General features: G+C 52.4%; 59 protein-coding genes and 1 riboswitch (2 of these 60 cut by a window edge). Of the genes, 56 read left to right on the top strand and 3 right to left on the bottom strand.

Features of this window, described 5'->3' with window-relative positions:
• Nucleotides 1-235, bottom strand: the start of a protein-coding gene (locus JOD24_RS06355; protein WP_380165035.1) for a CPBP family glutamic-type intramembrane protease. It extends 824 nt beyond the left edge of the window; only the first 235 of its 1059 coding nucleotides appear in the window; its start codon is at nucleotides 233-235; its stop codon lies beyond the left edge, outside the window.
• Between the two features lie 600 nt (nucleotides 236-835).
• Between JOD24_RS06355 and prfA the strand changes: the two genes are divergently transcribed.
• From prfA to spoIIR, 3 genes are all read left to right on the top strand, one after another.
• Nucleotides 836-1903, top strand: a complete 1068-nt coding sequence (gene prfA, locus JOD24_RS06350; protein WP_380165037.1) for a peptide chain release factor 1 — start codon at nucleotides 836-838, stop codon at nucleotides 1901-1903.
• Between the two features lie 48 nt (nucleotides 1904-1951).
• On the top strand, nucleotides 1952-2854 hold the full coding sequence (gene prmC, locus JOD24_RS06345; protein WP_380165039.1) for a peptide chain release factor N(5)-glutamine methyltransferase: 903 nt from the start codon (nucleotides 1952-1954) through the stop codon (nucleotides 2852-2854).
• Nucleotides 2855-2937: 83 nt separating this feature from the next.
• Nucleotides 2938-3624 carry a stage II sporulation protein R gene (gene spoIIR / locus JOD24_RS06340; protein ID WP_380165041.1) on the top strand — a complete coding sequence of 229 codons (687 nt, stop codon included), beginning with the start codon at nucleotides 2938-2940 and terminating at the stop codon, nucleotides 3622-3624.
• 337 nt (nucleotides 3625-3961) lie between these two features.
• Here spoIIR and JOD24_RS06335 read toward each other — a convergent pair whose 3' ends face one another.
• Nucleotides 3962-4417, bottom strand: coding sequence for a GNAT family N-acetyltransferase (locus tag JOD24_RS06335; protein WP_429246539.1), 456 nt, complete (start codon nucleotides 4415-4417; stop codon nucleotides 3962-3964).
• Between the two features lie 646 nt (nucleotides 4418-5063).
• Here JOD24_RS06335 and JOD24_RS06330 point away from each other — a divergent pair.
• The 28 genes from JOD24_RS06330 (at nucleotide 5064) to JOD24_RS06195 (ending at nucleotide 30032) form a co-directional block, all read left to right on the top strand.
• Entirely contained in the window at nucleotides 5064-6122 is a 1059-nt protein-coding gene (locus tag JOD24_RS06330) for an L-threonylcarbamoyladenylate synthase (RefSeq protein WP_380165045.1), read from the top strand.
• A gap of 85 nt (nucleotides 6123-6207) precedes the next feature.
• A complete protein-coding gene (locus JOD24_RS06325; RefSeq protein WP_429246538.1) occupies nucleotides 6208-6771 on the top strand; it encodes a manganese efflux pump MntP in 564 nt (187 codons plus the stop codon).
• A gap of 110 nt (nucleotides 6772-6881) precedes the next feature.
• On the top strand, nucleotides 6882-7526 hold the full coding sequence (locus JOD24_RS06320) for a low molecular weight protein arginine phosphatase (protein ID WP_429246537.1): 645 nt from the start codon (nucleotides 6882-6884) through the stop codon (nucleotides 7524-7526).
• 53 nt (nucleotides 7527-7579) lie between these two features.
• Nucleotides 7580-8020, top strand: a complete 441-nt coding sequence (gene rpiB, locus JOD24_RS06315) for a ribose 5-phosphate isomerase B (protein ID WP_380165051.1) — start codon at nucleotides 7580-7582, stop codon at nucleotides 8018-8020.
• A gap of 4 nt (nucleotides 8021-8024) precedes the next feature.
• Complete coding sequence (locus tag JOD24_RS06310; RefSeq protein WP_380165053.1) at nucleotides 8025-8582, top strand: TIGR01440 family protein; 558 nt, start codon at nucleotides 8025-8027, stop codon at nucleotides 8580-8582.
• Nucleotides 8583-9007: 425 nt separating this feature from the next.
• Entirely contained in the window at nucleotides 9008-10255 is a 1248-nt protein-coding gene (locus JOD24_RS06305; RefSeq protein WP_380165055.1) for a serine hydroxymethyltransferase, read from the top strand.
• A gap of 116 nt (nucleotides 10256-10371) precedes the next feature.
• Nucleotides 10372-11799: an RtcB family protein gene (locus tag JOD24_RS06300; RefSeq protein WP_380165057.1), complete on the top strand. Its 1428-nt coding sequence runs from the start codon at nucleotides 10372-10374 to the stop codon at nucleotides 11797-11799.
• 303 nt (nucleotides 11800-12102) lie between these two features.
• Entirely contained in the window at nucleotides 12103-12732 is a 630-nt protein-coding gene (gene upp / locus JOD24_RS06295) for a uracil phosphoribosyltransferase (RefSeq protein WP_429246536.1), read from the top strand.
• A gap of 215 nt (nucleotides 12733-12947) precedes the next feature.
• Nucleotides 12948-13166: an AtpZ/AtpI family protein gene (locus JOD24_RS06290; protein WP_429246535.1), complete on the top strand. Its 219-nt coding sequence runs from the start codon at nucleotides 12948-12950 to the stop codon at nucleotides 13164-13166.
• A gap of 58 nt (nucleotides 13167-13224) precedes the next feature.
• Nucleotides 13225-13638: an ATP synthase subunit I gene (locus tag JOD24_RS06285; RefSeq protein WP_429246534.1), complete on the top strand. Its 414-nt coding sequence runs from the start codon at nucleotides 13225-13227 to the stop codon at nucleotides 13636-13638.
• A gap of 9 nt (nucleotides 13639-13647) precedes the next feature.
• Nucleotides 13648-14379 carry a F0F1 ATP synthase subunit A gene (gene atpB, locus JOD24_RS06280; RefSeq protein ID WP_380165065.1) on the top strand — a complete coding sequence of 244 codons (732 nt, stop codon included), beginning with the start codon at nucleotides 13648-13650 and terminating at the stop codon, nucleotides 14377-14379.
• 56 nt (nucleotides 14380-14435) lie between these two features.
• Entirely contained in the window at nucleotides 14436-14654 is a 219-nt protein-coding gene (gene atpE, locus JOD24_RS06275) for a F0F1 ATP synthase subunit C (RefSeq protein WP_380165247.1), read from the top strand.
• Between the two features lie 81 nt (nucleotides 14655-14735).
• Nucleotides 14736-15221 carry a F0F1 ATP synthase subunit B gene (atpF, locus tag JOD24_RS06270; protein WP_380165067.1) on the top strand — a complete coding sequence of 162 codons (486 nt, stop codon included), beginning with the start codon at nucleotides 14736-14738 and terminating at the stop codon, nucleotides 15219-15221.
• Complete coding sequence (locus JOD24_RS06265; RefSeq protein WP_380165069.1) at nucleotides 15218-15763, top strand: F0F1 ATP synthase subunit delta; 546 nt, start codon at nucleotides 15218-15220, stop codon at nucleotides 15761-15763. Before atpF ends, JOD24_RS06265 begins: the two co-directional genes overlap by 4 nt.
• Before the next feature lie 26 nt (nucleotides 15764-15789).
• Nucleotides 15790-17307, top strand: a complete 1518-nt coding sequence (gene atpA, locus JOD24_RS06260) for a F0F1 ATP synthase subunit alpha (protein ID WP_380165071.1) — start codon at nucleotides 15790-15792, stop codon at nucleotides 17305-17307.
• Between the two features lie 89 nt (nucleotides 17308-17396).
• Nucleotides 17397-18269: an ATP synthase F1 subunit gamma gene (atpG, locus tag JOD24_RS06255; protein WP_380165073.1), complete on the top strand. Its 873-nt coding sequence runs from the start codon at nucleotides 17397-17399 to the stop codon at nucleotides 18267-18269.
• 75 nt (nucleotides 18270-18344) lie between these two features.
• Nucleotides 18345-19754: a F0F1 ATP synthase subunit beta gene (gene atpD, locus JOD24_RS06250; RefSeq protein WP_380165075.1), complete on the top strand. Its 1410-nt coding sequence runs from the start codon at nucleotides 18345-18347 to the stop codon at nucleotides 19752-19754.
• 24 nt (nucleotides 19755-19778) lie between these two features.
• Nucleotides 19779-20180, top strand: coding sequence for a F0F1 ATP synthase subunit epsilon (locus JOD24_RS06245; RefSeq protein ID WP_380165077.1), 402 nt, complete (start codon nucleotides 19779-19781; stop codon nucleotides 20178-20180).
• A gap of 346 nt (nucleotides 20181-20526) precedes the next feature.
• Nucleotides 20527-20901 (top strand): NADH-quinone oxidoreductase subunit A, encoded by a 375-nt coding sequence (locus JOD24_RS06240; RefSeq protein WP_380165079.1) that lies wholly within the window; start codon nucleotides 20527-20529, stop codon nucleotides 20899-20901.
• Entirely contained in the window at nucleotides 20892-21419 is a 528-nt protein-coding gene (locus JOD24_RS06235) for a NuoB/complex I 20 kDa subunit family protein (RefSeq protein WP_380165081.1), read from the top strand. The genes JOD24_RS06240 and JOD24_RS06235 overlap by 10 nt, the downstream gene beginning before the upstream one ends.
• Nucleotides 21406-22152: an NADH-quinone oxidoreductase subunit C gene (locus JOD24_RS06230; RefSeq protein ID WP_380165083.1), complete on the top strand. Its 747-nt coding sequence runs from the start codon at nucleotides 21406-21408 to the stop codon at nucleotides 22150-22152. Before JOD24_RS06235 ends, JOD24_RS06230 begins: the two co-directional genes overlap by 14 nt.
• 288 nt (nucleotides 22153-22440) lie before the next feature.
• Nucleotides 22441-23409 carry an NADH-quinone oxidoreductase subunit NuoH gene (gene nuoH, locus JOD24_RS06225; RefSeq protein ID WP_380165085.1) on the top strand — a complete coding sequence of 323 codons (969 nt, stop codon included), beginning with the start codon at nucleotides 22441-22443 and terminating at the stop codon, nucleotides 23407-23409.
• A gap of 437 nt (nucleotides 23410-23846) precedes the next feature.
• The gene (gene nuoI, locus JOD24_RS06220; protein WP_380165087.1) at nucleotides 23847-24281 is read left to right on the top strand and encodes an NADH-quinone oxidoreductase subunit NuoI; all 435 of its coding nucleotides are present in this window, start codon (nucleotides 23847-23849) and stop codon (nucleotides 24279-24281) included.
• 5 nt (nucleotides 24282-24286) lie between these two features.
• Complete coding sequence (locus tag JOD24_RS06215; protein WP_380165249.1) at nucleotides 24287-24784, top strand: NADH-quinone oxidoreductase subunit J; 498 nt, start codon at nucleotides 24287-24289, stop codon at nucleotides 24782-24784.
• Nucleotides 24784-25089 carry an NADH-quinone oxidoreductase subunit NuoK gene (gene nuoK / locus JOD24_RS06210; protein WP_380165089.1) on the top strand — a complete coding sequence of 102 codons (306 nt, stop codon included), beginning with the start codon at nucleotides 24784-24786 and terminating at the stop codon, nucleotides 25087-25089. Before JOD24_RS06215 ends, nuoK begins: the two co-directional genes overlap by 1 nt.
• Nucleotides 25090-25128: 39 nt before the next feature.
• Nucleotides 25129-26988, top strand: coding sequence for an NADH-quinone oxidoreductase subunit L (gene nuoL / locus JOD24_RS06205; RefSeq protein ID WP_380165091.1), 1860 nt, complete (start codon nucleotides 25129-25131; stop codon nucleotides 26986-26988).
• Nucleotides 26985-28523, top strand: a complete 1539-nt coding sequence (locus tag JOD24_RS06200; RefSeq protein WP_380165093.1) for a complex I subunit 4 family protein — start codon at nucleotides 26985-26987, stop codon at nucleotides 28521-28523. The genes nuoL and JOD24_RS06200 overlap by 4 nt, the downstream gene beginning before the upstream one ends.
• A 3-nt stretch (nucleotides 28524-28526) precedes the next feature.
• Nucleotides 28527-30032 (top strand): NADH-quinone oxidoreductase subunit N, encoded by a 1506-nt coding sequence (locus JOD24_RS06195; protein WP_380165095.1) that lies wholly within the window; start codon nucleotides 28527-28529, stop codon nucleotides 30030-30032.
• A 70-nt stretch (nucleotides 30033-30102) separates the two neighbouring features.
• On the opposite strand, the gene JOD24_RS06190 is transcribed toward JOD24_RS06195, so the two are convergent.
• On the bottom strand, nucleotides 30103-30381 hold the full coding sequence (locus tag JOD24_RS06190; RefSeq protein ID WP_429246533.1) for a hypothetical protein: 279 nt from the start codon (nucleotides 30379-30381) through the stop codon (nucleotides 30103-30105).
• Between the two features lie 566 nt (nucleotides 30382-30947).
• Between JOD24_RS06190 and JOD24_RS06185 the strand changes: the two genes are divergently transcribed.
• From JOD24_RS06185 to JOD24_RS06065, 25 genes are all read left to right on the top strand, one after another.
• Nucleotides 30948-31187, top strand: a complete 240-nt coding sequence (locus JOD24_RS06185; protein WP_380165099.1) for a DUF1146 domain-containing protein — start codon at nucleotides 30948-30950, stop codon at nucleotides 31185-31187.
• An 80-nt stretch (nucleotides 31188-31267) separates the two neighbouring features.
• Nucleotides 31268-32008 carry a YwmB family TATA-box binding protein gene (locus JOD24_RS06180; protein ID WP_429246532.1) on the top strand — a complete coding sequence of 247 codons (741 nt, stop codon included), beginning with the start codon at nucleotides 31268-31270 and terminating at the stop codon, nucleotides 32006-32008.
• Nucleotides 32009-32029: 21 nt separating this feature from the next.
• Nucleotides 32030-33334 carry a UDP-N-acetylglucosamine 1-carboxyvinyltransferase gene (gene murA / locus JOD24_RS06175; RefSeq protein ID WP_380165103.1) on the top strand — a complete coding sequence of 435 codons (1305 nt, stop codon included), beginning with the start codon at nucleotides 32030-32032 and terminating at the stop codon, nucleotides 33332-33334.
• Nucleotides 33335-33454: 120 nt separating this feature from the next.
• A complete protein-coding gene (gene spoIID, locus JOD24_RS06170) occupies nucleotides 33455-34492 on the top strand; it encodes a stage II sporulation protein D (protein ID WP_380165105.1) in 1038 nt (345 codons plus the stop codon).
• 492 nt (nucleotides 34493-34984) lie between these two features.
• Nucleotides 34985-35662 (top strand): peptidoglycan DD-metalloendopeptidase family protein, encoded by a 678-nt coding sequence (locus tag JOD24_RS06165; RefSeq protein ID WP_380165107.1) that lies wholly within the window; start codon nucleotides 34985-34987, stop codon nucleotides 35660-35662.
• Between the two features lie 178 nt (nucleotides 35663-35840).
• Nucleotides 35841-36128, top strand: coding sequence for a sporulation transcriptional regulator SpoIIID (gene spoIIID / locus JOD24_RS06160; protein WP_380165109.1), 288 nt, complete (start codon nucleotides 35841-35843; stop codon nucleotides 36126-36128).
• 343 nt (nucleotides 36129-36471) lie between these two features.
• Entirely contained in the window at nucleotides 36472-37218 is a 747-nt protein-coding gene (locus tag JOD24_RS06155) for a DNA-directed RNA polymerase subunit beta (protein ID WP_380165111.1), read from the top strand.
• A 111-nt stretch (nucleotides 37219-37329) separates the two neighbouring features.
• Nucleotides 37330-37851, top strand: coding sequence for a CDP-alcohol phosphatidyltransferase family protein (locus JOD24_RS06150; protein ID WP_380165113.1), 522 nt, complete (start codon nucleotides 37330-37332; stop codon nucleotides 37849-37851).
• A gap of 75 nt (nucleotides 37852-37926) precedes the next feature.
• A complete protein-coding gene (locus JOD24_RS06145; protein WP_380165115.1) occupies nucleotides 37927-39231 on the top strand; it encodes an NAD-dependent malic enzyme in 1305 nt (434 codons plus the stop codon).
• A gap of 543 nt (nucleotides 39232-39774) precedes the next feature.
• Nucleotides 39775-40209, top strand: coding sequence for a 3-hydroxyacyl-ACP dehydratase FabZ (gene fabZ, locus JOD24_RS06140; protein WP_380165117.1), 435 nt, complete (start codon nucleotides 39775-39777; stop codon nucleotides 40207-40209).
• A gap of 165 nt (nucleotides 40210-40374) precedes the next feature.
• Nucleotides 40375-41448, top strand: a complete 1074-nt coding sequence (wecB, locus tag JOD24_RS06135) for a non-hydrolyzing UDP-N-acetylglucosamine 2-epimerase (protein ID WP_429246531.1) — start codon at nucleotides 40375-40377, stop codon at nucleotides 41446-41448.
• Nucleotides 41449-41528: 80 nt separating this feature from the next.
• Nucleotides 41529-42740, top strand: coding sequence for a glycosyltransferase family 4 protein (locus JOD24_RS06130; protein ID WP_380165121.1), 1212 nt, complete (start codon nucleotides 41529-41531; stop codon nucleotides 42738-42740).
• Nucleotides 42741-42891: 151 nt separating this feature from the next.
• The gene (locus tag JOD24_RS06125) at nucleotides 42892-43965 is read left to right on the top strand and encodes a Gfo/Idh/MocA family protein (protein ID WP_380165123.1); all 1074 of its coding nucleotides are present in this window, start codon (nucleotides 42892-42894) and stop codon (nucleotides 43963-43965) included.
• Complete coding sequence (locus JOD24_RS06120) at nucleotides 43962-45074, top strand: DegT/DnrJ/EryC1/StrS family aminotransferase (protein ID WP_380165125.1); 1113 nt, start codon at nucleotides 43962-43964, stop codon at nucleotides 45072-45074. Before JOD24_RS06125 ends, JOD24_RS06120 begins: the two co-directional genes overlap by 4 nt.
• Nucleotides 45075-45092: 18 nt before the next feature.
• Entirely contained in the window at nucleotides 45093-46406 is a 1314-nt protein-coding gene (locus JOD24_RS06115; RefSeq protein WP_380165127.1) for a nucleotide sugar dehydrogenase, read from the top strand.
• Nucleotides 46393-47166 carry an acyltransferase gene (locus JOD24_RS06110; RefSeq protein ID WP_429246530.1) on the top strand — a complete coding sequence of 258 codons (774 nt, stop codon included), beginning with the start codon at nucleotides 46393-46395 and terminating at the stop codon, nucleotides 47164-47166. The genes JOD24_RS06115 and JOD24_RS06110 overlap by 14 nt, the downstream gene beginning before the upstream one ends.
• A gap of 17 nt (nucleotides 47167-47183) precedes the next feature.
• Nucleotides 47184-48647, top strand: a complete 1464-nt coding sequence (locus JOD24_RS06105) for a lipopolysaccharide biosynthesis protein (RefSeq protein WP_429246529.1) — start codon at nucleotides 47184-47186, stop codon at nucleotides 48645-48647.
• A 10-nt stretch (nucleotides 48648-48657) separates the two neighbouring features.
• Nucleotides 48658-50043: an O-antigen ligase family protein gene (locus JOD24_RS06100; protein WP_380165133.1), complete on the top strand. Its 1386-nt coding sequence runs from the start codon at nucleotides 48658-48660 to the stop codon at nucleotides 50041-50043.
• Nucleotides 50040-51140, top strand: a complete 1101-nt coding sequence (locus JOD24_RS06095) for a glycosyltransferase family 4 protein (RefSeq protein WP_380165135.1) — start codon at nucleotides 50040-50042, stop codon at nucleotides 51138-51140. Before JOD24_RS06100 ends, JOD24_RS06095 begins: the two co-directional genes overlap by 4 nt.
• A 15-nt stretch (nucleotides 51141-51155) precedes the next feature.
• Nucleotides 51156-52409, top strand: a complete 1254-nt coding sequence (locus JOD24_RS06090) for a glycosyltransferase family 4 protein (RefSeq protein ID WP_380165137.1) — start codon at nucleotides 51156-51158, stop codon at nucleotides 52407-52409.
• Between the two features lie 143 nt (nucleotides 52410-52552).
• Nucleotides 52553-53467 (top strand): SDR family oxidoreductase, encoded by a 915-nt coding sequence (locus JOD24_RS06085; protein ID WP_380165139.1) that lies wholly within the window; start codon nucleotides 52553-52555, stop codon nucleotides 53465-53467.
• 186 nt (nucleotides 53468-53653) lie between these two features.
• A complete protein-coding gene (locus JOD24_RS06080) occupies nucleotides 53654-54304 on the top strand; it encodes a sugar transferase (protein ID WP_380165141.1) in 651 nt (216 codons plus the stop codon).
• 730 nt (nucleotides 54305-55034) lie between these two features.
• A riboswitch (SAM riboswitch) is annotated at nucleotides 55035-55143 on the top strand.
• Between the two features lie 73 nt (nucleotides 55144-55216).
• Nucleotides 55217-56218 (top strand): methionine ABC transporter ATP-binding protein, encoded by a 1002-nt coding sequence (locus JOD24_RS06075; RefSeq protein ID WP_429246528.1) that lies wholly within the window; start codon nucleotides 55217-55219, stop codon nucleotides 56216-56218.
• Nucleotides 56208-56864: a methionine ABC transporter permease gene (locus JOD24_RS06070; RefSeq protein WP_380165145.1), complete on the top strand. Its 657-nt coding sequence runs from the start codon at nucleotides 56208-56210 to the stop codon at nucleotides 56862-56864. Before JOD24_RS06075 ends, JOD24_RS06070 begins: the two co-directional genes overlap by 11 nt.
• 18 nt (nucleotides 56865-56882) lie before the next feature.
• Nucleotides 56883-57671, top strand: the 5' portion of a protein-coding gene (locus tag JOD24_RS06065; RefSeq protein ID WP_429246527.1) for a MetQ/NlpA family ABC transporter substrate-binding protein. It continues 21 nt past the right edge of the window; only the first 789 of its 810 coding nucleotides appear in the window; it begins with the start codon at nucleotides 56883-56885; the stop codon falls past the right edge of the window.

The following is a 57671-nucleotide window of genomic DNA, read 5'->3' as shown; positions in this document are numbered from 1 at the left end:
CCACTGGAACATCATTCCGGGTGGCTGCCGAACCGATCAGGTGCATCAATGTTCCGAGAATAAAAAGGAGAAAATAGGAGACGCCAAGGAATACATAAGAGAGCACCATCAGTGTGACAGAGGCTCCAGACCGTTCGCCATCTCTTTTCAGACGGGGACTTTCCGCCCCGTTTGCCAACAACAAAAGCAGAAGCAGCGGAATAAATTGTATGACAACAGCGATAACTTCCGTCATGGATACACTCCTTTACGTTTGCGCAGACAAGTATTTCACCAGGCTGTCCAAAGACCTGGCCTATGGTTTTCAGCCAACCACAGGATTGTCGATGATGGATTTCAGTCAGGCGAAGGGGTAGCGGCTCCGATCCCTTGCAAAAGTGTATCACGAGATAGGGAAAATCAAGATCTTCGGCGGGGGTTATATCCAGTGGTGCTAAGGTTCTGGTCCTCTCTTTGATTTCCGATATCCAGTATATCACAGTTTTTCACCGCCATTGGGACTGAGATTTCCTTTTGACGGAAAAGGTCGCTTATCCTATAATAAATACGTTATACAAGGCATGTTGATTAGCCCTATTTTAGGTAGGAAATCAGGTCGGGATGGGGGGACGGTGAAGAGCCTTTGCGCTCTTGGCAAGAAATCGTAGCTGTCCCACCATCCCCGTCCCCTCAAGCCATGTTTTACGATGGGAGGACAATGGGAAGAGGGAAAGGATCGTTTCATTCCCAACATCCACTTGATGGTTATCAACAGCCCTGACGTTCCAACTATTTGGATCATCATAGACAGGCGGGAGATTCTCCCTCCACAATGAACCAGCGGGAGTGAAGCGGTGTGTTGGAGCGACTGGAATCGATCCGTCAACGATACGAAGAGTTGAATCAACTCCTCAGTAATCCCGAGGTAATCCATAACGCCGATTTGCTTCGCAAATATTCAAAAGAACAGTCTGATCTGGAACCGAAATATCTGGTCTACTGTGATTACAAAGAGGTTGCCGATCAATATGAAGAGGCCCGCATGATGCTGGAAGAAGAGTCGGATCCTGAGATGCTGGATTTGGTCAAAACGGAACTGGCAGAGCTTTCCGACCGGAAACAAGCATTGGAAGAAAAGCTCCGATGGTTGCTCCTGCCCAAAGATCCCAATGATGACAAAAACGTCATTATGGAGATCCGGGGGGCTGCCGGCGGGGAAGAGGCGGCCCTGTTTGCAGCGGATCTGTATCGCATGTATACCCGATACGGAGAGCGAATGGGTTGGAAAGCGGAGATCTTGAATATGAATACCACAGGCTTGGGCGGTTTTAAAGAAGTAGTGTTTTCTGTCCAGGGTGCAGGTGCATATAGCCGGTTGAAATATGAGAGCGGAGCACATCGGGTTCAACGGGTGCCGACGACGGAGTCGGGAGGGCGGATCCATACCTCCACCGCAACAGTGGCTGTTCTTCCTGAAGCAGAGGAAGTGGATGTGCAAATCCAGGACAAGGATCTTCGCATCGACACCTTCTATTCCAGCGGTCCAGGAGGGCAAAGTGTCAACACGACCCAATCCGCCGTTCGTATCACCCATCTGCTCACTGGCATCGTAGTCTCCTGCCAGGATGAAAAATCCCAGATCAAAAACAAGGAGAAGGCGATGCGGGTGCTGCGGGCTCGCCTGTTGGATCAAAAACAGCAGGAAGAAGAGGCTAAAATGGCTGATGCTCGCAAAGTTCAGGTGGGTACAGGGGACCGCAGTGAACGAATCCGGACCTATAATTTCCCACAGAGCCGGGTGACGGATCATCGGATCGGCCTCACTCTTCACAAACTGGATCTGGTTATGGACGGAGATTTGGATGAAATCATCGATGCTCTGGTGCTGGAGGAACAGGCGAATCTGTTGAAAAAGGTAGAATAAAACCGGGCGGCGCTGCCGCCTGTTTTTTGTATTGAGGAGGGAATGCCCTTGAATCCGGAATCGAATCAGATGGAGACCGTAGCCCAAGCTTATCATCTGGGAATCCGATACCTGGAAGAGCACCAGGTGGAGAGCCCTCGCTTTATTTCGGAACTGTTGCTCCGGACTGTCTTGGGCTGGGATCGAACCCGATTGTTCACCCGGTTTCATGATCCTCTTCCCTTAGAGGCGGCACAACGCTTTGCCGCTTGGTTAAAGCAAAGGAGGGAGGGGACTCCGGTTCAGTACTTGCTCGGGGAGCAGGAATTTTTCGGCCGTTCCTTCCAAGTGAATCCCTCTGTGCTGATCCCCCGTCCGGAAACGGAAATTTTGGTGGAGACAGTTCTTCGGGAAGCGGATCGGATTTGGCAAGGGAAACCTGTGACTGCAGTCGACTTGGGAACCGGCAGTGGCGCGATTGCGGTCACCTTGGCTGCGGAGAGACCAGATTGGGACGTGATTGCTGTGGATCGCTCGCCGACAGCACTGAAGGTAGCCCAACACAATGGGGAAAAAAATGGAACGACAGATCATATCCGCTGGATGCAGGGAGATTGGTTGGACCCGCTTCGCAAACTGCATATCCAGGTAGATCTGGTGGTTTCCAATCCTCCTTATATCCCGGCAGGGGAGATTCCTCACCTCGATGCAGAGGTGAGGAATCACGAACCCTGGATGGCGTTGGATGGGGGCCCCGACGGATTGGCTCCCTACCGTATCATAGTGAAGGGGATTCCGGCAGTCCTGAAAAATCCGGGTCTGGTCGTCTTTGAAGTGGGAGAGGATCAATCGGAAGCCGTGGGGAAAATGCTGGCAAAGACTTTTGCTGGGGCTCAGATTTTCTTTGCCTCGGATCTAGCTGGGCGACCGCGGGTGGTCGCTGCCCGAATCGAGGAATTCCCCGGGAAATGAAATCGAACCCGTATCCATCTATGATTAAACCTGTGACTGCCTGTCCATAATGGAGGATAGATCAGTCGAGGAGGGTTTATCCGATGCGGGTTCGCACTTATACGGTATTGGTTTTGTTGGCTGTCGGATTTTTTATATTCATCTCATGGACTCATGGAGAGGAAGACCGAGAGGACCGGATCGGAGCGGTGAGTGCCGGTTCCGGTGAATCAAGCCAGATTCCCGAAGAGGCGATTCGCCTTCGGATCCTCGCCAATAGCGATTCGGAACGGGACCAACGCCTGAAACGACAAGTCCGGGATGAGGTGATCCGGGAAATCGATACCTGGGCACAAAAACCGACCACTCTACAAGAGGCACGGCAATTGGTACGCACCCGTCTCCCCCGACTGGAGAAGATTGCGGAACAGACCTTGCGGGATCAGGGATTTTCCGATCCGGTTCAGGTCCAATTCGGGGAAGTGCCCTTTCCCACGAAACTGTACGGTGACAAGGTCTATCCCGCTGGAAATTATGAGGCGCTGTTGATCTCCATCGGAGAGGGGAAAGGAGACAATTGGTGGTGTGTGTTGTTCCCACCCCTTTGTTTTGTCGATATGAGCAACGGAGATGCCTTAGATGGAACGGAGAGAACGGTTTCCACTGGCCAAGCCATGGCGGCACCTGCCCAGGTGGAGAAGCAGAATCATCCCGAGCAACCGCAAAAGGCGGAAATTCGCTTTTTTTTCCTCGATTCCCTGGAAGATTTCTTTTCTGGACTCTTTGAGTGAAAGGCAAGTTCCCAGTTCCTGTGCAGCTTACACGGGAGGCGGGAACTTTTTTATTTCAGGGCATTCTTCCAGATTCTACGCTGAGTAGGCTACCTTGAAGGCCCTTGGATACTAGTGCCTGTGGTACATCCTAAATTTCAAATGGTAGTGCCTGTGGTACATCCTGAATTTCAAATGTAGTGCCTGTGGTACATCCTAAATTTTTCAAATGTAGTGCCTGTGGTACATCCTAAATTTTTCAAATGTAGTGCCTGTGGTACATCAGGTCACTTGGGTAGTACATGGCTCCTGCCCGCCGCTAGTTTTTTAGTCTTTTTTCGATTAGATCGGAGAGGAATCACTTGATGGATTCATCCACAGCCCTGCGAAAAACCATCGGTATAGCCTCAGACGGATCGACTCGACCCGCGACGGAATCACGAATTACCTCGGGAAGCTCTTCCCACTTTACTGATTGAAACCCAAAATACTCGAAAAGATGAGGGGAGACCCCCGTCAACAAATAGATCTCCTTCAACTTCATCTTTTGTACAAAGGAGAGGACTACCGTGATCAATTCCATAGCTGTCTTTGCATTCCAAGCTTTCTTCTCTATGACAAAGGAACGCAACACTCCTCGGTCTCCGTGAATTTCTAATCCCGCCGTCCCCACGTTTCTCCCCTCTTCAGGCTCTTTCACTAACAAAAAATTCTCCAGGTGATGATCCACACCTTTTTCACTAACCCCTGCCTGTTGAAGTAACTGGCGGATCGCTTCCCGATCCTCGGGTATGGCACGCCTGACTGTAAACAAAGTTCCGTCCTCCCTTCATTCTTCCCTATGAATCTATGAAGTGAACAGAGGATGCAGAACTAAAAAAAGAGAAAGCAGTCATAGTTGTTGATTTTCCGGGAAATAGATGAGAAGGTCGTAGACTATCTCAGCGATCTGCTAGCAGAAAAGTTTTCCGGGAGGGGTGCCAGTCGAGGGGGGAGTTTTACATTCCATTCTGTTTTTGAGGAATCAAAGCTATTCCATGTCAGAGCTGTTGATGAACCATCAAGTGGATGATGGGAAACGAAACGACCCTTTCGTTCTTCCCATTGTCCCCATCGCAAAATTTCGCTTAAGGGACGGGGATGCTAGGACGGCTACGATCTCTTGCCAAGAGCGCAAAGGCTCTTCACCATCCCCCATCCCGACCTGATTTCCTGCCTAAAATAGGGCTAATCAACACGCCTGATTCTATGTAAATCAAACCTCCCTCCTCCAAAGTTCTCACTGGTGCATTCATGCGCCTGTTTTTACCGTCGTATTGAGAGAAAAACCCGTTAATCTAAGCTCCCACCTATGGGAAGAGGAGACGGAGACGGTGGATATGGTATCATGGGGACAGGAGTAACACTGGTGAAAGCCCGGCTCCCAGGCTGACATTATCATGGAAAGGGTCGAATTCGGTATGGAAACCAAACAATGGAAGATCGACACGGCAGCCGACTTGGACCAAAACCCCGCGATCCGGGAAGCGGCGGCATGGTTGCGAGAAGGACGTCTGGTAGCCTTTCCCACGGAGACGGTTTACGGATTGGGAGCCGATGCGACGAATCCGGAAGCGGTTGCGTCGATATACCGAGCAAAGGGAAGGCCGTCGGACAACCCTTTGATCATCCACCTGGCCAGTAAACAAGGATTGGAGGAGTGGGTGCAAGAGATTCCGGAATCAGGTAGATTACTGGCCCGTCGATTTTGGCCAGGCCCCTTGACTTTGATTTTGCCCCACCGGGGAAACCTGGCCCCCCAAGTGACGGCAGGCTTGCCCACGGTGGGGGTGCGGAATCCTTCTCACCCTGTGGCACTTGCCTTTTTAAAACACTGCGGTGTGCCCGTGGCTGCCCCCAGCGCCAATCGGTCGGGTAAGCCCAGCCCCACAACCGCCGAACATGTGTGGACGGATTTGGAAGGGCGGATCGATGGAATATTGGATGGTGGGGCGACCGGGGTGGGGGTGGAATCCACTGTGGTGGATGTGACAGTAAATCCTCCGGTGTTGTTGCGGCCAGGAGGTGTCACCTTGGAGATGCTACGGAAAGTGGTCGGAGAAGTTCAGATGGACCCCGGGTTGCAGCAGGAGCAGGAATCCCCCCGTTCACCAGGAATGAAATATCGCCACTATGCCCCAGGAGGGGAGATGTGGGTGATTACTGGGGATGGGGAGGCACAAGTGAGCCGGATTCAGCGGATGGCAGATGAGGCGATGCAATCCGGCAAGAAGACGGGAATCCTGTGTACAGAGGAACATGCCTCCCGTTACCGGGCAGACTGGGTCGTCGTCTGTGGAAGCCGCTCCCGACCAGACACGATTGCCAGAGAATTGTACGGAGCTTTGCGTCGGTTTGATAAAGTAGGTGCCCAATGGATTGCGGCGGAAGGTTTTCCACCGAGGGGAGTGTTGCACTCGGTGATGAACCGGTTGAGCAAAGCAGCTGAAGGCCGGGTGATTGAACCCGACCGGGAATGAAGGGGCCCGTCCATTGGGACGGGTTCTTTTTGTCCACTCTACCGCATACCTTTCAGAGACATGCGAGGTGCGGGGAGGAGTGGGAATGGACCTTTCCTTGCCCCAGTGGGGGCAGTTTTTCACCTTGTGGATGATTTCCGTGGCTCTGGGGATGGATGCTTTTTCCCTAGGGATCGGGGTGGGGATGCAGGGCCTCCGATTTCGTCGTATCCTCCTTATCAGTGGAATCATTGGTGTTTTACACATTTTGATGCCGCTTGCGGGAATCGTCATCGGACAGGTGTTAGGTTCCTTGGTCGAAGAGATCGCTGTAAGGGTGGGAGGAGGGCTTCTCTGTTTACTGGGCACCAATATGTTATTGAATGCCTTTCATATCGTCGGAGAGGAGAAATCCACTGTCAACTCCAGCCTATGGGGACTTCTTCTGCTTTCCTTCAGTGTCAGCCTCGATTCCTTGTCAGCGGGTTTATCCCTCGGGTTGTTTGCAGCGGATCTCTTGCTAGCCGTGCTATTGTTTGGAACGGCAGGGGCCGTCTTGGCCTGTATAGGCATGCTGTTGGGACGCCACGCCAGGTCTTGGATCGGAGATTATGGTGAGGCTGTCGGGGGCTTGATCTTGATCTCTCTCGGCCTCAGGTTTTTGCTGTGACGGGATCGGTTGGGGTAGTATGGAGGAAACAACGGTTGCATAACCTTGTCGGAGCTTGAGAAAATGGTAAATAGCAACCGTCAGTACTTTCCGGAAGGGGGGGTAAATGGGTGAAAAAGGTGTTGTTTGTTTGCACCGGGAACACTTGTCGTTCTCCCATGGCAGAGGCCCTGCTGCGTCAAAAGGCGATGGAGGAGGGGATTCGGCTGGAGGTTCGGTCTGCCGGCATCTCCGCTGTGAATGGGCTTTCTCCCTCGGATGCTGCCGTCCAGGTGATGAAGGAAAAGGGTATCGACCACAGTTCCCACCGCTCCCGTCCCCTGGATGCAGCGATGGCGGCCTGGGCCGATCTCATATTGGTGATGACTGAGGCGCATAAACAGATGTTGGTCCACCGTTACCCCGATGCAGTGGACAAGTTGCACACGCTGAAGGAGTATGTGTTGGAAGACTCTCAACAGGAAAAGGTAAAATCCCTCCAACGCTTGCAAGTGGATTTGGAAACCTGCCGGGCGTTGTTGGAGCAGGCTGAAAAAGAGGGAGATCACTTACGAAAAAAAGAGTTGCAGGTGCAATTGGAGGGGCAGGAAGCCTCCTTTGCTTCCCTTCGGAAAGAGGTTGACGAGATGTTGTCTCAGATGAATGTTGGCGACCCCTTTGGCGGAGATGAAGAGGTGTATCGGCGGTGTGCCGCTGAGATTGAAGTACAGGTGGAGAAACTCTTGGATCGATGGCAAAATGAAAGGGAATCATGAAAAAGTAGATCCATCGTAAATCGTGGCGTTTGAATGGACAGGAGGAGTGGAGAATGAGAATAGTCATCGGATCCGACCACGGGGGGATCCATCTGAAAGAGACCGTGAAGAAAGTGTTGCATGAGCTGGGGATGGAAGTGGCCGATGTGGGTTGCGACGGTACCGACTCCGTCGATTATCCTGATTATGCCCAGCCGGTTGCAGAAAAGGTGGCCCAGGGTGAATTTGACCGTGGCATTCTGATCTGCGGGACCGGGATCGGGATGTCCATCGCCGCCAATAAGGTGAAGGGAATTCGTTGCGCTGTGGTATCAGATGAATATTCGGCCCGGATGAGTCGGGAACATAACCAAGCCAATGTGCTGGCCCTCGGGGAACGGGTGGTGGGCCCTGGCTTGGCTGAAAATATTGTCAGGATCTGGTTGACGACGGAGTTTGCCGATGGCAGGCACCATCGTCGTGTGGATAAGATCGCTGCTCTAGAAGGGAAGTGAACTTGTGCAGGAGCAGATCCGGGATCAAGTGGTCCGGGTGACGAAAGAGTTGCTCAAAAACAAGCTTTTGGATCACCGGCACCTCCTGGTGATGGGAGTCAGCACCAGTGAAGTGACTGGCAAGCGAATCGGGAGCGAGGGCAGTGATGAGGTGGCTTCCGCTATTTTGGAAGGGGCACTTCAGGTTCAGGCTTCCTATGGTTACCACCTCGCCTTTCAATGTTGTGAGCATCTGAATCGGGCGTTGGTGGTCACCCGCCGAACACAGGAACAGTTTCAATGGACGGAGGTGGCGGCGGTTCCCGTACGCCATGCGGGAGGGGCGATGGCTTCCCAGGCATACCGTCATCTGCAAGAGGCGGTGCTGGTGGAAAAGGTCCAGGCCGATGCGGGAATCGATATTGGGGACACCCTGATCGGGATGCATCTGAAGCCGGTGGCGGTGCCGGTTCGCCCTTCGTCGGCTTACATCGGTGAAGCTCACGTTACCATGGCTGTTACCCGGCCCAAATTGATCGGAGGAGCCCGGGCGGTGTACACATTGGAAGAGAAGGAAGAGTGAAGGCATTCAGGGTCAGGGCTGTTAATTAGTGGCGAAAGGGAGTCGTGTGCTGCCATAGCGAGACCTGGGAGAGAAAGCGACCCTGGCGAGACTTGTGCCCTCTGGGTCCAAAGCGCCCTATGCACTACAATCACGATGGGTTGAAGTCCTGGAATAGAGGTAGCACCACAGGCACTACAATCACGATGGGCTGAAGCCCTGAAATAGAGGTGGTACCACAGGGTGTGTGAAGTGCCTGGGGTTCGCAAGAAATTTGCCTCTGACATGTGAACCCCCACCCTCCCTTGTGAAGGTTTTTTTCACAAGGCTTCAAGGTGTTGTGATTTCGTGGACTTTTGAATGGCTTTTTACAACACTACTTGATGGTTTTCCTCTCTGTTGATGGTAAAATGGACGGGAACGGTTGGAATAAAGGAGGAGAGCCAGTGAATTCTGTCAGGCAAAAAGATCCGGAAATCGCGGCGGCTATCAGTAAAGAGCTGGGCCGACAACAAGAGAAAATTGAACTGATCGCATCTGAAAACTTTGTCAGTCAGGCCGTCATGGAAGCCATGGGTAGTGTGATGACCAACAAATATGCAGAAGGTTACCCAGGCAAACGTTACTATGGCGGCTGTGAATTTGTTGATGTAGCAGAAGAGCTGGCTAGAGACCGGGCGAAGCAACTGTTCGGCGCAGAGCATGTCAATGTCCAGCCTCATTCTGGAGCGCAGGCCAACATGGGGGTTTACTTTTCTGTGCTGGAACCGGGGGATACTGTCCTCGGTATGAACTTGGCTCACGGGGGTCATCTGACCCATGGGAGTCCGGTCAACTTCTCTGGAAAAATGTACAACTTCATCGCCTATGGAGTGGATCCCGACTCCCATCGGATCGATTATGAAGAGGTGCGAAAGCTGGCTCTGGAACACAAACCGAAATTGCTGGTGGCCGGAGCCAGCGCCTACCCCCGCAGCATCGACTTTGCCAAAATGGGGGAGATCGCCAGAGAGGCAGGCGCCTATCTGATGGTGGACATGGCTCATATCGCGGGGCTGGTGGCAACGGGACACCATCCCAACCCAGTACCCCATGCGGATTTTGTCACTACCACCACCCATAAAACCCTGCGTGGTCCCCGGGGCGGAATGATCCTTTGCAAAGAACAACATGCCAAATTAATTGACAAATCCATCTTTCCCGGAATCCAAGGCGGTCCTTTGATGCATGTGATCGCAGCCAAAGCAGTCGCTTTGCGGGAGGCTTTGGAGGAGTCCTTTAAAGAATACTCCGCTCAAGTGGTGGATAATGCAGCCCGCCTGGCAGAGGCTTTGACCCAACGCGGTCTCCAGCTGATCTCCGGGGGAACGGACAACCATCTGATCCTGATCGATGTTCGCAACCTGGGCTTGACAGGGAAAACGGCGGAACATCTGTTGGATGAGGCGGGGATCACTGCCAATAAGAACGCGATCCCCTTCGATCCGGAAAGCCCCTTTGTCACCAGTGGTCTTCGCATCGGAACCGCGGCAGTCACGACTCGGGGGATGGATGGGGAAGCGATGGAAGAGATCGCTGAGATCATGGCTTTGGTCTTGAAAAATCCGGAAGATAGTGAGTCTGGGGAGAAAGCCCGTCAGCGTGTCGCCTCCCTCACCGCCCGTTTTCCGCTGTATGCCGATATGAACAACTGACCTCAAGCCCCTTTCTGAAGGGGCTTGTTTTTGGGTGAAAAAACGAAAATGATCGTATTTTCTGCCCCCTTCTGCTAATATGGTGAGACTTGGGTGATTCGGGGGGGGAGGAAACCGTGTTTAAGGAACATGGAAACAATCATCGCGAACTGGAGCTGACCCATGGGAATCTCCATGTATTCGCCAACGACGAAGTATTTGCGCAACTGGATCAAAAAGTGTTTCAGATGGCCGACAACAACCTGCAGATTCCTCGCAGTATCCATATGAGTTACACGCCGGACGCCCATGTCGGAATCGGCACCTGCATCGGGACGACAGCGGTGTGGGGGATGAAGGACGGCTTTGTTTCCCCTTCCATCGTCGGTTCCGACATCGGTTGCGGCATGCGTCTGCATCTGACCGGTCTCAGAGAGGAAGATCTGCGGGGACGTCAGGTGAGACGGGAATTGGTACAGGCGGTGGAGAAGTTTGTGCCTGTCAATGAGCGTTCCACCTCCAGATACAGTGACATCCGACTGGAGAATGTGGTCAGGGAAGGGATCAAAGGGCTGCCGAAAAAATATGTTCCCGATACTTACACCCCACGCTCCACCCGCTCCTTAACCCATGTGGAAACCGCTCAGTTCAAATATGACACAGATTTCCTAGGGGAGATTCCCGATAAGGTGTGGGGGCGGGCCTGGGGGCAACTGGGAACACTGGGGGGAGGAAATCACTTCATCGAATTTCAGCGGGTAGAGATCTCGGAGCAAAAGCGGGATGTCGCTGAGGCCTGGGGATTATTCGACGGACAAATCGTGGTTATGATTCACTCCGGCTCCCGGGCATGGGGTGGAATGATGGGAGCCCGCTATATAAAGGATTTCAAGCGGGCGATGCAAAAGTGGGGGGTGGGGACTCCGGATCCCAATCTCGTCTATGCCCCCATCGATTCGGAAGAGGGTTATCGGTACATCAACCTGATGTATTCCGCACTCAATTTTGCTGTCGCCAATCGGCATATGATCGCTTATGGAGTGCTTCAGGGATTGAAGGAGTTCGCCGGAAATGACATGGAAATGCCGGTCTTGTATGACCTGATGCACAACTATGCTTTGAAGGAAGTCCATCGCAACCAGCCGATGCTGGTTCACCGGAAGGGAACCACCCGGGCTCTTCCACCCGGTCACTTCATGAATGCGGCTCCCTACAGGAAAACGGGGCACCCCGCCTTGATCCCTGGGTCGATGGGGACGGCTTCTTATATCATGGTTGGAGAACGGGCCGGAGAGAAAAATTTTCACTCCATCTGTCACGGAGCCGGCCGACTCCGCTCCCGGCGCGCCACCAAAGAGTTGGTCACAGTGGATGCTTTCTCCCGTTCGATGAAGGTGGGAACCGATGAAGAAATCGTGGTCAATCAAAACACTCTGGAGTCGATTTTAGATGAATCTCCCCAAGCATACAAAGATGTAGACCAGATCATCGACTCCGTGGAAGGGGCCAATCTGGCGACCGTGGTGGCCCGCTGCCATCCGGTGGCCGTGATCAAAGGGGTGTGAGCTGCCGGTTCCACCCGGATACTGAATGTGGATCAGGGCGTCATGTTGCAATGCGACATTTCGCCATTCCTCTCCCCGTGAGTCATTTTTTCGATGGGGCAAGGGGAATGCCCGGTTCGGCAATAACCCACTGTTTTTTATATCAAACCCGCCCATTGTGGCGGGTTTTCTCTCTTTCAGGGCAATATACAAAATAAGGATGAAGAGATTGTAAAAAAAATCACAAACCCTTGTCGACAATCGCCCCAAAGACCAGTACAATGTTTGAGAACTGTTGAGAACCGGTGGAAGGGAGTGTAAAATTTGAGTGATGTTTATGTTTTGGACCACCCGCTGATTCAGCACAAAGTGACCTATATCCGGGACAAGAACACGGGAACCAAGGAATTCCGGGAATTGGTGGATGAGGTTGCCGCATTGATGGCCTATGAGATCACACGGGACATGCCCCTGCAGGAAGTGACTGTACAGACCCCGGTATCCGAATCCCAGTGCAAGGTGCTGGCAGGAAAGAAATTGGGGTTGGTTCCCATTCTGCGTGCAGGCTTGGGGATGGTGGATGGGATCCTTCGTTTGATCCCCGCAGCAAAAGTGGGACATATCGGATTGTACCGAGATCCGGAGACGTTGGAGCCGGTTCAGTACTATGCCAAAATGCCTTCGGATATCGGAGAGCGGGAGCTGATTGTGATTGATCCCATGCTGGCGACGGGAGGATCCGCCGCCGAAGCCATCCGTCGCATCAAAGATATGGGGGCCAAGCATATCAAATTGATGTGTTTGATCGCAGCCCCTGAAGGGATTGAACGGGTGCAGAAAGATCACGGGGATGTGAACATCTATGTTGCCGCCGTAGATGAAAAACTGGACGAAAACAGTTATATTGTCCCTGGTCTAGGAGATGCTGGCGACCGCCTCTACGGCACCCGATAAGAGATCGAATGCTGGGGAGAGCCCCCCCTGTCGAGGTTTAGGCTCTCTGTTCCCATAGGGGAACGAAATGTGACAAAATGTTCATCATTGGGTCGGGTGGAAGCGTTGACACATTCCCCAAGCCTTCGATACCATGTAGAGTGGAATGGAGCGTTTTTTTGGGTGCTCCTCCGACAATCAATTCTCATTGCAACCTGTTGTGAAGGGGGAGACCCTTGAAGAATCAACCGGAGAATCCGTGGAAGGTCATTGGTTTGTTCGGTTCTCTGGGTACGGAAATCCTCTTGTTCATTGTGGGCGGAGCTTGGCTCGGTCGGTTTTTGGACGATAAATGGGGGAGTTTTCCGACCTGGACGGCGACAGGGTTGCTGGGAGGAATATTGTTGGGAGGAGTGATCACCGCAACGGCCATTCGTTTTTTTTGGAAGAAATAGTATTAAGAACTTCTCAAGCCGTGACAGCAGTTGCTTTGGTCACTGAGGGAGGTTGCCATTGGACTTTCAACCCTACAGAGAATCACTGCTGATTCGACGCCGCCGTGTCGTGATCCTGACCGCCTGTTCTCTGGCACTCATCTTGCTTCTGTGGTTGATCTTGCCTGCCAAACCCTTCTTTGCGGGAATGTTTTTGGGAGGGCTGGTCAGCCTATACAATGTTCTCCATATCGCCAGAAAACTCCGGTTGGCGGGAGAAATGGCCCTAACTGGCGAAGAATCCCGTATGGGGATCGGATTGGCCAATCGCTTCCTCGTCTTGATTCTCCCCTTGATCCTCGGAATCCGTTATCCTGAGCAAGTAAATGTTCTAGGTATTTTCTTGGGGTTTCCCCTCGGCTATGTGGCTGCAGTTGTGGTAGAGTTAAGTTTGATAAAATCTGATTTTGGACATCACAGGCGAAGGGGGTGAACGAAAAGGATGGAGTTGACGCCGAAGGTTGAGTTCCTCAACATGACCTTTGATCTGACTATCATCATCGGGACAACAGTGGCCTGTCTTATTGTTTTCTTGCTCTCAGTTTTGGCCACCCGGGGACGCAGTAGGGTTCCGAGGGGGATTCAGAATCTGGTTGAAATGGCCATCGACTTTGTCAAGGGGATCACCCGGATGGCTTATGACAATAACAACAAAGCAGCGGACAAGTATGTCGTTTTCAGTTATACGCTGTTTATGTTTATTCTGGTTGCCAACCAGCTCGGTATCTTTCTGATGGTGACTTCAGAAGCCCATCAATCCTTCCCCGGTTTGGGAATTGCCGAGGGTGACCATGTCTCCTGGTTCAAATCGCCAACGGCGGATCTGAGTGTCACCTTGGCTATGGCTGTCGCCATCACGTTGTATACCCATATTGTCGGGATCCGGTCGGGCCTGAAGGGTTATATCGGTCATTACTTTAAGCCGATGTTCTTGATGTTTCCGATCCACTTGATCGAGATGATTTCCAAACCCCTCACTCATGGGATGCGTTTGTGGGCCAACCTTTTTGCCGGAGAGATTCTGATCACGATTATGATTACTGAAGGATCCCCCCTCATCACAGGTGCCCCTGTCATTGTCTGGATGGGTTTTTCCCTGTTTGTCGGTGCCATTCAAGCCTATATCTTCACCGTCTTGGCCAATGTGTACATCGCGCAACAAATGGATCACTAAGTTTGGTGAAACCACAGATTTACTAAGAGGTATAAGGGAGGAAAATAAGAATGGATTTGAACATACTCGCCGCAGGTATCATGATTGGTTTTGCTGCCCTGGGTGCAGCTCTGGGTAACAGCTTTTTGTTCAGCAAGTACATCGAAGGGATCACACGGCAACCGGAAACCCGCGGTACCCTCTTTGGGCAGACGATGATTCTCTTCGGTCTGATCGAGGCCCTTCCGATCATCGGTGTCGGGATTGGGATCCTGCTTGCTTTCGGTATTATCTAAGCTGGTCAAAGTGAGTGGCGGGGAGTTCTCTTTTCCCCGCCTTCTGTTCGATCCTAGGGTTATTGAAGGGAGTGATTCGGATTGTCTTTCACATGGGGAACCATGTTATTCCAGGTCGGTGCGATCTTAATTTTGATGTTACTGTTGAAACGCTTTGCCCTGGGCCCAGTCATGAAGGTGATGAATGAACGAACGGAACACATCGAAGATCAGATTACCACTGCAGAACAGAATCGGGCGGAAGCGGAAAAATTGGTGGCTGAGCAAAAAGAGGCCCTCATTCAGGCCCGACAAGAGGCAAAGGAACTGCTGGAACGGGCTCGGGCACAAAAAGAGCGGGAAGCGGAAGAGATCATCGGGGATGCTCGTGAACGGGCGGAGCGGATGATCAGTGAAGCCAAATCCGAAATCATCTCGGAGAAGGAGCGGGCGATTCTGGAACTTCGGGATGAAGTGGGGACTCTTTCCGTTGAGTTGGCTTCCAAAATGATTGAAAAAGAGATTAAAGCGAGAGATCAATCCGCTTTGGTGAAAAAATACTTGAGCCAGGTAGGCGAATTGCAATGAGTCTCTCTATCATTGGTAAACGGTACGGGAGGGCTCTCTTTGAAGCCGCCAAGGAACAAAAGACTCTGGATCAGACGGCTAAAGATTGGCAGCTGGTAACCGATGTTTGGACCCAGCACCCGGAGCTTCGGGAATGGGCTGTTCATCCCCAGGTGTCTTCCGGGGAGAAGAAGGAGGTTTACGACAAACTGTTCCAGGACTTGTCTGACCTGGCCCGGAACCTCCTTCATCTGATTGCTGAGCGCAATCGGGAAAATGCGATCGAGGCGATCGGTTCTGAATATCAAGCCCTTGTCCATGAAGAAAAAGGGGTTGCGGAAGCGGAAGTGATCACCTCTCATCCTCTCACCAAGACTGGGGAGAAAGAACTGATCGCTGTCTTCCAAAAAATCATCGGGAAAAAACTGGTGATCACCAACCGCGTCGAGCCTGATATCCTCGGCGGCGCTGTCGTACGGATCGGAGATCGTCTGTACGACGGTAGCTTGGTAAACAAATTGAAACGATTCCGGAAAGAATTGACCGCGATCCACATCGGATAATCGGATGGAAGGATAGAGGTGAAATCATGAGCATCAAGCCTGAAGAGATCAGCTCTCTGATCAAGCAGCAGATCGAACAGTTTGAAGGAAACATCGAAGTAGTCGATGTCGGCAGTGTCATTCAGATCGGGGACGGGATCGCTCAGATTCACGGTCTGAAAAACGTCATGGCCGGTGAGCTCGTCGAGTTTGAAAATGGCGTGATGGGCATGGCGCAAAACCTGGAGGAAGATCACGTAGGTGTGGTTATCCTCGGTCCCTATACGGAGATTCGCGAGGGGGACCAAGTGAAACGGACGGGTCGGATCATGGAGGTCCCAGTGGGAGAATCCTTGCTGGGCCGAGTGGTCAACCCCCTGGGTCAACCTCTGGATGGGAAAGGGGCGGTCGAAACTTCGGAATACCGTCCCGTGGAATCTCCTGCGCCGGGTGTCATGGATCGGAAGTCGGTTCACGAACCTTTGCAGACAGGGATCAAGGCGATTGACTCGATGATTCCCATCGGCCGCGGCCAACGGGAATTGATTATCGGGGACCGGCAAACCGGTAAGACGACGGTGGCAGTGGATACGATCATCAACCAGAAGGATCAGGACATGATTTGTATCTATGTGGCCATCGGTCAGAAGCAATCCACCGTGGTGGGCGTGGTGGAAAAACTGCGTAAAGCCGGTGCGATGGATTACACCATTGTGGTGAGCGCCAGCGCCTCGGAGCCGTCACCGCTTTTGTTCTTGGCTCCCTATGCCGGGTGCGCCATGGGTGAATATTTCATGTATCAAGGGAAGCACGTGTTGGTGGTGTACGATGACTTGAGCAAACAAGCTGCCGCCTACCGTGAACTCTCTTTGCTCCTGCGCCGTCCGCCGGGGCGTGAAGCATTCCCAGGGGATGTCTTTTATCTGCACTCCCGCCTGTTGGAGCGTGCTGCCAAGCTCTCCGATGCAAAGGGTGGTGGCTCCTTGACTGCTCTTCCCTTTATCGAGACCCAAGCCGGCGATATTGCTGCCTATATCCCGACCAACGTGATTTCCATCACCGACGGTCAGATCTTCCTGGAGACAGACCTCTTTTATTCCGGGGTGCGGCCGGCAGTCAACGTGGGGACCTCCGTCTCCCGGGTTGGTGGGGATGCCCAGATCAAGGCGATGAAAAAAGTGTCTGGAACCTTGAAGCTGGATCTGGCTCAATATCGGGATTTGCAGGCTTTTGCCCAGTTCGGTTCCGACCTGGATAAAGCGACACAGGCCAAGCTCTCCCGTGGGGAACGCCTCGTGGAAATCCTGAAGCAGGATGAAAATGCCCCGATGTCCGTCGAAAAGCAGATCATCTCCATCTACACCGCCACCCGAGGTTATCTGGATGATATTCCGGTGGAAGATGTGCTCCGGTTTGAAAGTGAACTCTTCTCCTTTGTAGATGCCGAACGAGCCGATCTGCTTCGTAACATCCGTGAGCAAAAGACGCTCAATGATGAGATTGAAGAAGGCATCAAGGACGCAATCCAAGAATTTAAGAAGGGTTTCTCTCCCTCAAATCAGTGACGGAAATTGAAGTCGTGGCTGGATCGGCACCGGCTTCCTGTGATGGAAGCCGCCCGACGCCGCCCGACGTGGAAAGGCGGTGAAGATGGATGGCTGAAAATATGCGGGATATCAAGCGGAGTATCAGCTCCGTTCAGAGTATCAAACAGATTACCAAAGCGATGGAGATGGTGGCTGCCGCCAAATTGCGCCGAGCTCAGGAAAAGGCTGAATCCTCTCGCCCATACACGGATAAGTTGCGAGAAGTGATCGCATCAGTCGCCAGCGCGACAGATGGAGTTCAACACCCGATGCTGATTTCCCGTCCCGTGAAGAAAACGGGATATCTGGTGATCACATCTGATCGGGGATTAGCAGGCGGATTTGACGGAAACGTGCTACGCACTTTGATCCAAATTGTGAACGAGCGCCACGCCAGCAAGGATGAATATGTGGTTTTCGTGTTGGGACGTAAGGGAGCGGACTTCCTGAAGCGTCGGGACATCCCAGTGGTCGGAGAAGTGACGGGTCTGCCTGACAGTCCGGAATTCAGCGACATCAAAGCGGTCGTATCCCAATCTGTCGGAATGTATGCGGAAGAAGAGTATGATGAATTGTTTCTCGTATATAACGAATTTATCAACCCGGTCACGCAACGTCCTGTGGAGAAGCGGCTCCTTCCCTTGGCGGATCTGGAAGAAGAGGAGAAAGAGGGCGGTTTGAAGGCATTGTACGAATACGAGCCTTCTCCTGAAGAGGTTTTGTCCACACTCCTTCCCCGCTATGCGGAAACCTTGATCTACAGCGCCCTGTTGGAATCCAAGGCGAGTGAATTTGGAGCCCGGATGGCAGCGATGGGCAACGCTACCGACAATGCGACAGAGATGATCGGAGCCTATACATTGAAGTACAACCGGGCCCGTCAAGCCGCCATCACCCAGGAGTTGGCCGAAATTGTGGGTGGGGCCAGTGCTCTGGAATAAAGCTGATTTTAAGTTTCATCATCGATCTCGTGGGGGTGCCACGGGATGGCATTTGCAGTTTAAGGAGGGAAACGGATGAGCACCGGACGCGTCACACAGGTATTGGGTCCCATCGTCGACGTTCAATTCGACCAGGGTCACCTGCCTGAAATCAACAACGCGATCAAGATTCAATATCAAGCGAAATCTTCAAGTGAGCGGGATCTCGACCTGACCGTTGAGGTGGCACTGCAACAAGGGGATAACATCGTCCGTTGCATTGCGATGGGTTCCACGGACGGTGTGGTTCGCGGCATGGAAGCGGTGGACACAGGTAAGCCGATCACGATCCCAGTGGGTCGTCCCACCTTGGGACGGGTGTTCAACGTGTTGGGAGATGCCATCGACGAAAAAGAGCAAGTGAAATCGGAAACCGAATACTCAATTCACCGTCCCGCACCCAGCTACGAAAACCTCTCCACCCAGGAAGAGGTGCTGGAAACCGGAATTAAAGTAGTGGATCTGTTGGCACCCTATGCAAAGGGTGGAAAAATCGGTCTCTTCGGTGGGGCCGGTGTGGGGAAAACCGTGTTGATCCAAGAGTTGATTCACAACATTGCTCACGAACACGGCGGTCTGTCCGTGTTTGCCGGAGTGGGGGAACGGACCCGGGAAGGGAACGACCTTTATCATGAAATGAGCGATTCCGGCGTGATCGAGAAGACCACCATGGTCTTCGGCCAAATGAACGAACCGCCGGGGGCTCGGATGCGGGTGGCTCTGACGGGATTGACCATGGCAGAGTACTTCCGAGATGAAGAAGGACAGGATGTGCTGTTCTTCGTCGACAACATCTTCCGTTTTACTCAAGCGGGTTCCGAGGTATCGGCTCTCTTGGGCCGGATGCCCTCCGCTGTGGGTTATCAGCCGACACTGGCTACAGAGATGGGTCAACTTCAGGAGCGGATCACTTCGACCAAGAAAGGATCCGTCACCTCGATTCAAGCGATCTACGTGCCTGCTGACGACTACACTGACCCGGCACCGGCTACCACCTTCGCCCACCTGGACGCCACTACCAATTTGGAGCGTTCGCTGGCGTCCAAGGCCATTTTCCCGGCGGTGGACCCGCTGGCATCCACTTCCCGGATCCTGTCTCCGGCTGTCGTGGGTGAAGAACACTACAATGTGGCCCGTGGAGTTCAAGAAGTACTGCAACGCTACAAAGAGTTGCAGGATATCATCGCCATCCTGGGGATGGATGAACTGAGTGAAGAGGATAAACAGATCGTGGGTCGTGCCCGCCGGATCGAGAAGTTCCTCTCCCAACCGATGAACGTGGCGGAACAGTTCACCAACGTGCCTGGGAAATATGTTCCGATCAAGGAAACCGTGCGCAGCTTCAAGGAGATCTTGGAAGGCAAGCACGACGATCTGCCGGAAGACGCCTTCTACATGGTGGGCGCCATCGAAGAAGCGGTTGAAAAGGCAAAAACTCTCGTCTGACGGGCTGAAAAGGAGAGTGTGTCCATGAGCACCATGCAGTTGGACATCGTAACGCCCGAGCGTAAAGTTTACTCGGAACAAGTGGAGATGGTGATTGCCCGTGCGGAGGAAGGTGACATCGGGATTCTACCCCATCATGCGCCTTATGTCAGTCCGCTGAAAGTCACCGCCGCGAAAGTGAAAAAGGATGGGGAAGAGTTTTTCGTCGCTATCAGCGGTGGTTTTATCGAAGTGCGGGAAAACACCGTCACCATTTTGGCAGAAACCGCCGAGATGCCGGGCGAGATCGACATAGAACGTGCGGAGTCAGCTAAGCGAAGAGCGGAAGAGCGCTTAGCTGATCATAAACAGGAACACGTCGATTTCAAGCGAGCCGAAATCGCATTGCAAAAAGCGATCACTCGGCTTCGAGTCGGAAAGAGCTGATCGAGGGAGTGCGTGAATCGGCTATAGGCAACCCACAACTGTGGGTTGCCTTTTTGATGCTTGTGACAGAAGGTTGGGATCTGTTTAAAAAATATGATAAAATATTTGGTAGTGCGGATCGATCAACGGTCGGATCTTATGAATCACGGTCTTTAGGGGAATAACCCTCGGTTTTTAGTTGGAGGAAATGAGGGATTTCTGATATAATCTGTAACTGAAATCCCTTTTTAGAATCTTTCCAATCGATGAAACCCACATGATAATTTCATAAGTTGATCAAATCTGGCAAAGGATCCAGCAGGCTGATCTGAAACGGGTCTGCGACAGGAAGGTGGGGGAGAGCTTCATGGAGTATGCACAGAGCTACATGACGATCGTCGTGTTCATCCTGTTGGGGTTAGCGTTGCCGGCAGGGGCCCTGACCCTAGGGTCCTGGCTTAGACCGCACAAGCCGACGTCGGCCAAAGCGATCACCTATGAAAGTGGTGTCGATCCAACAGGTGACGGCTGGGTGCGGTTCAACGTTCGGTATTACCTCTTCGCCCTTCTGTTTGTGATATTTGATGTGGAGACCGTCTTTCTCTACCCTTGGGCGGTGGCCTATGATGTCCTGCGGGCAGATGTCGGCCTTTTTGTGCTGGTTGAAATGTTGATCTTCGTCTTCTTTTTGGTGATCGGTTTAATCTACGCCTGGAAGAAGAAGGTGTTGGAATGGACATAAATTTAAAAGAGCTTCTCCCTGAAGAGATCGAGGAGCTGCAGCGAAATGTGTTTACCACCACTTTGGACAACGTGAAGGCATGGGCTCGTAGTAACTCCCTGTGGCCGATGACTTTCGGCTTGGCCTGCTGTGCCATTGAGATGATGGGCACCGGGGCTCCCCACTATGATCTGGATCGGTTTGGCTCTTTCTTTCGGGCTTCTCCTCGTCAGTCTGATGTCATGATTGTAGCCGGAACAGTGACCAAGAAAATGGGTCCTCTATTGCGCCGTTTATACGATCAGATGCCCGAACCCAAATGGGTGATCGCTATGGGTTCCTGTGCCACGGCCGGAGGACCTTATGTCAAGTCTTATGCAGTGATCAAGGGGGTGGATCAGATCGTGCCGGTGGATGTCTATATTCCCGGTTGTCCGCCTAATCCGGCGGCTTTGATTTACGGAATCCACAAGTTGCAGGAAAAGATCCGCTATGAAGCCGATACCGGAAAGAGGGTGACCCGCCTTGAGCAAAGATAACTCCAAGGGGAATCCGGCAAGGGAAACCAGGTCGGAAGCGGAACCGGAAAAACCGGAGCCGCCCCATCTCCCTCGCGAGAAAGAGACCCTTTCCGAAACAGGGAAGGAGGAATCCTCCGCATCCCAAGCGGCAACAGAAAAGGGAGATCCGGCTGCACAGACAGCCAAGCGATGGACTCAGGCCAAAGCCCAGGCGGCAGATGTGAAAAAACGTTCCGCCAAGGAGAAACAGCCCCCGGAACCCCCGGAGCCCTCCCCTCTACAACCTTTGTTGGAGCGATTTGTCAAGGTGCTGAGTGAGAAAGTGGGTGCCGAGGCGGTGGAGGAGGCGTATATCAACCGGCCTGGGGGAGATCGCCCGACATTGGTGATTTCCTCGGAACGGTGGTTGGAAGTGGCTCGTCTGCTGTTAGAGGAGGAAACCTTGGCTTTTGACTACCTGGAAAATTTGTCCGGTGTCGATGAAGAAGAGCATATGGAAATTCTGTATCATTTAACATCCCTAACTCAGGGTCACGATATCTGTGTCAAAGTGAAGACCGATCGGGAGGAGGCACAAGTGCCATCGGTGACGGGAGTGTGGCGGGCTGCTGATTGGCACGAACGGGAGATTTATGATCTGCTGGGGATCCGTTTTTCCGGCCACCCCAATCTGGAGCGGATCTTGATGCCGAAGGAATGGGTGGGACACCCGTTGCGGAAGGATTATGAACCTTATGATTCCGGGGTTTGAAGGAAGAAGGGCAGGCTCCCCTGGATTTGGAATGGCGCAGAAAAGGAACAGGGACTCTCTATCGACAGTTTAGAATCGACTGGTCTGAAAGCGTTGTCACTGGAAGGATTGTAAATAAGACCATATGGCTGGCCGGGAACCGGCTCTATCAGGTATAAAGATCAAAGGAAATGCGAAATCGAATCCCGAGGGAGACCATCCAATCCGGTTCCCCAAATCGAAGCGCGGAGTTGGATACTCTATGGAATCAAGCAGGTCGGGAGGTTAAGCGGGGAGGTGGATGGGGATATGAACATGTGGATGTGGCTCGGTCCCGTCCTTTTCTTGGTGGTGGTGCTTGGGTTTGTCACTTATGCGATCTTGCTGGAGCGCAAAGTGCTCGGTTGGATGCAGGGGCGACATGGCCCCAACCGGGTGGGCCCTTGGGGATTATTTCAGACCGTGGCTGATGTTTTCAAACTGTTGATCAAAGAGGATACGATTCCTGCCAAGGCGGATCGCACCCTGTTTAAATTGGCACCGGTGATCGCATTTGTCCCGTCCTTTGTCGTGCTGGCTGTAATTCCCTTCACCGGGAAACTGGTGTTTGCCGACATCGGTGTGGGAGTTCTCTATTTCATTTCCCTTTCAAGTATCACCACGATCGGGATTCTGGTCGGGGGGTGGGCCTCCAACAACAAATATGCCTTGCTGGGGTCGATGCGGTCTGTCGCTCAGATGATCAGCTATGAGATTCCCTTGGTGATGTCTGTGGTAGGGGTGGTGATGGCTGCAGGAACCCTCAATTTGACCGGGATTGTGGAGGCCCAGCGGCAGATGTGGTTCATCGTCCCTCAGATCATCGGATTCCTGGTCTTTTTCATCGCTTCTTTGGCGGAGTTGAACCGGACTCCCTTTGACCTTCCAGAAGCGGAATCGGAGTTGGTGGCCGGTTACCATGTGGAATATAGTGGATTCCGGTTCGCTTTTTTCATGTTGGCGGAATACGTTTATATCTTTGCGATGGCTGCGATGACCACGGTCCTGTTCCTGGGCGGGTGGAATCCTCTCTTCGGGCTGGATGTGATTCCTCCGTTGATCTGGTTTGTGTTGAAATTTGCGATGATCGTATTCACGATCTTCTGGATCCGGGCGACCCTTCCCCGGATTCGGGTGGACCAATTGATGCAACTGGGGTGGAAAGTGCTACTTCCTCTGGCTCTGTTCAATATTTTCTTCTCCGCACTTCTCAAGGAAGTGCTCGGAGGTTGGTATTAGGGCCTATCTGGTGATTCAAGTCAGGCGTGTTGATTAGCCATATTTTAGGCAGGAAATGGGGTCGGGATGGCGGGGCTTTGATTCGCCTTTGCGCTCTTTGCAAGAGATCCTAGCCGTCCCACCAGCCCTGTCCCCTCAGGCCATATTTTGCGATGGGGACAATGGGAAGAGCGAAAGGTTAGTTTTATTTCCTTCACCTATTTACTGGTTAATCAACAGATTTGATAGGCTCCCGACGTGGAGTGAAAACATTCGCGGGAGGGTAGGGGTTCACATGGAGCGTCTTTAGCTCGCAAGAACTTTGGAGCTGGAAGAAAAACCAACCTCGACTGTCCAAGATCAGTGTAAATCACAACACTTTTTGACCGTGGGAGGTCCATTCTAAATCCATGGGTCACAAGGCTTCCGGACTTTTTTAAATGAATGGGGGGATTCATATGATGGGTCTGATCAAAGGGATGGGGGTCACTCTAAAAACCATGACGCAAAAAAAAGTGACGCATAAATACCCAGATGAACCCATTCCGATGCCGGACCGGTTTCGGGGAATCCAATATCTGGACCCGGACAAATGTATCGTCTGTAATCAATGTGTCCGGGTTTGCCCGACGGACTGCATCACCTTGACTGGCCGCAAACATCCGGAAAAACGGGGGAAGGTGCTGGATACTTTCGATATCAATTTTGAAATTTGCATCCTGTGTGATCTGTGCACAGAAGTCTGCCCCACAGAAGCGATCGTGATGACGCATAACTTTGAATTGGCCAGTTACAGCCGGGATGATCTGTTTAAGGATATCCACTGGCTTCAGGAGAACAACTCCCATATCCGGAGTGAAAACAATGTGAATGCGCGGGGTGTGAAAAAGTGATCGAGATGAGCGGTGAGTTTATCGCTTTTTTTGTCCTGGCTGTGTGTGCCATCGGTGGGGCAGTCTTCATGCTCAATTTCACTCGAGTCGTCCACATGGTTCTGTCCCTCGCCTTCACGATGTTGTGCATTGCTGGGCTCTATGTCTTGTTGAATGCAGAGTTTCTGGCAGTGGCCCAGGTGCTGATCTATACCGGGTCTGTCTCCATTCTGATGTTGTTCGGAATTATGTTGACCCAGCACAGAGACCAAGAGGAGACCGTCCGTCCCTGGCACAGTTTCTTCAGTTTTATCGGGGTGGGCGCTTTGTTCGGGATTCTGATCCACACCATTTACAATACTCCCTTTGAAGAGGGTACAGCCTCCGCCAAAGAATTTACAGTCTCTCGTCTGGGAGAGATTGTATTTAAACAGTATGTCATTCCTTTTGAAGCGCTCTCCGTCCTGTTGTTAGTTGCATTGGTCGGAGCTGTGATTCTGGCGAGAAAGGAGTCGAAGTCCTGATGCCGGTCTCATCTTATCTCGCATTGGCGGCGATTTTGTTCAGTGTGGGATTATACGGAGTTCTGACTAAACGGAATGCTGTGGTGGTCCTTTTCTGTATCGAGCTGATGTTGAATGCGGTCAACATCAACCTGGTTGCCTTCTCCAAGTATGGTTTGTATGCCAATCCGACGGGTCAGGTGTTCACTCTGTTCACCATGACCGTGGCGGCGGCGGAAGCGGCGGTAGGGGTAGCGATCCTATTGGCTATCTATCGCAACCGCCATACCGTCAATGTTGACCGGTACAATTCGATGAAAGGTTAAACCAGCACCATCAACATCAGATGAAGGATGGGTGATCCCATGATCCAATATGCGTGGATAATCCCCCTCTTTCCCTTGGTGGCCTTCGTCTTGCTCCTGGCGGGAAGAAAAAATTTCAGCGAAGGGACGGCATCTGGGGTGGGCTCTCTGGCGGCCTTCTTCTCCCTTGCAGGAGCGGTGGCGGTATGGTGGGAGAGACTGGGCGGGAAAGACCACGTGTTTACGCTGGAGTGGCTTTCCTTTGGGGAGACGACGATCCGGTTCGGAATCGAAGTGAATACTCTCAATACATTGATGCTTCTAATTGTAAGCTTGGTCGGTTTTCTCGTGCAGGTGTATTCCAGAGGATACATGTCGGGGGATAGGCGCCTTCCGGTTTTCTATGCCTACCTGAGCTTGTTTACCTTTGCTATGCTCGGGCTGGTCCTCTCTCCTAATCTGCTACAACTGTATATTTTTTGGGAGCTGGTCGGTGTCGGTTCATTTTTGCTGATCGGTTTCTGGTATTTTAAACCGGAAGCGAAACAGGCGGCCAAAAAAGCTTTTATCGTGACCCGGATCGGAGATATTGGGTTGCTGATCGGGGTGATCCTCACCTTTGTGCACGTGGGCAGTTTTGAGTTTGCCCCACTTTTTGAAGCGGTGGGTTCCGGGAAGATCCCCCCTGGGACGGTGACACTGATTAGCCTGCTTCTCTTTGTAGGAGCGGTGGGCAAATCCGCTCAGTTCCCATTACATACCTGGTTGCCGGACGCCATGGAGGGTCCCACTCCGGTCAGTGCCTTGATTCATGCGGCGACGATGGTAGCAGCAGGGGTTTGGCTGGTAGCCGGGATGTTTCCTTTATTTTCTTCGTCACCGGTGGCGATGGACACGGTGGCCTGGACAGGAGCGTTCACGGCGATCTTTGCCGCTGGGATCGGCTTGGTCCAGTATGATATCAAACGCATATTGGCTTACTCCACGATCAGTCAGCTAGGATATATGATGCTGGCTCTTGGAGCTGGAGGATACGTCGCCGGAGTCTTCCACTTGATGACCCATGCTTTTTTCAAAGCGTTGTTATTTTTGGCGGCAGGTGCAGTGATCCTGGCTCTCCATCAAGAACAGGATATTCGAAGGATGGGGGGGCTCTGGAAAAGTCATCGGCAGCTGGGGTGGCTCTTTTTGATCGGATGTCTCTCCATCGCTGGCATTCCGCCCTTCGCAGGCTTTTTTTCCAAGGATGAAATCTTAGGGACTGCCTATGCCGACGGCCGGTTCGGAGTGTTCTGGATTGGGGTGGTGACCGCCTTTTTAACCGCCTTTTATGTATTTCGCCTCTTCTTCCTGGTATTCGGGGGAGAGGCGCGGGAACAGAAGGAGCCCCGAGGGGTTCCATCGGTGATGATCTGGCCGATGGGAGCCTTGGCCTTGTTTGCAGTAGTCAGCGGATTCCTCAATTTTCCGGGGGACTCACTGGAGCGGTGGTTGACGGAGGGGATGGAAATCTCGGGGACCTCAGGAACCGCTCCGAGCTGGATCCCGTTTCTTTCCATCCTCGTCTCAGTGGGTGGCGTGTTTCTCGCCTGGGGGATGTACAGCAAAAAAAGCATTAACCCTCATAGGGTCTCCCGTGCATTTCCCGGAGTCCAGCGATTGTTGTACAGGAAATTTTATGTGGACGAAATTTATGGCCTGGTTTGGGTGCGTCCCTATCGGTGGTTGGGAACGTTCCTGAAGGGATTTGACCGCTGGATTGTGCAAGGAGCGGTCGGAGGGGTGAGTACACTGGTCCGGTCGGCGGGAGGTCTTTTCACACGGATCCAAAACGGTCAGGCTCAGACCTATGCCTTGGTGAGTATCGTTGGACTGGTTCTGATGATTCTCTGCCTGACAGCGGGGAGGTTGTTCAGATGATGGAGAGTTGGTTCAACTGGCTTCCCACCTGGATCATGTTATCTCCTTTGCTGGGAGTGGCGGTCCTCCTGCTTATTCCTCGGGAACAGGTGAGCTGGCTAAAACGGGTAGGTTTTTTGGGGACTCTGCCGCCGCTGGTGTTGGCCTTGATCCTGTTTGCCCGCTTTGATCCGGGATCGGGTGGGGTGCAATTACAGCAGTCGATGACCTGGTTCCAGATCCATCTGCCGCAGGTTCAAGGTCCAGCCGCTTCTTGGTCCGTTAGTTATCACTTGGGAGTGGATGGGCTGTCCCTTCCATTGATCCTGTTGTCGGCGATCATCGCGACTCTGGCGGCCTGCGCTTCCATGTACATCCGAGAGCGGCACAAAGGATATTTTCTGATGTTTTTGCTGCTGGAAGCTGGCATGCTGGGTGTGTTTTTAGCCCGGGATCTGTTCCTCTTTTTCCTCTTTTTCGAGGTGACCTTGGTGACGCTGTATTTTCTGATCGGGATCTGGGGAGGGATCTACCGGGAGCGGGCGGCCAACAGTTATCTCCTCTATAACGGCTTGGGGTCGGCCTTTCTGCTGTTGGGGATCATCGGGCTGTTCGTTCTTTACCAGACTCTCGATTTCGATCAGATCCGGGAATGGGCTCAGGGTTCGGAAACTCAGCAACTCTTTGCCCAGCCGGCTCTTCATGGGATTTTCTGGGGAAGTTTCCTGTGTCTCATGTTGGCCTTTGCCATCAAACTCCCCATCTTTCCTTTCCATACCTGGATGTTGAAGGTTCACAAGGAAGCACCTCCAGCAGTGGTGATGATTCACTCTGGTGTCCTGCTGAAAATGGGGGCCTACGGGCTGATCCGGTTCGGAGTTGAACTTTTTCCCGATCCCATCCGAGAGAGTGCTCCGATTCTCGCCGTTCTGGGTTTGGTCAATATCCTCTACGGGGCTGTTCTCGCCTTTGCACAGTCGGATCTGAGGAGGATTCTCGCCTTTGCCAGCGTCAGCCATATGGGGATCATTCTTTTCGGTATCGCCGCTTTGAATGAAGCGGGCCTGACTGGGGCGGTATTTCAGGCGGTCTCCCACGGCTTGATCTCCGCGCTCCTCTTCTTCTATATCGGAAGCTTGGTTGAGCGGACGGGAACCACCGAAATCGGTGAATTGGGAGGGCTGGCTCGACCGGCTCCGGTGCTGACGGGAATCTTTCTGGCCGGTGGATTGGCCCTGCTGGGGTTGCCGGGAATGTCAGGATTTATTTCGGAATTTCTGGCGTTCCTCGGCCTATTTCAGCAAGAGCCGATCCTGGCTGCCTTGGGGACCCTGGGGCTGGTCCTGGCTGCGGTGTACACCCTTCAGGCCGTTTTAAAGACCGGATTTGGACCGCAACGGGAGCGCTGGTCTCGGATCCGGGATGGCCGGAGTGTGGAGACGGCTCCGATGTTGGTTTTGCTGGGCTTGATTATTCTGATCGGCGTCTGGCCCAACGTCCTCGGAGGACCGATGCAAATCACTCTGCAGACGATTGCGTCGAGGATCGGAGGGTAGGGGATGGAGAAATACTTCCTGGATTATGACTGGACGGTGTTGGCTCCGGAATTGATCATTGTTTCAGCAGCTGCCCTGTTGTCCATCATCGATCTGTTGTTAAAGGAGCGGATCGACCGGAATTGGCTCAATGGGGTGGCGATTTTGGCCGTGATGGCAGCGGGTGTGGTTGTTTTTCGGCAATGGGGAGGTCCTCCTGCGGAGATCTTGTCAGACACGTATCGCGTAGACGACTTTGCCCTCACCTTCAAACTGATTCTCCTGGTCGGAACGGCTTTGGTGCTATTGGCTTCCCACCGGGATGACGGGCCGAGGGAGGCGCGGGGGGAGTACACTTATCTTCTGCTGACGGCACTGTTAGGGGGGATGCTCCTCACCTCTTCTGCCGATCTGATCACCCTCTTTATCGGTTTGGAACTGTTGAGCCTCTCCTCTTACATCCTGGCGGGAATCCGGAGGAAACGGCTCGCTTCCAATGAAGCAGCTTGGAAATATGTTGTACTCGGCAGTGTGTCCACCGCTTTTATCCTATATGGGATGTCCTTTGTATACGGATTGGCGGGCACTACCCACTTGTACACAGCTCAGCAACGTCTGGCCGAGGCATACAGCGGGGGTTATGAATCCTTTGTTCTGTTATCCCTGTTTTTGATGTTGTTGGGATTCGGTTTCAAGGTGGCCGCCGCCCCCTTTCATATGTGGGCTCCAGATGTGTACCAGGGTGCCCCCACAACCGTAACCTCGTTTTTAGCGGTAGTATCGAAAACCGCTGCATTTGCCTTCATCCTGCGTATGCTGTTGTCCGTCTATCTGTTCCTCCTTCAGGCGGGGCCGTGGATGGAACTGGTGAGTCCAGCTCTGTTGACCTTGGCCGCCGTTTCTATGATCCTGGGGAACACGGCTGCCCTCCGGCAATTTCAGACCAAACGAATGCTGGCCTATTCAGCGATTGCCCAGGCTGGTTACCTGCTGGTGCCTGTCGCTACTTTGACCGGGGCGTTGATGTTTGAGAGTACTGTCTATTACTTGATGGCTTATCTCTGGATGACCTTGGGTGCATTTACTGTGGTGATGCTGGTGGAACGGGATACCGGGAAGGAAGGGATGGAGGCTTTTGCCGGATTGTCTCGCCGGTCGCCCTGGATGGCGGCGGCGATGACGGTCTTCCTTCTCTCCCTAGCGGGAATTCCGATCACTGCCGGTTTTTTCGGGAAGTTTTATATCCTGTTTCACGCAGTGACGGCGGAAGCCTATGGGATCGCAGTGGTGATGCTGGCTACGACGGTCGTCTCCTACTTTTACTATTTCGGGATCATCCGCATGATGTACTTCCGTCCAGCGCTACAGGGATCCAAAGTGCAGATTCCAATTCCAGTGGGAGTGGTGATTCTGGTGGCCCTCGCTGGAACTCTCCTTCTTGGATTCTTCCCCCAGTGGGTTCTCGACCCCTTGGCCACTCTGGATTGGATTCAGGGTTTTCAGCCGCTTTCGGGGTCGATGGAACAGTGACCCCTTTCCCTCGCCCCTTCTTTGCGGAAGGGGTTTTTTCGTATCCATGGAAAAAGAAGCCCTCGATGTGTTACCCTTTTCCAGCCACCACATAAAACAAGGGCTGGAAGAACAATTCCGATCCAGCCAGGAGCAGGCCCACCGTTAGAGCTGTATGGGTGTTGGCATAAACCGATGGAAGCAAGTATGGCAACCCGTAAATAAGCAATGAGTAGACCAAGAAATCCACGATCGCCGCTGTGGTAGAACTTCTACCTGCTATCATCAGCCGGTCCAGCCAAAGGCCGATGACAGTCAGGATGAAAGAGACAGGGCCGTTGATGAACCAGGAAATGGGTGATGGAAACAAAACTGACCTTTCGCTCTTCCCATTGTCCCCATCGCAAAATATGGCTTGAGGGGACAGGGCTGGTGGGACGGCTAGGATCTCTTGCAAAGAGTGAAAAGGCTCTTCACCGTCCCACCAACCCGACCTTATTTCCTGCCTAAAATGTAGCTGATCAACACGCCTGTGAAAGATGAAAATCCCCTGGTGGGTAGCCCCCAGAGAGAGGCCGTCACTCTAGTGATCGACACCTGCGATCACTATCCAGGCACCCCCCATTTCATGGCTACGTACAGGAACATTGGAGACATGGGAGTTTCTCCATTCCATTTTTTCTGTAATTTCCCCAAAAAAATTTTGTGAAGTCCAGGCAGGAATTGCGCGCCGCGGAGGGACTATTCCAGCCTGTTATGGCGAGTGAGGGAGGGGGAGCCCCTGGGGAATCCGTCTCATTCGGGCAGAAGGAAGGTCCTGTAAACTTTTCGCCAATGGTTCAGCATCTCAAGGAAAAGGAAAAACGTTGCGTTCCTTTTGCTTTTAGGTTAGCATGGGGGTATCGTGAACCCACTGTGCCGGGGGTGCATAAGCATATGGATGGAGCGACTGAATTCGCCGTCTCTGCACTTGTGAATATCTTGACATCCTTGATCTGTATCACCCTGAGTTGGTGGGTATTGCAGAATGTCCGTTTTGATCTTTTTCTGCGTGAACCCGGAGGGATCCAGGGGAAAGCGTTACAGGTGATCCTGGCGATCGTTCTCGGGCATGGTTTGGCCACCTTCTTTATTGATTACATGGGTTGGTCGGGCATGATCCGCCAACTGTTTTAAGCCCCTTCTGAAAGCAGGAAAGGTATATCCTCTCTCGCTTCCGTGAACAATGGTGAAAAAGAGGGACGGAGAGGATAAAGGTGAGCCGGAAAAGAATTGCTGTCTGGGTCTGGCTGTTTTTATCGATCTTTCTGATAGCTTCTGCTCAAAATCCATCCCAGGAAGAAAGATTGCTCCGGGTGTTTGAACAGACAGGGGCAAAAATGAATCATCATATGTTGCATGCGGGAAGTCGCACTCCTGAAAGGATGGCTTCGGAGGACCTTCCTGAGTTGGCTGAACAATTGGCCGACGAGTTGGACTTGGGTGCGGTTCATACCCAAAGCCGAACCGATGGCATGCGCTATGAGGCACATGGAAAATGGAATCGAAACCTTCAGGTGAAAATGGTCGTTATCAACGATAGGTTAGAAGAGCCCTTTGTACAACCTTATATTTCTATACGTGCAGCAGGTCACGGGCCGTTGAACCAGGCACAATTGGTTGAAATCCGTGGCCGTCTGTTCCACACGCTGCAGAAATTCCAGATAGACACAAGCACTCATTTTTCCATACAGGGGAAGCTTTCCGTTGGGCACCGAGTAAACAGAGGCGATCGGGAAAAACAGGTCGATCAAGTGATCAAGAAGCTCGGGGCTGAGGAAGTCGAATCGATGCGGACGGAACGGACCACAAGTGTGTCTGCGCATACCCCTCTTTTCAACGGGGGCTTGAAAACTCAGGGTGGAACGATGAATGTTCAGGTGGCAGCCAAGGTCGGTGATGACGGCCGGCAGATCCTTCTTACCCTGGGGACCCCGATCATCACGATAGAATACTAGATATGCTCGGAGGGAAAAGTCTTGGACAAAATCGTCGTTCGAGGTGGCAATCGGTTAAAAGGACGGGTGAAGGTTCATGGAGCGAAAAATGCCGTTCTTCCGATTATTGCTGCTTCCATCTTGCCATCTCGGGGGGATATCATTATCCGGGATGTTCCTGTGTTGGAGGATGTAAAAACAATCACTCAGTTGCTCGCCAGTCTGGGTGTTACTACGGATCTGGATACCGATAGCGAAACCATCCGGATCCAAGCTGAATCTGTAGAAAATACAGAAGCCCCTTATGATCTCGTTCGTCGCATGAGGGCCTCTTTTCTGGTGATGGGACCGCTGCTCGCCAGGAAAAAACATGCCCGCATTCCTCTTCCTGGCGGTTGTGCCATCGGGAGCCGCCCCATTGATCAGCATCTCAAAGGTTTTGAAGCGATGGGAGCGGAATTCACCATTGGTCAGGGTTTTATCGAGGGGACAGTTCCTCGGCGACTACAAGGCGCCCGGATTTATCTGGATGTGGCCAGTGTCGGGGCTACAGAGAATATCATCATGGCTGCTGCTTTGGCAGAAGGTCGCACGGTCATTGAAAATGCGGCCTGTGAACCGGAAATCGTCGATTTGGCCAACTTTGTCAATGCTATGGGTGGCCGGGTCCGGGGAGCCGGTACCGACACCATTCGGATCGACGGTGTCGATTTCCTACGCGGTACGGAATACACCGTGATTCCGGACCGGATCGAAGCTGGTACCTATATGGTGGCCGCTGCTATTTCCGGTGGAGAAGTGTTTGTGGAAGGGGCTATCTCTGACCATCTCAATCCTTTGATCGCCAAGATGAGAGAGATGGGAGTGGAGATCCTGGAGGGGGTCAACGGCGTTCATGTCCGGGCGGATCAACCGCTGAAACCAGTGGATGTTAAAACCTTGCCCTACCCCGGCTTCCCCACAGATATGCAGTCTCAAATGATGGCTTTACTGTTGACCTGCAAGGGTAATAGCATGCTGACTGAAACCGTATTTGAAAATCGCTTTATGCATGTGGAAGAGATGAAGCGGATGGGAGGCCAGATGAAAATCGATGGCCGATCCGTACTGATTGAAGGAGGTCTCCCGCTGTCCGGTGCCCAAGTGAAGGCGACAGACTTGCGGGCTGGTGCAGCCCTGGTGTTGGTGGGTCTCGTGGCCAAGGGGACGACGGAAGTGACGGAACTGCATCATATCGATCGAGGATATGTCGGTTTGGTTGAAAAATTGCGTGCATTGGGTGCCGATATCGAACGGGTGACGGTGGAAGAAACCGAAGAGATGGACGTTCAGCACTCATTTGCTTAAATATGAAGACTTAACCGCAGCCAGAGGGTCTGGACTGCGGTTTTTTGTTCTAGTTCGGCTGTCCTCCTCATAGGTTGGAAGAGAGGTTGTCCCAGGGGGATTTCGAGGAGGCGGATCGGATTGCACAAAGGGATGATCCGGATCTTGGCGGTTTTGATCGGAGTGATGGTTGTCGTTCCAGCAGCTTTGGTCAGTTTGGATCGGGAGGACCCGTCCCATTCCAACAAACGGGTCGAAGGGGAGGCTTCATCCGCATCTTTGGATTCAGGCCCCAGCGTGAAGGTTTATCTCAGCAAGGAGAAAAAAGTGGAGACCTTTCCGATCGAAAGATATATCCGGGGCGTGGTGGCCGCGGAAATGCCAGTCGATTTTCATCCTGAAGCTCTGAAGGCACAAGCCTTTGCTGCGCGGACCTACATCGTGGACCGATTGTCCCGCAGGGACTTCTCCGATATGGCCAAGTGGGGGAAACAGGCGAGCCAAGCACATGTGACCGATACTGTGAATCACCAGGTCTTTCTTACGGATAAACAACTGAAAAAACAGTGGGGGGAGGATTATAAAACCAATTCCACCCGAATCAATCAAGCGGTAGCGGAAACTGCGGGTCAAGTGATTCAGTATCAGGGAAAGCCGATCTATGCTGCCTTTTTTTCCACCAGTAACGGCAAAACGGAGAACTCTGAGGACTATTTTGCACAAGAGTATCCCTATCTGCGGAGCGTCCCTTCCCATTGGGATCAATCTTCTCCCAAATATCGTGACCGAAAGCAATTTCCGGTGGCAGATTTTGTAGATCAGGTTTCCCAAACCACGGGAAAACAAGTGGCCGTGGAAGCATCCACCGCCGGAGGGGATTGGCTTCAGGTGACCCAACGGACGGCGGGTGGCAGTGTCGACAAGGTTCAGGTCGGGGACCAAGTGTTCAGCGGGCGGCAGATTCGGGAAGCACTCGATCTTGCCTCCGCCGATTTTAGCTTTCAAATTTCGAAAGGTACAGTCACAGTGGAAACCAAAGGATATGGTCACGGGGTGGGCATGAGCCAATGGGGGGCTAACTTTATGGGCAAACAAGGAAAGTCAGCCAAGCAGATCATCCAACATTACTACCGCGGGGTGGAGATCGGGAGGATGGACGCTTATATGAAGAAAAAATAACACGAATCGAGGCTGTTGCTTTAGATTCAGGTTGGCCACAGGCACTACAATCCAAATGGGCTGAAGCCCTATATAAAGGTTGGCCACAGGCACTACAATCCAAATGGGCTAAGCCCTATATTCAGGTTGCCCTTCCACCCTGGCGAAGAGTTAAGGTGGAAGAGCAACCTTTTTCTGTATGTAGCTTCCACATGCTCTACAGCGGCCCGTCTTTTATTTCTTTCCCGCTCAGGGAGTGGAAGGACCTCGACAAGACGGATGCCCTCTGGGGCATTGGAGTGGTGAACAGGATCTCCCCACATAAAAGTTGGCGAATCTATAGGTCGGGTGGAGTTCATCGGTTCCCTTCTTCCACTTATTCAAGTGAGATTGGTAGACTGCTGAAGTGGAGCCAATCTCTTGATTCCATTTGGAATATATATGAAAAAAGAAGGGAAAAAGGTATAAATCCAGGGTTCCGTGTCCACAATGGATCCTGAGGTGATAACTCAAATGAAACCAGAAGACTCCAAACCGACGGGATCGGTTGAAAAAATTTCCCGACTGAAGTGGAAAAGGTGGATGTCGAAAAAATGGTTTTTCCCCGCAGTTTATCTAGCAGCTGCAGCACTCATTCTCAGCCTGGTTTGGTGGTACCAAAGCGCCCAGGACCTGGGTGTGACCAAGCCCAACACCGGGTTGGAAGAGTTGAAGCAGGAGGAGACGGCGCCGACGGACAAAACGGCGGTGGAAATGAAACTGCCGGTCTCTCCCGGATCCAAAGCAGAGGTCACGATGGAGTATTACGATGAAGCAGGTTCTGAAAAGTCGAAAGAGGCCGCCTTGGTCCATTATGCCAATACCTTTTGGCCTCATGCCGGTTGGGACTTTGCCCGCAAAGACGGAAAAACCTTTGATGTAACTGCCGTTCAGGCTGGTAAAGTCCTGCGGGTGGAGGAGAATCCGCTGACAGGCCATTTAGTGGAAGTAAAACATAAAAACGGCCTGACCACTGTGTACCAAAGTTTGGCTGGTGTGATGGTGAAAACCGGAGACAAGGTGAAACAGGGTCAAAAAATTGCAGAAGCCGGTCACAATAAATTCGAAAAAGAGGCGGGTACCCACCTACATTTTGAAATGAAAAAAGGTGGTGAATCCGTCAATCCCGCAACTTATCTGAAACAGAATTGAAATCGGCATGTCGGATCCGCTCTTAGGGAGCGGATCTTTTTTTGTTTTTTGCTCCACCTAGGGTCGGAAAATTGGCTAAAAAATGGCGAAATCAGGCTTGTCAGGGCTTGTTAGATGAGAATAACCGGCAAGACAGCTCATATAATGTACCAGACATTCGAAGAGGGAGGCGAGGGGAGTGCACGATTACATCAAAGAGCGGACAATTAAGATTGGACGTTACTTTGTGGAAACCCGAAACACGGTCCGCACGATTGCAAAAGAGTTCGGGGTTTCCAAAAGCACTGTGCACAAGGATCTTACGGAGCGGTTACCCGAGATAAACTCCGAATTGGCCAACCAAGTCAAGGAAATTCTGGAGTACCACAAATCTATTCGTCATCTGCGGGGAGGGGAAGCGACAAAGATTAAATACAAAAGGGTACGCCCGCAAAAGGAGAAGAAATTGGAGACGACAAAAATCTGAGGAGGACCCCGCTTTGGCACACCCCGCCCACCATCAACCAATGGAACCCGCTTGGGTCGGTACATAGAGGCCATAGGTCTCACCGGCCGCTCCGGATTGCATAGCACAGAGGAAACCCAGGGTGGAAAAGGTTCCAGATTCCACCTGGTTTCTGTTTGAAGGAAGCTTTGGGTTTCCAGTGGACTTCGCGCTGGAGTTGCGATATATTTTATTTATGGAGATCTGTTGCTGGCGTTTTAAAAAGGAAATACATAAATAGGCGGGTCCGTTTTTTGGGTTGGACAGGCAGGCCGGGGGCGGACCCGTCTCATCCCACCATAACGGCTGCTCGGAGAGGATAGTTATGCAGCAAAAAGAAGAAAAACCAACCCAAGTTTGGGCCAAAAACTCGGAATCGAATTTGGAAGAAGCTCAAGTGAGAGCTTCAAACAAGGAGCAAGCGGAAACAGATGAGCAGCTGACGAATCCGACTGTCTCCCCAGCTTCTCCTGAACCAAATGTGGAGGAGCAAACGGAATCCGCCTCTAAGCCCGTCGAGGTAGAAACTGGCGGGAGTGGAGAAGATCCGAACCCGTCCAAAGGTCCGAACACAGGGGACCCTGAGTCCCCAACGGACTGGGAGGACCAGCTGGATCACGACCGAGGGATGGGGGCAGCGCCTTCCCCATCCCTTCCGGGGTCGGAGGATGGGGAAGGCGAGGAAGATCCTGATGTCACGCCGAAGGATTCGGTGCAATCGGAAGACTATCCCAAGCCGACCGGGGTTCTGAAGTGGAAAAAAGGGGACTCTGGGGAGGGCGTGAAGACTGACCCCGAACCCGACGAAAAACGGACGAAAGAAGAGAGTTCACTAGGTGAACCTGACGTCCCAGTGGCTGATCAGGACAGTGAGGAAGTATCGGAGACCGAGGGGAAGAAGAAGTTTACCAAAAAGGTGTTGATGTACACCTTTATCTGGTTCCCTTTGTTGCTTGTGGCGGCCTTGGCTGGGGGGTTGTTAATCGGTTATAGTGTCATCGGAGATGACCCGGCTGGTGAAGTATTTACCCGAGAATTATGGGAGCACTTATACAATCTTATCTACGGGTAATACCCGTCCCCGCCCGGAACACCCGGGCGGTAGAGACGGGTCTTTTTCTCATCACTCCAAGGTTTGCTCCGGGTATCAACAAGCGATGGAATCCTTGAGGAGGGGCTCCAATTGAATTTACCCAACATAGTCACCTTGATGAGGTTTACCCTGATCCCGATTTATCTGGTTATTTTTTTCTCCGATCTTCCCTATCGGATACAGTGGGCCTTTGCGGTGCTTCTGCTGGCGGGGATCACCGATGTGATCGATGGATATCTGGCCAGAAGACACAGTCAGGTGACACAGTTGGGGATCATGTTGGACCCTCTGGCGGACAAATTGATGATGTTGGCTGTATTTCTTTCCCTGCTTATATCACAACGCATCAGTATCCCTGCGGCGGTTGCGATTTTCCTCCGGGATCTGGGGATGATTATCGCCTCTGCCTTTTTCCATTTTCGAGGGAGGCTGACGGTTCCGGCCAACATCATGGGGAAACTAACCACTATTCTTTACTATGTTGCTCTTTTCCTGCTGATGTTCGAGCTCCCGATGGGAACGGTATTCCTTTGGGGTGTGATTATCTTTTCCTTTATTACAGCACTGGTTTATCTGATTCAATTTAATCTGCTCAACGAACGATCCATGTGAGGAAAAGAATCAGGGGAAAACTGATTCTCCTTCTCTTTGATGGCATCGGCTTTGGGGTTGTGGGAGGTGTCCGTTTTGACTGACAGAAATATTATCCGGGCACTGGTGGTGGAAACCCCGTCTTTTCCAGGCAACTTGGGAAAGGTGGCAACCTCCATCGGTTTGTCGGGGGGAGATATTGGCGACATTGAAACCGTGAAAGTGGGAGTCGCGACTACCCTGCGTACTATTACCGTTTCTTGTGATGATGAAGAACAGCTGGAACAAGTTGTAGAAGGGATTCGTTCTCTTGGAGACGGAATCTGCTTACATGCGGTATCTGACGATGTGTTACGGGCCCATGAGGGCGGGAAGATTCGCATGAAGAGTCGGTTGGATATCCGCTCTTTGGCCGATCTGCGTCGAGTGTATACCCCTGGAGTAGCCGACGTCAGCCGTGAAATTCACAGAAATCCAGAAAAATCCCGTCACTATACCTCCATCGCCGATACAGTTGCCATTGTAACCGATGGAACGGCTATTTTGGGGTTGGGCGATATCGGCCCGGTGGCCGGATTACCAGTCATGGAAGGAAAAGCAGCCCTTTTTGACCGATTTGTGGGGATCAGTGGGGTTCCTATTCTGTTGTCTACGCAGGACCCGGAGGAAATGATCCAAACGGTCAAAAATATTTCTCCCGGCTTCGGCGCGATCTTGTTGGAGGATATCTCATCTCCCCGCTGTTTTGAAGTGGAGGAGCGGTTGAAAAGGGAGCTGGATATTCCGGTGATGCACGATGACCAGCATGGTACCGCAGTGGTTACCCTGGCGGCGGTGATCACCGCGTGCAAGAATGCAGGTGTCGATTTGAAAAATGCCGTCGTCGGGCAGATCGGCTTGGGAGCTGCGGGGATCGCCATTTGCCGGATGTTGATGGATTACGGGGTGAGGCAGGTCATCGGTGCCGACAAGTCGGAAAAAGCGAAGGAACGCTTGTCGAGTCTCGGCGGTGAGACCGTAGATGGCCTGGATGAGTTGATGGATCGGGTGGATATCGTGGTGGCCACCACCGGTGTTCCCGGTTTGATCCAAGAGGAATGGGTTCGAAAGGGACAAGTGATCCTGGCTCTTTCCAATCCCAAGCCTGAGATTGAGCCAGATGTGGCTGAGCGGGCCGGGGCTGCCTATGCGGCCGATGGCCGTTCCGTCAACAATCTGCTCGGCTTCCCAGGGATTTTTCGGGGGGCACTCAACGCCAACGCCAAAGCAATCACCAGACAGATGTTGGTGGCGGCTGCGACATCGATCGCCGAATGCACCAAGGAAGGGGACTTGGTACCTCATCCTCTGGATCCTCAAGTGCACCAGGCGGTGGCAAGAGCCGTGGAAAAACATGCATGAAAAAGAGCACCGGGGGAATTTCCTCCGGTGCCTTTTATTTGAACCCCTCGCCGCATGCCAGCAGGGGGACACTTTTATTGTAATAAGGCTTTCCTTCTTTCATACATGGAAAGTCAGGTGTGTTGATTTATCCATATTTTGGGTAGGGGATAAAATCGGAATGGTGGGACGGTGATGCTTTGCAAGAGATCGTAGCCGTCCCACCATTCCCGCCCCTTCAAGGGATATTTTACGCAATGGGAAGAGCGAAAGGAGTGTTTCGTTCCCATCATCCACTTTGTGATTAATCAACAGCCCTGAGGGAAAGTAGCTTCGGGATCCAAATGAGGGTTCGGAACCTTGGCCTTTTTGGTTAGAAATCCCGCCGATTGTGTTAAAATCAAAATGATACAAGGCAGTCGATTGACATGGGTGATGGCAAGAAAAACCTGTGTTGCCGTAGTAGCGATGCAGGTGAAGTTTACGTGGTGATCTATAGCTCCACTGATACATGGCCGATTCACAAGCCTATGAATCACTTATAGGGAAAGAAGGTTTGCCAAGATGGAGATGGATATCAATCAGATCCAGAAAGTGATTCCCCACCGCTATCCGTTTTTGCTGGTGGATCGCATCCTCGAATGTGAAACGGGGAAGCGAGCTGTTGGGATCAAAAATGTGACCATGACGGAGCCGCATTTTCAGGGGCACTTTCCCGGTCAACCGGTGATGCCGGGAGTGTTGATCGTGGAAGCCTTGGCCCAGGTAGGGGCTGTCGCTGTACTCGGAATGGAGGAAAACCAGGGGAAGCTGGCTTTTTTCGCGGGGATTGATAAGTTTCGTTTTCGTGGTCAGGTCAGCCCAGGGGATGCACTCACGTTGGAAGTGGAGATGTCGAAACTGCGTCCCTCTTTCGGAAAGGGGAAGGCAGTGGCTCGGGTGAAAGATAAAGTGGTAGCCGAAGGAGAAATCATGTTTGCAATTCAGGACCCCATCTGAGTATGGCTCGGCCCAAGACCCCTTTTATAAGGGGTCTTTTTTAAAAAGATAAATAAAGAACGTGTAAATACTGGAACAAGGGACCGGATAATGCCGTTTCCCCAACAGAGGGACTTCCCACGCAGAGAATCCGAAAATCAGGGATCCCTGTAAGGAGTGAGAATCATGAAAGTAGTCACGGTGGTGGGAGCACGTCCGCAGTTTATCAAGGCGGCTCCGGTCTCCAGATGTCTCAGGGGACGGGAAACAGAAATTTTGGTCCATACCGGCCAGCATTATGATACGACAATGTCCGAGGTCTTCTTTGAAGAACTTAAGATTCCCCGGCCAGATTATCATCTGGAAGTGGGCTCCAAAAGCCATGGGGCCCAGACCGGAGAAATGTTGTCCAGATTGGAACAGGTCTTGATTCAGGAACGACCGGACTGGGTATTGGTTTACGGAGACACCAATACGACGCTGGCAGGGGCCCTGGCCGCTGCTAAGCTCCATATTCCCGTCGCCCATGTGGAGGCCGGGCTTCGTAGCTTTAATCGACAGATGCCCGAAGAGATCAACCGTGTCTTGACGGATCATATGGCAGAGATTCTGTATTGCCCCACGGAGACGGCAGTTCAACATCTGGCTGCAGAGGGGATTCGCCGGGGGGTGGTTCATGTGGGGGATGTGATGGTGGATGCGCTTCGGTTTAATCGGGAACTTGCCAATGACCGTCGCATCCTGGAGGAGCTGGGGATGGAGCCGGGGACTTATCTCCTCGTGACTCTGCACCGTGCAGAAAACACGGATCACCCCGATCGGTTGGAGGAAATCCTGTCGGCTTTAAACGAACTGGAATCCCCGATGATCCTGCCGTTGCATCCACGGACGCGCAACCGAATGCAGAAACAGGGAGTCAACTTGACCAATCCCCGCTTAAAAGTGATTGAGCCTGTAGGTTATTTGGATATGCTCCACCTTGAAATGAATGCTGCCAAAATCTTAACCGACTCCGGCGGAGTGCAAAAAGAAGCCTTTCTCCTACAAGTTCCCTGTATCACGATGCGAGATGAAACGGAATGGACAGAGACGGTGGAACAAAAAGCCAACGTCCTTGTCGGGGCAAATAAGAGGAAAATAATCGAATATGTGGAAACTTTTCATGTGGATTTCACTCAGGTGGCTCCTGTTTTTGGGGATGGCTATACAGCAGACCGGATCGTGGAGTCGCTGGGAAAGAGCGGAGGATGTCAACAGTAGTCGCGGATCCCTCCACCTGAGCCTGTCATCAGTCTGGCTCCGGCGATAGGGAGCGCGGGAGAAAGGAAGACAACAACACCATGAGCCTGAAGATACTGGTTATTTCCCATATGTATCCCAACCCGGCCAATCCGATGTCGGGGGTTTTTGTTCACAACCAAGTGAAAGCGATGAAACAGATGGGGTTGGACATTCAGGTGGTTTCCCCCATTCCCCGGTTTCCTCTCTATCCCAAATGGAGGGTGTACACCCGGTTCCCACGAAAGGCCGTGATGGATGGGATTCCGATTCATTATGTGCCGGCCCGGATGTTCCCAGGCGGTCTGTTTTTCCAGGCTTTTGGATATTTATATTATCAAGCCTTGGTTCGTGAAATTCAGCAACTGAAAGAGTCCTTTGCATTTGATCTGATCCATTGTCACACCATATTTCCCGATGGTTATGCCGGAACTTTGTTGAAAAAGGTGTTTTCGGTGCCGGTGGTTAGTACGATTCATGGATCAGACATCCGCCTGTATCCCTTCCGGAGTAAGGGAGTACTGGAACGTACGGAAGTGGCTCTCAGAAGCTGTGATCATATTGTGGCGGTGAGTAACGGATTGAAACGGGATGCCCAAAGGCTGGTGGCAGGGGTGGAAGCGACCACGATCTACAACGGATTTGATCCGAAGCGCTTCTATCCCCGCTCTCAAAAAGTGGCAAGAGAACATCTTCAGCTTCCAGAACAGGAAAAAATCATTCTCTATGTGGGCAACCTCTATAAGGTGAAGGGGATTGAATACCTGATTGATGCTTTTGCGATCGTGGCGGATCAGCATCCCGAATTCCACCTGTATTTGGTTGGGGACGGCCCCCTACGTGGACCATTGAAAAAAAGATCCCGGGAGAAGGGTATCGAAGGACGGATACATTTCACAGGGAGGAGACCCCACGATGAAATTCCCTGGTGGGTCAACAGCAGCGATGTAGTGGCTTTATCTAGTCTCAGCGAGGGGCTGCCCTCCATTCTCCTAGAAGCCATGGGGTGTGGAAAGCCGGTGGTGGCGACGGATGTCGGAGGGGTCTCCGAAATCCTTCAGCACCGGAAGACGGGATTTTTGGCCAAACCGAAAGATCCAGAAGACTTGGTTCACTATCTGAGGATTCTGTTGATGGATGATGAAGGTCTTGCCCACGATATGGGGGAACGGGCTTACGCGGAATCCGGCTCCCACACTTGGCAGAAAAATGCGGAACGGATGGTCAAACTGTACGATCAATTGTTAGATAAGAGTTCGAAAAGAAATGACTAAGATTTCTTAAAGGTTCGCCTATATAGATTCCAAATATATTTCAACTGTGTTACATTGAGGCTGTCATTGTAACATACCTGTAATAAAGGCAGATCGCCCACCGTGCCCGTCTTTGGACGGGCGTAACCATTCAGAAAAGGAGGGGGCATCATTGATCCATTACGGTATCATCGGATGCGGACATATTGCCCAGAAGCACGTGGCGGCGATTCAAGCCGTGGAGGGGGCGCGGTTGGTTGCGGTTTGCGATCGGGATCTGGACCGTCTGCAGCCATTTAGGGGTGAAGAAGTGACTGCATATACCGATGTGGAGCAGATGTTGACACATCCGGGTCTAGATGTGGTTAATATCTGCACACCCAGTGGTACGCACAAGGACCTGACGATTCAAGCGGCAACTGCTGGTAAACATGTAGTGGTGGAAAAACCGATGGCACTCACTCTGGAGGACGCTGACCGAATGATCGAAGTCTGCAGAGAAAACCAGGTTCAGCTATGTGTAGTCCATCCGAACCGTTTCCGACCGGCCATGCGCCGGCTGAAGGAACGAGTGGAGTCTGGCGCCTTCGGCACCTTTAGTCATGTCAATGCCACCCTCCGCTGGAATCGGAATCAAGCCTATTATGACCAAGCCCTTTGGAGAGGCACGCGCCAGATGGATGGGGGCGTGTTGATGAATCAAGGCATCCACAACCTGGATCTTCTCCTGTGGTTGATGGGAGAGGTAGAGGAGGTGGCTTCTTATCAAGCCACCCGCCTCCGGCGGATCGAAACCGAAGATACATCCGTATCTATCCTCAAATTCAGAAACGGGGCACTCGGTGTGATCGAGGCAGCAGTCACGATTTATCCCAACAACCTAGAGGAATCTCTGTCCCTGTTTGGGGAGAAAGGAACAGCGGTGGTGGGAGGGCGAACAGCCCACGCGATTCGCACTTGGAAGTTTGCCGATCTGAGCGAAGAGAGTGCGGACCAGGTGATCCAACAGGTGGAGGAAGACCCTTGGGGGGTTCCAGGGCATCAATGCTTGATTGAAAGGATGACCGCGGTCATCCGATCTGGAGGACAGCCTCCGGTGACCGGAGATGATGGCAGAAGAGCACTTCAGCTGGTGCTCGCTTGTCAACAGGCGGCGACATCCCGCCGACCGGTCCGCCTCGAGGAGATGCAGGGGGAAGCGGGGACACATCCTTTTTCAACGGGAACAAGGGGGGATACGAATTGAATCGGACGCCCTTATTAGATCTGGCAAGCCAGTACCGGAGGATCGGCGGGGAGATTCAAGAGGCGATGGAGCGGGTGTTGGAGAGCGGACGTTATATCCTGGGGCCTGAGGTTACAGCTCTGGAGAAGGAAGTGGCCGCCTTCAGCGGCACCCGTCATGGAGTGGGGGTGGCTAACGGAACGGATGCTCTGCTCTTGACTCTGGATGCCTGGGGAATTGGTCCGGGGGATGAAGTGATCACCACTCCCTTCACTTTTTTTGCCACTGCAGAGGTGATCTCTCGGTTGGGTGCGAGACCGGTTTTCGTCGATATCGACCCTGATACGTATAATCTGGATGTCCATCAGCTGGAACAAAAATATACTTCCCGGACCCGAGCGATCCTTCCGGTTCATCTCTTCGGTCAACCGGTGGATCTGGAGGAAGTGACAGCTTTTGCAAAGGATCGGGGGCTCAAAGTGCTTGAGGATGCCGCCCAAGCTATCGGAGCGGAATACAGAGGACGGAGAGTGGGTTCCTTCGGTGATGCAGCCACCTACTCCTTTTTCCCCACCAAAAATCTCGGCGGCTACGGGGACGGGGGAATGGTGGTTACCGATGATGAAAGATTGGCGGAAAAGTTGCGTAGCCTTCGGGTTCACGGCCGCGGTCCCCAATCCAAATATCATCATATCGACATCGGCTACAACAGCCGTCTAGATGAATTGCAGGCGGCAGCTCTCCGGGTGAAACTTCGCCACTTGGAAGCCTGGAATGAGGCGCGGCGGGAGAAGGCACGCATCTATGATCAATCCTTGGTCGATCTGCCGGTGGTTCCCCCTGTGGTCCCAGCAGATCGGAAATCGATTTACCATCTTTACATCATCCAAACCCGGCAGAGAGAAGAATTGATGGAGCATCTGCGGAGACGGGAGATCGCCGTTGCCGCTTACTATCCAGTTCCGCTTCATCTTCAGGAGGTATACCAGGACTTGGGATACCGGGAAGGGGATTTGCCTGTGGCGGAGGAGGTCTCTCGGCAGGCGATGGCATTGCCCCTCGATCCGGAGCTCAGTGAGGCGGGCCAGAATCGAGTGATCGCAGCGATCAAAGACTTTTTTCTGGGATGAATGGAGGGAGGGGAAGGGATGCACATCGAACAGGTGCTGGATCGGATCTATCGGAAGGAAGCGGTGATCGGAGTAGTCGGTCTCGGCTATGTCGGTTTACCACTGGCAGTGGAAAAGGCGAAGGCGGGCTACCGGGTGATCGGGTTTGATATCCAGTCGAAGCGAGTGGAGATGGTGAACCAGGGGATCAATTACATCGGGGATGTGGTAGATGAAGAACTGGCCAGCCTCGTGGCTACGGGACAGCTATGTGCAACGGGGGATTACTCCGACATCGCCCAGGTGGATGCGGTCTCCATCTGTGTCCCGACGCCTCTGGACCGTTACCAACAGCCGGACACTTCTTATGTGGAAGGATCAGCACGGGAGATCGCCAGACGACTCCATCCTGGGATGCTGGTGGTTCTGGAGAGTACCACCTATCCTGGCACGACAGAGGAAGTGGTGCTACCGATCCTGGAGGAGAGCGGCTTGAAGGTGGGCCGGGATTTTTACCTGGCTTTTTCTCCGGAACGGGTCGATCCCGGAAATAAAATCTATCACACGAAAAACACTCCCAAAGTGGTGGGAGGAATCACCCAAGACTGCACTCGGACGGCAGCTGCCCTCTACCGAAATGTGCTCGAAGGGGAAGTGTTTGAGGTCTCCGGTCCGGCAGTGGCTGAGATGGAAAAAATCTTGGAAAACACTTTCCGTAATCTCAACATCGCCCTCGCCAATGAGATGTCGATCCTGTGCAATAAAATGGGCATCGATTACTGGGAAGTGGTGGAGGCGGCTAAGACCAAACCTTACGGATTTATGGCCTTTTATCCAGGCCCAGGTCTCGGGGGGCACTGTATTCCCATCGATCCCTATTATCTGACCTGGAAAGCCAGAGAATACAAATACCACACACGTCTGATTGAACTGGCAGGTGAAATCAATAACTATATGCCGGATTTTGTAGTGGAGCGGGTCATGAAGATGTTGAGCCGCCACGGAAAGCCGCTGAAAGGCTCCACCGTACTTCTCTTAGGTGTCGCCTATAAGCGAGATATCGATGACATGCGGGAGTCCCCTGCCATCGAAATTCTCCGGCAACTGGTAAAGCAGGGGGCCTATGTCCAGGTGAATGATCCTCATATCTCCTCTTTTGATCTGGACGGCCAAGTCTATGAGAGTCAACCTTTGACTGCTGAACTGTTGGAAGAAGCGGATCTCACTGTGATCACGACAGACCACAGTGCCTATGACTATTCTTTGATCGGAAAAAAAGCCAAACTGATTTTTGATACCCGCAATGGATTGAAAGATGTACAGCAGATCCGAGGAGACTATGAAAGGATTTAATACGAAAGGAGTGGGGAGTGTGGATAATTGGATCCATCCAGAGGCCCGGCTTGGGAACGGAGTAAAAATAGGTCCTTTTACCGTGATTGAAGAAGGAGCCGTTTTGGGCGATAATGTCACCGTCGGAAACTATGTGACCATCCACGCGGATACGATCATCGGGGCCGGGACGACGATTGCCGATCAGGCGGTGATCGGACGCTGGCCTCGGCCCGCCTCAACCAGCACCGTTCAGGTAGATGCCGCTCTTTCCCCTTTGTCTTTGGGAGAGGGATGCACCATTGGGACTCATGCTGTTTTGTATCGGGGTAGCCAGCTGGGCGCGGAAGTTCTGGTGGCGGATCAGGCTTTTGTCCGTGAGCAATGCCTTATCGGCGACCGTGTCCTCATCGGCCGCGGGGTTGCCGTGGAAAACCGGGTGGAAATCGGTTCCTACACAAAAATTCAGACCAACGCGTATATCACTGCTCACTCCCGGTTGGAAGAGCAGGTCTTCATCGCTCCTGGGGTGATTACAACCAACGATAACTACATGGGGCGAACTAAGGAACGCTTCCGGCAGTTGAAAGGGCCCACGGTGAAGCGGGGGGCCCGGGTCGGAGGCGGGGCGATCCTCCTCCCTGGTGTAGTCGTCGCAGAGGAAAGTTTCATCGCTGCGGGGGCGGTGGTCAACCGGGATACAGAAGCGGCCATGGTTTATGCCGGGGTGCCGGCGAGACCATTGCGCCGGGTTCCTGAGGGAGAGATGCGCGGAAGTTAGAGAGAGGTAAAGGGGTTATGCTAAACAAGATCAAACAACTGTTTTCCGATTCCACCGCTTTTTTATTTGCGTTGATGGGAAACAAGATTGTTAGTTTTCTGTTGGTCCCGGTCTATACCCGACAACTCCTCAGCTCGGAGTTTGCGGATTGGGATCAGACCAACACCATTTCCATGGTTCTCACTTATTTGTGCATACTGGGTACTGACACCGCTTTTGCCTATTATTATTTTGCGGCCAAGGATGAAAAAGATCGGAACGGCTATTTTACAGCGGCGGTCATGTTTCCGACGCTGATCAGTTTGGTCTTTCTGTTGATTTTCTATTTCATCAGCGAGCCTACATCCCTTCTGCTGTATGATAAACCGGAAGGATATCCACACTTGTTGACGATGGCGGTATTGGTGATCGTCTTCAATGTGATTATCCAGCAGATTCTGGCTTATGCACGCTACAGCCGACAAGTATGGACCTTTAATATCGGCAGTATGAGCTTTGTGATCGGCTCCTCCCTGGCCAGCGTCTACTTTGTCGTGGTGGAGAAACTGGGTGTCATGGGGATTTTTTACGGACAGATCGTGGCCCAGGCGGTGGTGGCTGCTGTCTTGCTCTGGCATTACCGGGGTAAATTCACCCTGTCAATGGAAAAACGGCATATTAAGGATCTATTGGTCTATGGGGTGCCTCTGTTGCCGGCTCTGCTTGCCTTCTGGGTGATGAACGCCGTCAGCCGTCCCATGATTTATCACATGGTCTCTCCTGAAGCCGCAGGGGTGTTCGGACTGGCTTTGCGCTTTGCCAGTATGATCGCCCTTCTGACGACTGCCTTTCAACTGGCTTGGCGTCCTTTCTCCGTCTCCATTAAAGACCGGGAGGATGCTCAACAGATCTACAGTTTGCTGGGACGGGGTTTCCTGGTGTTAGCCACTTTCTTCATCCTGTTCCTCACATTCTTTATCGAACCGCTGATCCAGTTGGTAGCCGGTAAAGCAGAATACTTTGGTGCCTACCCCTATGTCTGGATGCTGGCTACAGGCACCGTGCTCAACACCATGCACCTGATCGTCGGGGTCGGCCTGTTGATTCAAAAAAAGACCAAGGAAATCTCCAAAACCTTTTTGGTGGCCGCCATCGTCTATTTGGCGGGCAATGCGATCCTGATTCCGTTGATCGGCCCTTGGGGAACGGCGGCTATGAACGTGGTCACTTATCTCTATGCTTTCCTCTCCGTCTATCGGAAAGGGCAGAAGGTCTACCCCGTGGATTTCCGGATGCGGTCCATGATGACCTATTTCGGGATTTACCTGGCAGTCCTTTCTGCGATCACCTTCGCTCAGGTGCAGGGTTGGAGCGGTTTATGGATGGTTTATCTCGTCGCTTTGGCGGTGATGGTGGTGGCAGTATTTGCGACGGGTGTGTTCAACAAAAGTTCTATCACCTTCCTGCGTGAACGGTTGCCTAACCTCCTTGGAAAAAGGTGAGTGTTGATAGATGAGCTTCCTGTGGATGACGGGACAAAGACAGCTGAACCGGCTCTTTCACCTGATGGTGATCTGTGCCGTACTGGGGCCGACTCTGGGAGTGACGATTTTTCCTGGCTTCAGAATGACTGGTTTCCGGGTGCTCCTCCTTTTGTTGGTGGGAGGATGGATTATTCACCGAGTTCGCCATCATTCTTTGGAATCATCCCCGTGGATTCCAGTGCGGTGGTACGTCGCCTTTTTCGCTTGCTGGGCGATCTACGGAGTCCTTTCCCTGTTTTGGGCTGGTCACTGGGAATTGGGTTTGAGGTACACCTCCTTTTTGATAATGATGTTGCTCTTGTGCCTCTCCTTTCCTTATTTTATCCACAGTCCAGGCAGTATTCGGTGTACTTCTCGGATCCTGTTCGGCGTATTTTTTGTCCTAGTGATCTTCGGGTGGCTTGAATCACTTACTGCATGGCATCTTCCTGTGTCCCGGTACTCTGGGGAGAATCAACCTTATCCCACTTCTTTTTTTACCAACCAAAACGATTTTGCTACAGCGATTACCCTTGGCCTGCCCTTTTTGGTGACGGCTCTGTATATGCTCCCGCTCAGCCGGTGGTACAAGGGCGTGATCTACGGGACGGGAGTAATCGCCCTGGTTTGTCTCTTCATGACAGGTTCTCGTAGCAACAGCGGGTTGGTCCTTCCTTTGATGGCTTTGGTGTGGGGGTTGCTGATTCCCTTCACTGTAGAACGATGGAAATTCAACCGGACCCGTCTACTCCAGGGAGTCGGGTTGATACTGTTGGCGATCTTGCTGGTTCAGCAGTTGACCTCTCTCCTTCTGGTCCAACCCACCCGTGAGAAGCTGGGTTCCACCTTGGGGGCGATACAGGATCTCCAAGGTTGGAACTTCCAAGAAGAAGAGGAGGAGAATGCGGCGGCTTCCGGGGATCAGAGCATTCATACGCGCAAGGCACTAATCATCCAGGGTCTGCGCTTGCTCCATCAGAGCCACTACTTGGGTGTGGGGGCGGGAAATATTGAGTATTACATGCAGGCAATGCCTGGGGTGGACAAGACCAATATCCACAACTGGTGGGCGGAGGTGCTGGTCAATTTCGGGGTGGTCATCTTTATCCCTTATATGGCACTGTACTTCCTGCTCCTATACCGGCTGTGGCGATTGGCCCAGGTGAATGAGCAAAGGCATCTTTCCCCCTGGATCCGCTGGGGGGCCACCTCCAGCTTGATCGCTCTGATCGGCTATTTCTTTGGCGGGATGGCTCCCAGCACGGCGATCCATTTCACTCCGATGTGGGTCGTCCTCGGGTTTGCACTAGCTGTTGTGGCGGTGGGAAGCCGAGGGGAAGAGAGGAGTTCGTCTAGGGGGAGGGTGGCCACATGAAAAAGGTGATGATCTTCAGCTCGGTCCACAGCTGTGATGACTCCCGGGTGTTTTACAAGGAGGCCGTCTCCCTGGCCCGGTCGGGATACCAGGTGGAATTGCATGCGCGGGCTGATTTTGAGCGACGGGAGGAACAGGGAGTGACCCTCATCGGCCTCCCTCCTCCCAAAAGCAGAGTCGCTAGACTGCTGAGTGGATGGCGCCTTTTCCAGCGGGCGCGCTCCAGCGGGGCGGATCGATTTCACTTTCACGATCCCGAGCTGTTGCCGTGGGGGGTTCTTCTCCGCTGGTGGACAGGAGCTCCAGTCATTTACGACGCCCATGAGGATCTTCCTAAACAGATCCATACCAAACCGTGGATTCCAAAGTGGCTACGCAAGCCCCTCTCTAGGATCGCCGATCTCCTGGAGAAAGGGATGGCTCGGCGCCTGTCGGCGGTAGTGACCGCGACAGAGCCGATCGCCCGCAATTTTTCCTCGGGTCCGCAAGTGGTGGTGGTAAAGAACTATCCCCTGCCCTTGGATCCACCACCAGCCAGCGGAGAGGATGAGAAAAACCGGATCTTGTATATCGGCGGGATCTCCTACTTACGGGGGTATCGGGAGATGATCGAGATGATGGATCACCTGCCTCAGGAGTTGGAGGCGGAGCTTCATCTGATCGGCCCTTTGCAACATATCCGGCCAGAGGATCGGGAGGAAAAGTTCCTGCGCCAGAAGGGGGTCACCCTCCATGGAAAGATTCCCTATACCGAGGTGCAACAGTGGCTGGGGAAAGGGAAAGTGGGTTTGGTCTGTCTTCATCCCGTGGAAAACTATCGGGAATCGCTTCCCATCAAAATGTTTGAATATATGGCGGCAGGCTTGCCTGTGATCGCCACCCGCTTTCCTCTGTGGCGGGAGATTGTGGAGGGGAGCGGGGCTGGCCGGACAGTGGATCCCCTTCAACCACAGGAAATAGCGGCTCAAGTGGCTGAGATCCTTCGGAACGATGAACTGCGGAGAAGGATGGGAGTCAAGGGACGGCAGGCGCATCGAGAAGTATATAACTGGCAGGTGGAGGAGAAGAAATTAATACAGCTGTATCAAGGGCTGTAAGGGAGTGAAGTCCAATTGCGTATCTGGATCGCCAATCACTATGCGGCACCCCCTCATCTGGGCGGGATTACCCGGCATTATGAGCTGGCCCAGGAATGGGCGGCAGAAGAACAGGCAGAGGTGACCCTGTGGCTTTCTTCCTTCAATCACACCCGGCGGCGCAGGATCCGAAGAGCGGAACGGGATTCAGTGAAGACCCCCGGTTTTCGTCTCCGGTGGTTGTGGTCTTTTCCCCATACCAGGAATGATTTCCGGCGGGTGTTAAATATGATCAGCTTTTCCTTCCTATTCGTGCTGGTCGGATGTTTCCGCAGGCGGCCGGATCTGCTATTGGCTTCCTCTCCCCACCTGCTCACCCCTTTGGCTGGGTGGGTGTTGTCCAAGGTGAAACGTTGTCCCTTCGTCCTGGAAGTGCGGGATCTGTGGCCGGATACTCTCATTCAGATGAATGGACTGAGAAATCCCCTGGTGATCAAGGCTCTGACCCGCCTGGAATCCTTCCTTTACCGGCGGGCGGATCAAATCATCGTATTGACGGAGTATCAACGCAAGTTCATCGCCGCCAAAGGGATTCCCTCTCATAAAATCTCTTTGATCCCCAACGGAATTGTGCAGGGGTCCTGGCACCCCCGAAAATCGGAGAAAAGGGAATATCGGCGACGGATGGGAGTGGAATCCTATCGGTTTGTCGCCCTTTATGCTGGTGCTCACGGCCCGGCCAATGCACTGGAACACGTTGTCCAGGCGGCTCTTGATCTGCCGACAGGTTGTGCCATCGTGCTGATCGGTGATGGGCCAGAAAAGGAGCGGCTTCGGCAACTGAAAAGAGAGCGGGGGCTGGATCATGTGTACCTGCTGGATCCGGTTCCCAAAGAGGAGATTTACCATTATATCGATGCCGCCGACTGTGGAGTGATCTCCCTCGCAGATCATGAGATTTTCAGAGGGGCCCGCCCCAATAAATTATTTGACTATCTGTATGTAGGCAAACCCGTCATCACCACTGTAGACGGCGAGGTCCGACAGATTGTGGAGGAAAACGGGGTAGGACTCTTCTCTGGTGCGGAGAATTCCCGAGGATTGGCTGAGGCGATCGAGAAATTGATGACCCTGTCCCCAGAGGAACGAGAGCGGATAGCCGAACAGGGTCAACGGTACATCGAGCGCTTTGGCGATCGGAGAAAATTGGCTAAAAAGCTGTTGCGGGAGATGAAAAGCCTGCTCTACCCCGGTGCAAAGCCGATAGAAGAAATCAATCGCTCCGGGTGAAGAGGGCTGGGATGGATCCCCTGCCTCCTGAAGAAAACCTTAACGGAGGGAATCCCGTTTCTTCTATAGAGGAACCACTAGAAGCACTGGAGGATTTCGTACAGGGGCGGAATCCCCTTTACAACAGAGAAGGAGTCATAGATATGAAGGTGTTGGTGACAGGGGGAGCCGGTTTTATCGGCTCCCATATCGTAGATCAATTGTTGGAAAAGGGGCACCAGGTGGTGGTGGTGGATAATCTGTCCACCGGGGAAGAGGAAGTTCTGAGGCCAGAGAGTTCTTTTTACCGGCTGAACATTCAGGATGAAGACATCGACGAGGTGGTGGGTGAGGAGCAACCAGATGCGGTGATCCATCAGGCCGCTCAATCCCAAGTGACCCGCTCCATTGAGGATCCCCTCGCAGATGCCCGAACCAATATTCTGGGTACGATCCGCCTGTTGGAAAGTTGTCGCCGCCACGGGGTGGCCAAATTCATCTATGCTTCATCGGCGGCCATCTATGGTAATCCCCAATATTTGCCCATCGATGAACAACATCCATTGTCGCCATTGGCCCCGTACGGTATTTCCAAAGGAACGCCTGAGGAATATATCCAGGCCTATCATCGTTTGCACGGACTTTCTTTTACGATTTTAAGGTATGCCAATGTGTACGGAATCCGGCAGGTTCCCCATGGGGAAGGGGCCGTCATTTCCATCTTTATCGATCGGCTGTTGCGGGGGCTTCCCTTGACGATCCATGGGGACGGGGAGCAGACTCGGGATTATATTTATGTTGAGGATGTCGCCCGTGCCAATGTGGCGGCATTGGAAGCGGGAGATGGAGAAACTTTCAATCTCGGCACTGGGGTGAATACCTCCCTCAATGATTTGGTACAAACAATGGAAAAAATCAGCGGACGCAAGCTAGCGGTAAACTACGGACCGAACCGGCCCGGCGACATTAAGTACAGTTACTTTAACATTGATCGGGTGAAGTCCGTTTTGAATTGGGAACCGACCATAGATTTGGAAACCGGTTTGGCACGGACTATGGACTTTTACGGTGTTCTGTAACACAACTGTAATCTTTGTGTAAAATAGATGTTCCGATCTATTGTAAAATCGGGACATCTGCAGTATACTGAGTAACAGATTGAACGGCGTTCAGCGACCAGACAGAAACGGATGTAAAAGAACTGTAACATATTTCATCCATAAACCGACCCAATGGAATCATCATACGGTAGGAGTGGTTTGCGGATGCGTTCCAAAGCGGTGGCTTACGAAAGCGATCTGAGGGCGCGAACCGAGAGTTCGCCTTATACGGCAACCGGATATTATCCCTTCCTTAAAAGAGGGTTTGAAGTGGTCTTCTCCATTGCTCTACTGATCTTCATTCTACCGGTGCTGGTGCTGACGGCACTTGCGATCCGGTTGGAATCCAGGGGTCCTGTTTTGTATTCCCAGGAACGGGTGGGGCTGAATGGAAGTCGCTTTCATGTGTACAAGTTGCGTTCCATGCGGACCGATGCGGAGAAAAACGGACCGCAATGGGCGGCCAAAAATGATCCCCGGGTCACACGCGTCGGAAAGTTCATCCGTAAGACCCGGATTGATGAAGTTCCCCAGTTGATCAATGTGTTGCGAGGGGATATGAGTCTGATTGGCCCTCGGCCGGAGCGCCATGTCTTTACCGAGAAGTTTTCCCAGGAGATTCCGGGCTTCAAACAGCGCTTATCAGTGAAGCCGGGATTGACGGGATGGGCACAGGTGAACGGAGGGTATGAGTCAACTCCAGAGGAAAAATTCCAGTTGGATATGTACTATATCCGCAGTCAGTCCCTTGCCTTGGATATGAAAATTTTATGGCGCACGGTTTGGGTGGTTCTGTCGGGAAGCGGTGCCAGATAAATGGAACGGAAAAAAAGGGGGTTGCCACATAGGCAACCCTTTTGCAATGTTTATATGGAATGGGAATGGGAACAGAAGCATCTGAAGCATGGGTATGGAATGTGGCTCCCATTAGAACATCAGACGCAGGGACAGATACAAGAGCAACCACAGCGGGACACTCAAACACGCTGCGTTGAAAATGCCCAACCAAAAGGGTTTGCCAACTGCGGGTGAGTTCATCTGGGGCACCTCCCATACTCCTTTGATATCTTTATTATAAGAGATCTGCCGCCGGATTAGTGATTTTCGGCGCAAATGTAAAGTAAATGTAATCTCCCGAAAAACATCTGAAACAGTAGGCAGTGCGGGGTGAGGGTTGGTTCTGTTAGTAACTATATCCCAGGGCAGGCGTGTTGATTAGCCATATTTTAGGCAGGAACTAAGGTCAGGATGGTGGGGCTTTGATTCGCCTTTGCACCCATAGGGCACAAGTCTCGCCAGGGTCGCTTTCCGCTCCCGGGTCTCGCTATCGTTCTTTGCAAGAGATCGTAGCTATCTCACCATATCCTCGTCCCCTCAAGCCATATTTTACGATGGGGGGCAATAGGAAGAGCGAAAGGATCGTTTCGTTCCTATCATCCACTTTGGGATTAATCAACAGCCCTGATCCCAGGGAGGGAATATCTTCCGTTGACGTGATGGGTGGGTCATGATATCATCACATCTAACATTTGAATACATCGCTTTTCTCTTATCAAGAGAGGTGGAGGGACTGGCCCGATGAAGCCCGGCAACCGACCGATTTGATGGTTAAGGTGCCAATTCCTGCAGAACTTGAAGGTTCTGACAGATGAGAGGAAGGATCCGTGATCGCAAATCGGTCCTTTCCTTGTCTGAGGAAAGGACTTTTTATATGGGGTGGTGATGTACGTGATCCAACTGAAGAACGTGAGTAAATCCTTTACCCTGAGAGATAACGAACCGGTGCAGGCATTGACCGATGTGGATCTCGAGGTGCAAAAGGGTGAGATTTTCGGGATCGTCGGTCGCAGCGGTGCAGGCAAGAGCACCTTGTTGCGGCTGGTGAACGGACTGGAGACCCCCACCCGTGGAGAGGTCCGTGTGGATGGGCAACTGATCTCCAACCTTGGAGAGAAGGAACTGCGAGCCGCCCGTATGAAAATCGGAATGATCTTCCAACATTTTAATTTGCTCTGGTCGCGCACAGTCCGGGAGAATGTAGCATTTCCTCTTGAGGTGGCGGGCCGGCCGAAACAGGAAGTTCGTCATAAAGTGGATGCCCTTTTGGAACGGGTAGGTCTGGCGAACCGGGCGGAAGCTTATCCCGCCCAACTCTCTGGGGGGCAAAAACAGCGGGTCGGTATCGCGCGGGCTTTGGCGAACGATCCCCACGTTTTGCTGTGTGACGAAGCCACATCCGCTCTCGATCCGGAGACCACTTCATCCATTTTGGGACTACTCAAGGAGATCAACCGGGATACAGGCATCTCTTTGCTGTTGATTACTCACGAGATGAGTGTGGTGAAATCGATCTGCCACCGAGTAGCCGTGATGGATGACGGACGGATCGTGGAATCCGGGGAGGTAGACTCGGTGTTCAAACAGCCCAGTCATTCCCTGATCCGCCAATTTGTCCAACAACTGCGGGTGGAAAGGACGGGCGTACAGGACTCCCCTTCCCCTGGAAAGACCGTGATTCGCTGTGATTTTCCCCGCTGGGATCAAGTGTGGAAAATCCTGAGCCCTGCTGTCAGTAGTTCCCGGGTGACCCTCCGGAGCCTAGATGGGGAAGTGGATGAAAGCGGACGGATCTCCGTCCAAATCAGTGGGGAGCCGGGGGAAGTGAATCGTCTCCTCAACCAAATCGGAGAAGATGTGGAATTGGTGGAGGGGAAGGCACATGTTTCATGAAGTGGATTGGCCGTCCGTGTGGCAGGCCACAGGAGAAACTGCTTATATGGTGGGCATTTCCACCTTCTTTACGGCCCTGTTCGGGATTCCGCTGGGAGTCCTATTAGTGGTGACCGAGCGAGGAAATCTTTGGGATCAACCTTGGTTGCAAAAAGTGGTGTCTGCCATTGTGAATATCTTCCGGGCAGTTCCTTTTATTGTGCTCGTGCTGTTTCTGTTTCCCCTGGCACAATTTCTAGTGGGGACCAGTCTGGGGCCGACTGCAGCCACCATTCCCTTGATTGCCGGTGCCGCTCCTTTCTACGCCAGAATGGTGGAAACCGCCTTGCGAGAGGTGGACAAAGGAGTGGTGGAGGCGGCCAGATCTATGGGGACGACTCGCTTTCAGGTGATCAGACGCGTCTTGATTCCAGAAGCGATTCCTGCTCTCGTCTCAGGGCTAACCGTCACTTGTGTGACCCTGGTCAGTTTCTCGGCGATGGCTGGTGTGGTCGGTGGTGGCGGTCTCGGGGACGCCGCTTTTCGCTACGGATTCCAATCTTTCAACGATGGCATGCTATATGTCTGCGGGATTCTCCTGATCTTGATGGTTCAATTGGTTCAATGGTGTGGAGATTGGGTATCCCGTCGTTTGGATAAACGATAAAAGAACGGGGGAAACATGATGAGAAAAGGATGGTCATTGTTACTTTTGGCCTTATCTTTGGTCCTGGCCCTGACGGCCTGTGGTGGTTCGGAAACGGGAGGAACCGATGAGAAACAGATTCTCAAGGTGGGTGCCTCCCAGGTGCCTCACGCTGAAATTCTGAATCAGGTGAAGCCGGATCTGGAGAAAAAGGGGATTCAGCTGGAAGTGAAAGTGCTCCAGGATTATGTCACTCCCAACAAAGGGGTGGAAGAGGAGCAGTTGGACGCAAATTTTTTCCAGCATATCCCGTGGATGGAGACCTCCAATAAAGAACGGGGCTGGCACTTGAAGAAGGTAGTAGGGGTTCATATCGAACCGATCGGTTTATACTCGGAAAAGATCGATAAAATTTCCCAACTGAAAAAAGGATCCACCATCGCTTTGCCTAATGGAACCAGTGAGGTCACACGGGTATTGCTGCTGTTGGAACATGAGGGCTTGCTCAAACTGAAGTCAGGTGATGGAGAAAAATCCGTCAAGGATATCGCCGACAATCCGAAAAAGCTGAAATTTAAACCTCTGGAAGCAGCTACACTTCCCCGAGTGCTGGACCAAGTGGATGCAGCGGCGATCAACACCAATTATGCACTTCAAGCCAAGCTGAACCCGATGGAGGATGCTTTGATCATAGAAGGAAAAGAATCCCCATATGTCAATGTTCTGGCGGTTAAAGAGGGGAACGAGAAAGACCAAGCTATCCAGGAATTGGCTAAAGCGCTTACCTCGCCCAAAGTGGCCAAGTTCATAGAGAAAAAATACAAAGGG

This window comes from Kroppenstedtia sanguinis (assembly GCF_050433445.1).
Lineage (GTDB): Bacteria > Bacillota > Bacilli > Thermoactinomycetales > DSM-45169 > Kroppenstedtia > Kroppenstedtia sanguinis.
The sequence above is the reverse complement of the archived record's forward strand: the minus strand, read 5'-3'. Positions and strand labels throughout refer to the sequence as shown.

What these genes read in the sequence shown, in the direction of transcription:
- spoIIR (WP_380165041.1), top strand. Translation starts at nt 2,938, where the DNA reads ATGCGGGTTCGCACTTATACGGTATTGGTTTTGTTGGCTGTCGGATTT.
- JOD24_RS06330 (WP_380165045.1), top strand. Translation starts at nt 5,064, where the DNA reads ATGGAAACCAAACAATGGAAGATCGACACGGCAGCCGACTTGGACCAA.
- JOD24_RS06325 (WP_429246538.1), top strand. Translation starts at nt 6,208, where the DNA reads ATGGACCTTTCCTTGCCCCAGTGGGGGCAGTTTTTCACCTTGTGGATG.
- rpiB (WP_380165051.1), top strand. Translation starts at nt 7,580, where the DNA reads ATGAGAATAGTCATCGGATCCGACCACGGGGGGATCCATCTGAAAGAG.
- atpB (WP_380165065.1), top strand. Translation starts at nt 13,648, where the DNA reads ATGGAGTTGACGCCGAAGGTTGAGTTCCTCAACATGACCTTTGATCTG.
- JOD24_RS06265 (WP_380165069.1), top strand. Translation starts at nt 15,218, where the DNA reads ATGAGTCTCTCTATCATTGGTAAACGGTACGGGAGGGCTCTCTTTGAA.
- atpA (WP_380165071.1), top strand. Translation starts at nt 15,790, where the DNA reads ATGAGCATCAAGCCTGAAGAGATCAGCTCTCTGATCAAGCAGCAGATC.
- atpG (WP_380165073.1), top strand. Translation starts at nt 17,397, where the DNA reads ATGGCTGAAAATATGCGGGATATCAAGCGGAGTATCAGCTCCGTTCAG.
- atpD (WP_380165075.1), top strand. Translation starts at nt 18,345, where the DNA reads ATGAGCACCGGACGCGTCACACAGGTATTGGGTCCCATCGTCGACGTT.
- JOD24_RS06245 (WP_380165077.1), top strand. Translation starts at nt 19,779, where the DNA reads ATGAGCACCATGCAGTTGGACATCGTAACGCCCGAGCGTAAAGTTTAC.
- JOD24_RS06240 (WP_380165079.1), top strand. Translation starts at nt 20,527, where the DNA reads ATGGAGTATGCACAGAGCTACATGACGATCGTCGTGTTCATCCTGTTG.
- JOD24_RS06235 (WP_380165081.1), top strand. Translation starts at nt 20,892, where the DNA reads ATGGACATAAATTTAAAAGAGCTTCTCCCTGAAGAGATCGAGGAGCTG.
- nuoH (WP_380165085.1), top strand. Translation starts at nt 22,441, where the DNA reads ATGAACATGTGGATGTGGCTCGGTCCCGTCCTTTTCTTGGTGGTGGTG.
- nuoI (WP_380165087.1), top strand. Translation starts at nt 23,847, where the DNA reads ATGATGGGTCTGATCAAAGGGATGGGGGTCACTCTAAAAACCATGACG.
- JOD24_RS06215 (WP_380165249.1), top strand. Translation starts at nt 24,287, where the DNA reads ATGAGCGGTGAGTTTATCGCTTTTTTTGTCCTGGCTGTGTGTGCCATC.
- nuoK (WP_380165089.1), top strand. Translation starts at nt 24,784, where the DNA reads ATGCCGGTCTCATCTTATCTCGCATTGGCGGCGATTTTGTTCAGTGTG.
- nuoL (WP_380165091.1), top strand. Translation starts at nt 25,129, where the DNA reads ATGATCCAATATGCGTGGATAATCCCCCTCTTTCCCTTGGTGGCCTTC.
- JOD24_RS06200 (WP_380165093.1), top strand. Translation starts at nt 26,985, where the DNA reads ATGATGGAGAGTTGGTTCAACTGGCTTCCCACCTGGATCATGTTATCT.
- JOD24_RS06195 (WP_380165095.1), top strand. Translation starts at nt 28,527, where the DNA reads ATGGAGAAATACTTCCTGGATTATGACTGGACGGTGTTGGCTCCGGAA.
- JOD24_RS06185 (WP_380165099.1), top strand. Translation starts at nt 30,948, where the DNA reads ATGGATGGAGCGACTGAATTCGCCGTCTCTGCACTTGTGAATATCTTG.
- JOD24_RS06165 (WP_380165107.1), top strand. Translation starts at nt 34,985, where the DNA reads ATGAAACCAGAAGACTCCAAACCGACGGGATCGGTTGAAAAAATTTCC.
- JOD24_RS06155 (WP_380165111.1), top strand. Translation starts at nt 36,472, where the DNA reads ATGCAGCAAAAAGAAGAAAAACCAACCCAAGTTTGGGCCAAAAACTCG.
- fabZ (WP_380165117.1), top strand. Translation starts at nt 39,775, where the DNA reads ATGGAGATGGATATCAATCAGATCCAGAAAGTGATTCCCCACCGCTAT.
- wecB (WP_429246531.1), top strand. Translation starts at nt 40,375, where the DNA reads ATGAAAGTAGTCACGGTGGTGGGAGCACGTCCGCAGTTTATCAAGGCG.
- JOD24_RS06130 (WP_380165121.1), top strand. Translation starts at nt 41,529, where the DNA reads ATGAGCCTGAAGATACTGGTTATTTCCCATATGTATCCCAACCCGGCC.
- JOD24_RS06115 (WP_380165127.1), top strand. Translation starts at nt 45,093, where the DNA reads ATGCACATCGAACAGGTGCTGGATCGGATCTATCGGAAGGAAGCGGTG.
- JOD24_RS06110 (WP_429246530.1), top strand. Translation starts at nt 46,393, where the DNA reads ATGAAAGGATTTAATACGAAAGGAGTGGGGAGTGTGGATAATTGGATC.
- JOD24_RS06105 (WP_429246529.1), top strand. Translation starts at nt 47,184, where the DNA reads ATGCTAAACAAGATCAAACAACTGTTTTCCGATTCCACCGCTTTTTTA.
- JOD24_RS06100 (WP_380165133.1), top strand. Translation starts at nt 48,658, where the DNA reads ATGAGCTTCCTGTGGATGACGGGACAAAGACAGCTGAACCGGCTCTTT.
- JOD24_RS06095 (WP_380165135.1), top strand. Translation starts at nt 50,040, where the DNA reads ATGAAAAAGGTGATGATCTTCAGCTCGGTCCACAGCTGTGATGACTCC.
- JOD24_RS06085 (WP_380165139.1), top strand. Translation starts at nt 52,553, where the DNA reads ATGAAGGTGTTGGTGACAGGGGGAGCCGGTTTTATCGGCTCCCATATC.
- JOD24_RS06080 (WP_380165141.1), top strand. Translation starts at nt 53,654, where the DNA reads ATGCGTTCCAAAGCGGTGGCTTACGAAAGCGATCTGAGGGCGCGAACC.
- JOD24_RS06070 (WP_380165145.1), top strand. Translation starts at nt 56,208, where the DNA reads ATGTTTCATGAAGTGGATTGGCCGTCCGTGTGGCAGGCCACAGGAGAA.